Origin of the sequence: Minwuia sp., from assembly GCF_048263705.1 — a bacterium.
Lineage (GTDB): Bacteria > Pseudomonadota > Alphaproteobacteria > Minwuiales > Minwuiaceae > Minwuia.
This window is the reverse complement of record NZ_JBLXDV010000005.1, coordinates 110,181-165,565: the sequence shown is the minus strand read 5'-3', so window position 1 is coordinate 165,565 and position 55,385 is coordinate 110,181. Positions and strand designations below refer to the sequence as shown.

Here is a 55,385-nt window from a genome sequence, read left to right as displayed (position 1 = left end):
TCGGCGGCCCTGGCGACCAGCGTGCCCGTATCGGGCCGGGACAACCCACCGCCATCGCTGCGGAACATCTCTGTCATGACAGCACCCTCACATCTTCAGCCCGGCGCGCGCGGCCGCGTTGAGGCGCGTCTGCCAGCCTTTCGGGTCGGGCTTCTTCAGTTCCGAAATCAGGTCCTTGTCCAGCCGCACGGTGACCTGTTCCTTGGTCCGGCCCGGCGGCCTGCCGACCCGGATTGGCACTGAATCCTCTGCGATCTCCCACGTATCGGGGTCTTCGGTGATCGCACGACGTGTCGCCGCCTCTTGTTCGGGGGTGTTGTCAGGTATCACAGGCGGTCGTTTAGGCATTGATCTCATGTCTCCATCTCTCGATTTCGCGCTGCTTTGCCGTTCGGATCGAAACCACACGCGTCATACGGCCTCTCTCAACGATCACGACAACCAGAAGATTGCGAGGTGTGGGGGCCAACCAAAGCTCGCGCTCCTCGCCATGTAAAAACTGGACTTCAGACAGGACTGCAAATTCCCAGTCCACTTCATGCACGATCTCGAAGCCAAAGCCGCGTCGGGTCTCTTCGCTCTTTCTGTCGTCCCATTCGAACTCGGGCATCTTTGACAATTAATGTAACTACAAAAATTTCCGAAAACAAGCCATCATCGGTGTCGACGTCCGCCGCGTCGTCGGCTCCCGCCACCTTCCTCGCCGCCACTGCGCGGCTGCTTCCGGGGCAGGGCGACGGTCTTGGCCAGACGCGGGAAGGGCTCGACCTTGTTGGGCAGCGCCATGGCGTTGACGAAATGCTCCTGGAATTTCGGTTCCATGGCGGTTTCGATCTTCTCGACGTCCCGGACCAGTTGCTCGACCTCGCGCCGGTGTCCCCTGTTCAGCAGGGCCATGCGCGCGCCGGTGCCGGCGGCGTTGCCGACTGCCGCGACATGCTCGACCTCGCAGTCGGGGATCAGGCCGAGCACCATGGCGTATTTCGGATCGATGTAGCTGCCGAACGCACCTGCCAGACGGATGCGTTCGACTTCCGCCACGCCCAGCTTGTCCATCAGCAGCCGTACACCGGCATAGAGCGCTGCCTTGGCGAGCTGGATCGCCCGGACGTCGGTCTGGTTGATGGTGATGTCGATGCCGTCGCCCTTCCACAACATGTAGGTGTAGGTGCGGTCGTTGGCGAAGACGCGATCCGATCGCTCGGCCAGCGCGCCGTTGATCACACCGTCTTCCGAGATGATTCCGGCCAGGAACATCTCGGCGATGGTTTCGACGATGCCGGACCCGCAGATGCCGGTGACCCCGACCGATGGCACCTCTTCGGCGAACTCAGGGGCGTCCGACCAGTGATCGCAGCCGACGACCTTGATCCGCGACTCCAGGGTTTCCGGGTCGATGCGCACGCGCTCGATCGCACCAGGAGCGGCGCGCTGACCGCAGGAGATCTCGGCACCTTCAAAGGCGGGGCCGGTGGGCGAGGACGCGGCGAGCAGACGGTCCTTGCTGCCCAGGATGATCTCGGCATTGGTGCCGACATCGACCAGCAATGTGATCCTGTCGGTCCGATGTGGCGATTCCGCCAGCGTGGCAGCGGCGGCGTCGGCACCCACGTGACCGGCGATGCACGGCAGGACATAGACCTGTCCGCCCGGATGGATCTCCACGCCGATGTCGCGCGCAGGCATGTGGATGGCGCCGGACACCGCCAGCGCGAACGGCGCGCCGCCCAGTTCTGTCGGGTCGATACCGAGGAAGATATGGTGCATCACCGGATTGCCGACGAAGGCCGCTTCCAGAATCTGGTCGCGTGTCGTATCCGCCTGCGCCGCAACCTTCTCCGTCAGCCCGTTGATCGCGCCACGCACGGCTTCGGTCAGGGCGGGCAGGCCATCCGGGTTCATCATGACATAGGAAACCCGGCTCATCAGGTCCTCGCCGAAACGGACCTGCGGGTTGGCCGTGCCCGCCGAGGCAACGGTGCGCCCGCTCATCAGATCGGTCAGATGCGCGGCGATGGTGGTCGAACCGATATCCACCGCCAGTCCGAACGCGCGCTGCTGGAGGCCCGGCCAGAGCGCGGTGATCAGCGGGCCGTCGCCATCGTCGTGGACTGCAGCCGTCACCTTCCAGTCGCCCTTGCGCAGGATCGACTGCAGTTGCGGGTAGAGCAGGGAGTCTATGCGCGCGCCCTTGACCATCCACTCCCTCTCAAGCGCCTGCCGCAACCGGTCCAGGTCACCGGAAGGGTTGGCCATGTCCGGTTCGACGACCTCGACATACATCAGGCGGGTCGCGGGGTCCCGGTCGATCTTGCGCGTTTCGGCGCGCTTGCGGACGACCTGCTTGTTGACCGCGGAATCGGTCGGCACATCGACCACCAGATCGCCGAGGATCTTCGCCTGGCAGGACAGGCGGCGATCCGCGGGCAGGGCGCGGCGCTTCGCATAGCGGGCCTCCACCTCGCCGGATGGCGACAGGTGTTCCAGCTTCGAGGTGATCTTGTGCTTGGCGAACTGGCCCGGCGTCGGGGTGATCTGGCAGCGCCCGCAGAGGCCCCGTCCGCCGCAGACACTTTCGACATAGACCCCCAGCGAGCGGGCGGCGTCCAGCAGGGGCGTACCGACCTCAAACCGGCCCCGGCGGCCCGAAGGCATGAACAGGACCAGCGCGTCCTCGGAATCCGTCATCGCTAAAGCCGCCTTTCAAAAAAACTTGACCCTCGCGATTAGTGCACACCGGGCCGGAACGCGCGTGTCATTGCGACCTCGGCTTGATTTTCGGCGTCGCACGGGCGCATTCTTGCGCCTGATCCATCCCGGAGAACACCTTTCCAGATGTCAACAGCATCCAGCATGATGCAGGGCGCGCGCGCCTCTGCAGGTTTTGCCATTGGCGCCTTCATGTTCGGGCTTGTGTTCGGTTCGACCGCGATTGCGCTGGGCATGCCCGCTGACCAGAGCCTCGTGATGAGTGCGACGGCCTTCGCCGGAGCGGCGCAGTTCTCGGCGCTGCCGCTGTGGTCGCATCCGCTGCCCTATCTGGCGATCGCCATCTCGGTGGCGCTGGTCTCGACGCGGAACATCCTGATGGGCCTCAGCCTGTCCGCCGATTTCCGGCAGGCACCCTGGCCGCTTCGGCTGCTGGCGATCTTCACGCTGGTCGATGCCAGCTGGGCGCTGGCCATGCGGGAGCGGGGGCGGGCGGAACTGACGGCGTTCTTCTGCGGCAGTTCGATGACGCTCTACGTGTCCTGGATGGTCGGTGTGCTGCTTGGCAATCTGCTGCCGGAGATGCTGGACCCGGTGACAGTTGCGGCCATCGGATTCGGGGGCGTGATCTTTCTGGCACTGGTCCTTGTCCTGCTGGCGAAGAACCCCGTCGGGCCGCGCCTGCCCTGGGCTGTCTCCGCTCTGGTGGCGGTCGTCCTGTCGTATGTCGCGGCACCGCACTTCATCCTGCTGGGGGCGGTGGGTGCCGGCGCGCTCTCCTCGGTGCTGATGCGGAGACGGGTGCGTGACTGAGACCGAATCGGGCTATCTGGCCATCGTGATGATCGTGGCCATCGTCTTCTCCTCGCGTCTAGCGGGCTATCTGCTCGGTTCCCGCATCAGTGCCGACGGACCGGTACGCAAGCTGTTCGATGTCCTGCCCGGATGCGCCATCGCCGCGGTCATCGCGCCGGTCATCGTCCGTGCCGGACCGGTGGAGATCGGTGCGCTCCTCGTCGCTTCCTGCCTGCTCTGGCTGACCTCGAATATCGGACTGGCGCTCGCGAGCGGCCTGCTGCTGCTGATTGCCGGATCTCACCTGATGGCGGGCCTGTAGCGCGCGCTCGCTCACGCGTCGGTGATCCGATTGCCCGCGAATAATCACAAGCCCTGTCTTGTTATCGCAACGCTGGCCCGCAACAATGGTCGGGATTGGCCGACCACCATGATGGCCACAAGAATCACAGGGAGTGACGTTGATGAAGAAGCTCATGATTGTCGGTGCAGCGATGGTTTTCGCTGCCGGAGCGGCCTTCGCAGGGGCGCATGGTTCGATGTCTGACCAGCGGGTCAAGGCGATGAAGGGCGTCGGCGGCGCCATGAAAGCCATCGGCGATGGCGAAGGCGATGCGGTGCAGCATGCACAGACCGCGAAACTGCTGATGGGCGATATGCTCAAGCTGTTCCCGGAAGGCTCTGCCGAATACCGGGCCAAGCCGAACATCTGGACCGACTGGGACGGCTTCAAGGCGGCCATGGAAAAGACCGACAAGGCGGCTGCCGCGTTGCTGGTTGCGGCTGAAGGTGGCGACCGTGCCAAGACGCTGGCCGCGCTGGGCGACATGGGCAAGACCTGCAAGGCCTGCCATGAGGAATATCGTGGTCCGAAGCCGAAAGAGTGATCTGTTGGCTCTGAGGCATATGGTTCCGGTGCTGGCGGGCGTGGTGCTCGCCGGTGCCGGTTCCGTTTCTGCCCAGACGACCGCGGATCCCGAGGTCGAGAAGGGTGCCTATCTGGTGAAGGCCGCCGGATGCGTCGGCTGTCACACGGCCAAGCGCGGTGAACCCTTCGCCGGCGGATACGCGCTGAACACGCCGTTCGGCACGTTCTACAGCCCCAACATCACCCCCCATCCGGAGCACGGGATCGGCGGGTGGTCAGACGATGATTTCGTCGCTGCCCTGCATGAGGGTATCCGTCCCGCAGGGGGGCGCTATTTTCCTGTTTTTCCTTATCCCAGCTACACGAAGATGACGCGTGCGGACGCGCTGGCGATCAAGGCCTATCTGTTTTCGCTGGAACCGGTGGATCAGGCGAATCAGGCGCACGATGTCTCGTTTCCCTTCTCGATCAGGTTTTTCCAGCGCGGCTGGCAGATGCTGAATTTCTCGGAAGGCCGTTTCGAGCCCGATGCGTCGCAATCCGACAAGATCAACCGCGGTGCCTACCTGGTGCAGGCGCTGGCGCATTGCGGCGAATGCCATACGCCGCGCAACATCATGGGCGGGACCGATGACGACATGTTCCTGGCCGGTACGCCAGACGGGCCGGAAGGTGAACTGTCGCCCAACATCACGCCGCACGAGACCGGGATCGCGGACTGGAGCGAACGCGATATCGCCCAGTTGCTGAAGACCGGGATGAAGCCTGACTTCGACAACGTGCAGGGCACCATGGTCGAGGCCATCGAGGACGGGTTGAAGGATCTGACCGACGCCGATATCGAAGCCATCGCGGCCTATCTCAAGACCGTGCCGCCGATCGAAAACCGCGTCGTTTCCAACAAGTAGCCGGCACTGCCCGCTGTTCATGCTGCAGTGCATTCATGAAACCGCGCGATGGGTGCCATGTGTCGAAGGTTACTGGCGGGTAACCTTCGTACGCTATAGTATTACTCGATTGTTTCGTTTTCTTTAGCTCGGTTTTGAACACAGTGTCGGACGTACATCGAAATCTGCCCAGCGCCGCGCACGACCACCATCTGGTGATCGAGGCCCGTGACCACGGGATGGTTGCGGCGCAGGATATCGAGCATGTCCCGCCGCGTCGCAGGCGGTTCGTGCGTTTCTTCCTTCTGTTCGTCATCCCGCTGGTCGCGATCACGGTCGGCGGATACTTCTATGCCAAGTCCGGCCGATACGTGACGACCGAGAACGCCTACGTGAAGGCGACCAAGATTGCCGTCTCGTCGGATATCGACGCCCGTGTCATGGACGTGTTCGTGACCGAAAACCAGCGGGTCAAGGCCGGGCAGATACTGGTGGAGCTTGACGGTCGCGACTATGAGATCGCGTTCCGTGAGGCCGAGGCGGAGATCATACGGACCGGTAGCGTGATCCGCCAGTTGCAGGCGAACTACAAGGCCGAGCGGGCGCAACTGGCCGAAGAACAGTCGCGGATCGCGCAGCTGCGCAAGCAGTACGAGCGGTTCAAGGGACTGGCCGAGCGCGGGATCGCGACATCGCAGAAGTTCGAGGAAGTGGAAGCCGAACTGCTGATTGCGCAGCGCCGCGTTGCGACCCAGCAGGAACGTGTCGCGCAGGCGCTGCTGACCATCGGCGGCGATCTGCAGAAGCCGATCGAGGATCATCCGCTGTTCCTCAAGGCCGAGGCGGCACGTGACGAGGCGCTGCTGAAGCTGGAGCGCACGCGTCTGCGCGCACCGGTCGATGGCGTGGTCACCGTGCTGAGCCTGGAGAAGGGTGAGTATGTCGAGGAGGGGCGGCCCCTGTTCGCCATCGTCGACGATCACGCGCCCTGGATCGAGGCCAACCTGAAGGAAACCCAGCTGACGCATGTCGAGGTCGGGCAGACGGTCGAGGTCGGTGTCGATACCTATCCCGGCATCGTCTGGAAGGCCCGTGTGGCCAGCATTGCCCCGTCGACAGGGGCCGAGTTCTCGATCCTGCCGCCCCAGAATGCGTCCGGCAACTGGGTCAAGGTCGTGCAGCGGGTACCGGTCCGGCTGCAACTGATACCCGGACAGGACCGTCCCGTCCTGCGCGCGGGCATGACCGCCGATATCGCCATCGACACCAATCGGGAGCGTGAGTTGCTGGTCTTCATGCGGTCGGCGATTGCCCGCATCCGCGACGGCAATGCTGCCGGATCCGACTGAGGCGCGACAGCCCGTCCGTTTGACCTGTCCGGGAATCGTGATAGCAGAGCGCTTTAACAGCCGGAGAGCGCCATGATCCCCCGTTACTCCCGTCCCGAGATGACCGCCATCTGGTCTCCGGAAAACCGTTTCCGCATCTGGTTCGAGATCGAGGCCCACGCCACCGACGCGCAGGCCGAACTGGGTATCGTGCCGAAGGAAGCCGCGCAGGCTGTCTGGGCGCGGGGCGGGTTCGACGTCGACCGGATCGACGAGATCGAACGCGAGGTGAAACATGACGTCATCGCGTTTCTGACCTCGCTCGCCGAACACGTGGGCGATGAAGCCCGTTTCGTGCATCAGGGCATGACCTCCTCCGATGTGCTGGATACCTGCCTCGCGGTTCAATTGTCCCAGGCTGCCGATATACTGCTGGCCGACATCGATGCGGTTCTGGCAGCGCTGAAGAAACGCGCTTTCGAGCACAAGATGTCCGTCAAGGTCGGGCGCAGCCACGGCATCCATGCCGAGCCGACAACCTTCGGCGTCACGCTCGCGACCTTCTACGCCGAGTTCCAGCGCAACCGGGAGCGGCTGGTCGAGGCCCGCAAGGACATCGCGACCTGCGCGATCTCCGGCGCGGTCGGTACGTTCGCGAACATCGATCCCGCGGTCGAGGCGCATGTCGCGAAGAAGATGGGCCTGAACATCGAGCCCGTTTCAACCCAGGTCATCCCGCGCGACCGCCACGCGATGTTCTTTGCCGTTATGGGCGTCATCGCCTCGTCGGTCGAACGGCTGGCCACCGAGATCCGGCATCTGCAGCGTACCGAGGTGCTTGAAGCGGAAGAATATTTCTCGCCCGGCCAGAAGGGGTCGTCGGCGATGCCGCACAAGCGCAACCCGGTGCTGACGGAAAACCTGACGGGTCTTGCGCGCTATGTCCGTGCGCAGGTCATTCCGGCCATGGAGAATGTGGCGCTCTGGCATGAGCGGGATATTTCGCATTCGTCGGTCGAGCGGATGATCGGCCCCGACTGCACCGTGACGCTGGATTTCGCGTTGATGCGTCTGGCCGGTGTGGTCGATAAGCTGGTGATCTATCCGGAGCGGATGCAGGCGAACATGGACCGGCTTGGGGGGCTGATCCATTCACAGCGCATCCTGCTGGCCCTGACGCAGGCCGGTGTCAGCCGGGAAGACGCCTATCGCCTGGTGCAGCGCAATGCCATGCAGGTCTGGGAATCCAACGGGCAGAAGGATCTGCTCGCACTGCTGAAGGCGGACGCGGACGTGGTGGCGGCGGTCACCGAGACCGAACTGGAGGCCATGTTCGATCTCGGTTACCACCTGAAGCACGTCGATACGATCTTCGAACGGGTTTTCGGCGAAAGCTGATCGTCCACTTGCCGAAGACGCCTGACAGTGTCAGGTAGATTTACAGAGTTCCGGTACGGCTCTTGCGCGTCGAACGCCCGATGACGGGCAGGCGATCCGTCCATTTGCGCCGGTTCTTCTCGGGACGGTTTTCGACGTGATACGGCACGTAGACGGTGCGCGATGCGGCGAAGATTGACTTTGCGTAGATGTCATACATGATCGTCTCCTGTGATTTCCGGCTCTCTTGCCTGGATTCAATATGTGCTCCTGCGTGTCTTGCCGCCACTCAGCAATGGTTGCCGTACTGTAAGGTGAAATTACATGTCGATCCGATGGGACCTGCCACCGCTGACCGCACTCCGCAGCTTTGAAGCCGCCGCGCGCCACCTGAGCATGAGCGGCGGCGCGTCAGAGCTGAACGTCACACACGCGGCCATCAGCCAACAGGTGCGCGCGCTGGAGGACTGGCTGGGTGCGAAACTTTTCGTGCGCGGCAAGCGGCTCGAACTGACGGCGGAGGGAACCGCGCTCGCCGGCGAACTGATGCTGTCCTTCGAGCGGATCGAGAGCGCGGCGCGTGCGATCCGCCGCCGGGCGGATGTGCGGCACCTCGAAGTCGCGACGACCATCGCCTTCGCCTCCCGCTGGCTGACGCCGCGTCTGGGCCGGTTCCAGATCGCGCACCCCGACATTTCCATCCGGCTGTCGCCCAGCCGCCATGTGGTCGATTTCCAGCGCGATCAGGTCGATGTGGCGATCCGGCACGGGGACGGTGACTGGCCGGGGCTGACGTCGGAACGGTTTCTGGCGGGGCGGATGGTCGCCGTCTGCCATCCCTCGCTGCTCAAGGCCGGTTCCGAAACGCTGAAACCCGATGACCTCAACCGGATCAACATACTGCACGACACCGATTACGAGGAATGGCACAACTGGGTGCAGATCAACGGCTGGAAAGACGTCGATGTCCGGCGCGGGGATGTCTTCGGGCTGACCACGCTGGCGTATGAGGCGGCGCTGGCCGGTAACGGCATCGCGCTGATGGTCGAGTCGCTGGTGCGCACCGATATCGAGGAGAAGCGTCTGGTGGCGCTGTTCGACGAGGGTGCCGATTATAATACCGGCTATTATCTGGTTTACCGCGCGCAGGACGCCGGGCAGCACAAGATCGCGGCGTTTCTGGACTGGATGCGGTCGGAGGGAACCGAGGCCTGACGCCGCCGTCAGATCACCCCACATTCGATGATCGGCCGCCCGTCGGCGATCCTGTCGAAACGGAACCGGTCGAGCTTCAGCGCGTGGCTGGATCCGTCGATGATCCATTCGGCGAGGGCACGCCCGACGGCTGGCGATTGCTGCAAGCCGTGACCGGTGAAACCGTTGGCGAAGAACAGGTTCGCGATGTCGGGATGGGGACCGAGTATGGCGTTCTGATCGAACGTGTTGAAGGCATACTGTCCGGCCCAGGCACCGGCCATTCTGAGCCGCTCGAAGGCCGGCACCCGATGGGCCAGCGCCGGCCAGCAGATATCGTCGAACTGGCTGTAATCCGGGTCCAGATCGAAGGAATCGGGATCGGGATCGCTTGATGAGGGAGAGGAACCGGTCAGGAAGCCGTTGCCTTCAGGGCGAACGTAGACCCCCGACATGTCGACGATCAGCAGCGGATCCACGGGCGGTTCCGGCGTCGTGACCTGAAAGACCGTGCGTTTGCGCGGCCTTACGGGCAGGTCGATGCCGGCTGTCGCCGCCAGCTCTCCGGCCCATGGCCCTGCGGCATTGACGAAGACGTCGGCTGTCGCAGGATCGCCGTCCTGGAGGTGCGCTGCGGCGATCCGCGCGCCCGAGCGTTTCAGGTGCGTCACCCGGTCGGCGACATAGGTCACGCCCGCACGGATCGCCGCCGCCCTGAAGGCCCGGAGCAGGGCATAGGCATCCAGCCAGCCTTCATCGCGCATGCCCAGTGCGGCGGCACTGACGTCCCGTGTGTTGATCCAGGGGAACCGGTCGCGCAGGTCCGCCGCCGAGAGCAGAGCGACATCGGCACCGGCCTGCCGCTGAATCGAGACATTGTCTTTCAGGATGTCCGCGCCGTGTGGCGATGCGAGAAACAGGTAATGGCCTTCCCGGAACTGCACGTCCGGGCGTTCCCCGTCGATTTCCAGAATGTCGCCCGCGTTGCGGACGAAATCGATACCGAACCGCGAGATCAGAATGTTCTCGACGGTCGAGAACTGCTGCCGGATCGAACCGAGCGAGCGGGCGGTGGATCCGGTCTGGTAGGCGGGGTCAGGTTCGTAGACGGTGACCGCCGCATCGACCTTGCGGGCGGCCTTGAGCCACCAGGCGATCGCGCTGCCGATCACGCCGCCGCCGATGATCACGATGTCCGATCCGTTCATGGGCGCAGATTGGCTCCACGGGATGCTTCCCGCAAGCGGGGCGACGATCAGATTGCGGTTCAATCATCGTTTGGAACGATATAGAAAGTCTGCATGACAAAAACATTCGACATGATCGTGTGCGGCGGGACCGTGGTGAACCATGACGGCATCGGCCAGGCCGATGTCGGCATCCTGGGGGGGCGTATTCAGGAAATCGGCGACCTGGGACAGGCCGATGCCGGCCAGCAGATCGACGCGACAGGCCTGCACGTGCTGCCCGGCGTCATCGACAGCCAGGTGCACTTCCGCGAGCCGGGTGCCGAGCACAAGGAAAACCTCGAGTCCGGGATGGACGGTGCAGCGCTGGGCGGCGTGACGGCCATCTTCGAGATGCCCAACACCAAACCGTCGACGACCACGCCCGAAGCCATCGCGGACAAGCTGAGCCGGGCGAAGGGCAGGGCGGCGGTCGATCATGCGTTCTTCGCGGGCGCTGCCGCCGAGAACGTCTCGACGCTGGCGGAGCTTGAACGCCTTCCCGGCGTGTGTGGCGTGAAGATCTTCATGGGAGCCTCCACCGGGAACCTGCTGGTCGCCGATGACGAGACCGTTCTTAGCGTGCTGAAGGCCGGTCGCCGCCGCGTCGCCATCCATTCGGAAGACGAGGAACGGATGAACGCCCGCAAGGGCGAGCGCGTGACAGGCGATCCATCCAGCCATCCGGTCTGGCGTGACGACGAAAGCGCCATCAAGTGTACACGGCGTCTGCTTGCGCTGGCACGGCAGGCGGGCCGGCGCGTGCATGTACTGCACATCACCACGGCGGACGAGCTCGATATTCTGGCCGGGCACAAGGACATCGCGACGGTTGAGGTCACGCCACAGCATCTGACCCTGTCGGCGGAGACCGCCTATCCGAAACTGGGCACCCTGGCGCAGATGAACCCGCCCATCCGTGCCGAAGCGCACCGTCAGGGTCTCTGGCGGGGGCTGGCCGCGGGCGTCGTCGATGTGATCGGATCCGATCACGCGCCGCATACGCTGGAGGAAAAGGCAAAGCCCTATCCCGAGAGCCCGTCAGGTATGCCGGGCGTGCAGACGCTGGTGCCGGTCATGCTGAACCACGTCGCGCAGGGGCATCTGTCGCTGCAGCGGTTCGTCGATCTGACCAGCGCCGGCCCCAATCGCGTGTTCGGTATCGCGGGCAAGGGACGTATGGCGCGTGGTTTTGACGGCGACCTGACGATCGTCGACCTGAACAGGACCGAGACCATCACCAATGCGGCGATGGCCAACCAGTCCGGCTGGACCCCGTTCGACGGGATGCAGGTGACCGGCTGGCCGGTGATGACCGTCGTGCGCGGCCACCTCGCCATGCGCGACGGCCAGGTGCTCGGGCGGGACCACGGCAGGCCGGTCCGGTTCCAGGAAACGCTCGGCGCTGACTGACTCTTTCGTTGCCGCAACGTTAACCGGTACCGGTCGAATTCCTCACGGGATGTGATCCCGTTATCACTGCTGCGTGTGCCCCCAAATTGCCTCATTTTCACCCCTTGGCGGACCGCATGCCGGACCACATATGGGTTGTCAGGGAACGGACTGGCCGGTGCGCAGACTGACTTCTTAGGTGTCCCCCTCCACCTGTCAGAGCGCATCGGTCGGTCCAACCCGAAACATAAGGATCGGACAAGCCGGGTCGTGGCGGGGCACTCTCCCTCACACTGCACCACACCCGCCACGATGAGGCCCGGCATCGTCCGCTCTTACCACCGAAGGCCTGCTGGCCGGCTCACAAGCTCCCCCCTCGCTTGTCCCGGTCGGTGGGCCTTCACTTTTTCCGGCACGCGCACTACCAGATCCCGAAGCGGTATCCGCGCTCCCAGGCCTTGCCGGTCGATGACCTGATCTGGTCGTCCGTCATGCCGACTCGGCTTTTGCGTTCCGACATCCACGAAAACAGCATCTGGCAGAGTTCGGCGCGCGTCCGTGCGTGACCGTCGTCAGCCCCGAGGTCCTGCTGCTCGCCGGGATCGGTCTGCAGGTCGTACAACTCGGGTCGGAAGGTTGCGTGATGGACATATTTCCAACGGTTCGTCCGGACCATCCAGGATTTCGCCTGTTGCGGTTCCAGTCCCAGGTTCGGGCGCGCATGCCGAAGCGAGTAGTCATGTTCCGCGAAGACCGCCGGGCGCCAGTCCTGCGCCGTCCCGCCGTGAATGAAGGGCGCGAGCGACTGGCCCTCCAGGCGATGATACGCCGGAACGCCGCCCACCAGGTCGATCAGGGTGGGAATCAGGTCGATCGCCTCCGCCATCTCTTCGACGGTCGTACCCCGGGTTGCTTCGGCGCGGGCCGAGGGATCGACGATGATTAGGGGGATCCGCAGCGCCTCCTCGAAATAGAGTTCCTTCTCCCCCAGTCCGTGGTCGCCCAGGTAATCGCCATGATCGCTGGTGACGACGATGATGGTGTTGTCCAGCTGATTGCGGCGGTCCAGAAAGTCGATCATGCGCGCCAGATGGTCGTCGATCTGTTCGATCAGACCCATGTAGGCGGGGATGACCGTGTTCCGGCAGACATCCTTGCGGAACTCGATGGATTCCGGATGGTCCCGGAAGGCCGCCACGACAGGATGCGGCTCGCCTTCACCTTCGCCACGATTGCCGGGCAGCACGTCCGCGTCCGAATATTTCGCGTGATAGGGGGCCGGGGCGACATAGGGCCAGTGCGGCTTGATGTAGGACAGGTGCAGGCACCAGGGAGTGTCGCCCGCGTCTTCGATGAAATCCATCGCCCGGCGGGTCATGTAGGCGGTTTCGCTGTCCTCTTCGGTCGCGATTGTCGGGAAGGCCGCGTTGCGCATCAGCCAGCCTGACGGATCGGCGGCATCGTCGCGCTGTACCGAGTTCGCGGCCTCGTGCCACAGATTGACGCCCTGATAGCCGCGGGCGCGCAGATAAGCTTCGTACTGCGTATCCGGCACGAAGGGAGCGAGGCGTTGCAGGCCATCGTCGCGGTCCCAGGGTTCGAAGCCGCATTCGGCGGCCAGCAGCCCGGCACCGGAGGCAGGATCCAGCCCCAGTCGCTGCAGGCCGGGCAGATCGGGCTTCATGTGCGTCTTGCCCGCAAGGGCGGTGCGCAGCCCCAGCGCCCGCATGTAGTCGCCAAGCGCCCATTCATCGGCACGATGCGGGTAGTTGTTGTAGCTCGCGCCGTGGCTCGTCACGTACCGGCCCGTATAGAAGGAAGCCCGCGACGGGCCGCAGACCGCCCCCTGGACGAATGTGTTCGCGAAGCGCACGCCCCGGCGGGCAAGCGCGTCGATGGTCGGCGTCCGGATCGTCGGGTGTCCGGTACACCCGAGAAAGTCGAACCGCAGCTGGTCCGCCATCACGAAAAGTATGTTGCGCGCGTCAGCCATGCTCGTCCCCGTTTCTGAACCTTTCCGCATCATAGGGATACTGATCGGCGAGGGCGTCTCGGGCAACAATCATACTTTTCGCTTGAAATATTCCTTGGAATGTAAATATACATTCTCAGGAATATAATTGGGAGATCGATCATGATCAGCAGACGCAGCTTCATTCGGATTGTCGGCATTGGCGGTGCCGCAGGGGCCCTGATCGCGGGCGGCGGATACTGGGCCGCGACCCGGGGCCAGATGCCCGAGAGTGCCACGGCACCGTGGCGGAATACGGGCGAGACGGTTCAGGATCCGCGGTTGCAGGCTGCTGCGTTCGCGATGCTTGCGCCGAACCCGCACAACATCCAGCCCTGGTTGATCCGTCTGGCGGGCGAGGATGCGCTGACGCTGCATGTCGATCTCAACCGGACCCTGCCGCATACAGACCCGCCGGGCCGGCAAATCCTGATCGGGCAGGGGACCTTCCTCGAAGTCTACCGCATGGCCGCCGCGACGCTCGGGTATCGCGCCGAGATCGAGCTTCTGCCTGAAGGACCCTTTCCCCCGGACCGCCTGGACGGTCGGCCCGTTGCCCGCGTGACCCTGGTCGGGGATGCCGCTGCGGAACGCGATCCCCTGTTCGCCCAGATCAAGGTCCGGCGCAGCAACAAGGACCCCTACGACACGACACGGGCGGTTACCGGAGAGGAACTCTCGGCCCTGATGTCGGTCGATCTGACGCACGCATCGCTGACTGCGACCCGTCAGCCGTCGCAGGTTCAGACGCTGCGCGACCTTACGGAAGCCGCGCTGAAGCTGGAGATCAACACGCCGCGGACGCTGAAGGAAAGCATCGACCTGATGCGCATCGGTCCGGCCGAGGTCGCCGCCAATCCGGACGGCATCGATCTGCTGGGACCGATTATGTGGTGGGGGCCGAAGCTGGGTATTGTCAGCCGCGAGGATATCGCCACGCCGGGCACCCAGTCTTTCCAGGTCGGCCTCGACATGGCACGGGACCAGGCGCAGTCGGCCATGGCGCACGCGTGGCTCACCACGCCGGGCAACAGCCGCATGGATCAGGTGAAGGCCGGTATGGATTACGTGCGTCTGAACCTGAAAGCCGCGCAGCAGGGGCTGGCCATCCATCCGATGAGCCAGCTGCTGCAGGAATACCCCGAGATGACCGCACTGCAGGAAACCCTGCTGGCCGGCATCGACAGGCCGGAAGGGCATCATGTCCAGATGCTGGTGCGACTGGGGCATGCGGCGTCACCGGGCCCCAGTCCGCGTCGCCCGGTCGGTGATATAGTTGCGGCGTGAGCGAATCGGAAAACACCTTCCACGACGAAAGTCTTTCCCGGCGTCAGCAGCTTCAGTGGGAGCTGCTGACCAGCCTGGGGATCATTTCGCAACTGTCGACCGAGCGTGCGCGTGTCGTGCTGGGGGATGACCTGCCGCTGCCGCTCTTTACCATCCTCAATCACATGATCCGGCTGGGCGACGGCACGACCGTCACCGATCTGGCGCGCGCGTTCCAGAGTCCCCAGCCGGGCATGTCCAAATCGGTGCAGAAACTGATCGGCAAGGGCTACATGTCGGCGAAAGACGATGCGGACGATGCGCGCCGGAAGCTGCTTTTCCTGACGGAATCGGGACGCGCGGCGCATCGGCGTGCGCTCGGCAAACTCGGTCCGGACGCGAATTTCATCTTCGACGACTGGACCACCGAGGAAATGGCTGCGCTTCAGAAGCCCCTGTTCCGGCTGCGAAGATGGCTGGATACGCATCGCGGCGACCTGCCGGGTTCCGGGGAAGTCGACAAAACGTGATTCGCCAAACGGTTGCGGGTGGCGTCCCGTGCTACCACGTTCACTGGTAGCGAATTTTCCAAGGAGGCCATTCGATGAAAATCCTTTGCGCTGCAACATTGGCGCTGGTTGCGGTCGGTCTGACGACCGGCGCACATGCCACGCCCGTTGAAAAAGCGACGGCGCTTCCCTTTGCCGTCAAACTGGAATGGGCATCGTCGCGCTATGTGATCAACGCCCTGCGGCTGGACTGCCGCATCCATGATGCGGCGGGCAACCGGGTCGGTCGCGGCAGTTTCCAGACCCGCCTGGATCCCGCTTTCCTGTCTCGGCGTGGTACGGTCGAGGCCGTTCTGCCCGCAGTCGTCTACAAGGGGACAGACCCGGACGCGGGGCTGACCTGTTCGTGTCGCGCCCGCTTCGATACGCGCAGTCCCTTCTTCCGGTCGGGCACCAGCCGTTTTGGTCAGTTGCCCTGGATGTTCGCGCGCCCCTACAGGTTCGCGGAATCATCGTGCGAGCCGGTTCCGGCCTCCGTCCAGAAGTCCTCATGAATTTCTCGGCTGCGAGGCATCAAACAGCGGGTTTCATCCGCGTGTCCTGATAGGCGAGAAGATCGTTTCCACTTTTCGGTCACCGTTCCAAAGCGGTTTTCAGTTTCATGGAATCACCATGAAGCTGAAATAACGCAACCTGTACAGGTGGTTGCCATTCTCGAAAACAGTCTGAATGGTTCCATTCAGACTGTTTTCGCCCTAGGTTGGTCCCGGGTTGGGGGACCGTGCGATGACCGAATATTTCGAACCGAACTTCGAGATGGGGAAGCCCCTGCCTGACTGGCGTGGTGCGGGCGACCTGCCGCGAACCAGTGTGACGGGGCGGTATTGTACGCTGGCACCCGCATCGGTCGAGGAGCATGCCGATGACCTGTTCATGGTGTTCCAGCGCGGTCAGGATACGCGCGACTGGCTCTATCTGCCGTATGGCCCGTTCGACGATCGCGAAGCCTTCCGTGCCTGGATGACATCCACCTGCCTGGGTGAAGATCCGCTGTTCTTCGCGATCCGTGACCTGGCCAGCGGGCACGTCACAGGCATCGCCAGCTATCTGAACATCAAGCCTTCTTTGGGATCCGTGGAAGTCGGTCACATCCATTTCTCGCCCGTCATCCAGCGATCCCCGGCAGCGACCGAGGCGATGTACCTGATGATGCGGCGGGTCTTCGAGGCCGGGTTCCGGCGGTATGAATGGAAATGCGATACGCTGAACCAGCGATCGCGCCGCGCGGCGGAACGCTTCGGCTTCTCCTTCGAAGGCGTCTTCCGCCAGCATCTGGTGGTCAAGGGCCGGAATCGTGACACGGCCTGGTATGCGTGCATCGATCACGAGTGGCCGTCGCTGAAGAACGCCTATGAAACCTGGCTTGCGCCCGACAATTTCGACGCGCGGGGCCAGCAGCGCCTGAAGCTCGGCGAGCTCACGCGGCCGGTTGTCGGCAAGATCAAGTAGGCGTCAGTCGTCGAAGAACAAGAAGGCGCGCACCTCGATGCTTTCGCGCGCCTTCGCCGCCGGACGGGTGGTCGGATCGTCGAACGCGGTGTGCGGCGTGAAGCGGGCCCGGCCGTCGGTCGCCGAATCATAGCTTTTCAGCAACAGCACCTCGTCCTGCGTCATGTCGGGGAAATAGGTCCACCGATGCTGCGGCTTGTGCGCGAACTCGTAGATTTCGCCGACGCGGTCGTCATAGACCAGATCGGTCGCGATCAGATCTTCGAAGGCGATGGAGGGTGCCTCGGCCACCGCCAGCGGCGCGCGTTCGACTGTACCGGCGATCGATCGCCAGACGTTGATTTCCGAGACCCGGCGTGACAGCAGATCGTCGGCCTCGTCCGGCACCAGGTCACGGACCCGCTGCGGGCCCGACTTGACCGTATAGTCGACGTGGGCACGCCGGACGGGCAGCCGCTGGCCCAGTTCCGAACTGCGGTCGCCATCGTCGATCCGGATCGTGTGATCGAAGATGATCACCCGGCTGGCACCGGTCTCGGCTTTCAGCAGGGCCTCGACTTCGGGATAGTAGACCTGCTCAATCTGTTCGTTGTCGAAGAAGTCGGTGACCTTCGAGGGGGCATCCAGCAGCGCGAAGCCATGCTCCTCGATGTTGATTGCCGCACGGTGCGGGCGACCGTTGTGGATATGCACACGCACGGGCGTGTCGGGATGGGAGCGTTCATTGAGCTTGCCGCTGCCCATCGGCTGGATGAACACCTGGTGACGTCGTCCGTCATCGGGCGTGTAGATGATGTCGGCCTCGACGTGGTCGGGCTGGACTCGCGCCGCTTTGGTCTCGCGATGGCTGTCGATGGTCGTCAGCATAATTCCGCTCCATTGGAGAAATCGTTCATGTCCACAAGATTGCCCCGGATCGAAGGTTTTTCCAGCCAAGCTTTCTAGGGGTCAGATAAAGAGAAGCTATGCCGGGCCGCGTGCGACCGTCAGAACCCCCGCCGTCCGTTGCGCGCCATGCGGAGGCGCTTGCGATGCCAGCGCGAACTATGGCTTCTCCGATTGTCTTCCGGCTGTCACAAGATGCCGGTCGAATAGCGTACCCTGAACCGGGGGAGCGGAACGATAACAGGGACGATGGAGAAGGCGGGACCGTGACGGACTGGATGATCAGGGGCGGAGAGGTGCTGTGTAACGGTGGGTTCCGGCAGATGGACTTGCCGGTTGCCGATGGCCTGATCGGTCGTCCCGTCGGTGTTTCGACCGACTGGGACGCGTCCGGCATGCTGGTGCTGCCCGGCATCGTGGATATTCACGGCGACGGTTTCGAGCGGCAGATCATGCCGCGGCCCGGGGTCAGCTTCCCGCTGGACGTCGCGCTGGCCGACACGGACCGCCAGCTGATTGCGAACGGGATCACGACGGCGTTCCACGGCCTGACGGTTTCCTGGGAGCCGGGTCTGCGCAGCATCGACAATGCGCGGGACTTCGTCGCGGCATGGCAGCGTATCGGCCCGGACCTGCACGCCGACACGCGGCTGCACCTGCGCTGGGAGACGTTCGCGCTCGATGCGATGGACGAGATCGCCGGATGGTTCGATCTCGCACCCAAGCCGATACTCGCCTTCAACGATCACACGACCCTGACGGTCGAGAAGGATCATGTGCGCGGCAAGCTCGGACAGTCGGCGGCGCGTGCCGGCCTTGGTCTGGACGATTACCTGTCCCTTCTCGATCGGGTATGGGCGCGTCGCGAGGAGGTTCCGGCGGCCATTCGCCGGCTGGCGGAACGTGCCGCCGAGAAGGACCTGATCGTGCTCGCCCATGACGAGGCATCGCCCGAGGTCCGTGCAGCGTTTCGCGGGTTGGGTGCGGCGACCTCGGAATTTCCGTTGAACGTCGAGACAGCATCCGCGGCGCGCGAGGCCGGCGAACATACCGTCCTGGGCGCGCCGAACGTCCTGCGCGGCGGGAGCCATACGGGCGCACTGAACGCCGCCGATGCCGTTGCGGAGGGCCTGTGCACGATTCTGGCGTCGGACTACTACTATCCGGCCCCGTTGCATGCCGCGTTCAGGCTGGTTGCGGACGGGGTGACCGATCTCGCATCGGCATGGCGGCTGATCTCCACCCATCCGGCTCAGGCTGCAGGACTGCCCGATCGCGGTGTGCTGGAGCCGGGCAAACGTGCCGACATCGTCGTGGTGGATGCTTCCGGCCCGGAAGCACCACGCGTCAGGGCCGTGTTCGTGGCCGGCCGGAAGGTCTTCGAGGCTGCGTGACGTCTATTCGGCGGGGGTCACGCGATAAAGCGCGCGGTCACCCACCGACAGGAACCAGATGGCACCGTCCGGCCCTTCGCGCACGTCGCGGATCCGCTCGTAGGCATCGCGGAACAGCTGCTCCTCGCCGGTGATCGTCTCGTCATCCCGCTCAAGCCGCGAGATGTGATCGAATTTCAGCGATCCGACGAAGATATCGCCTTTCCAGGCCGGGAACAGCTTGCCGGAATAGATCATCATGCCGGACGGCGCGATCGATGGATCCCAGTAATGCTTTGGCTGTTCCATCCCGGGCGCCGAGGTGCCGATACCGATCTGGCCGCCGCTGTAGTGCCGACCGTAGGAAATGACGGGCCAGCCGTAGTTGCGGGCGGGACGGGGCTGATTGACCTCGTCGCCTCCGGCCGCGCCATGGCTGACCGTCCAGAGACGGCCTTTCTCGTCCAGCGCCGCTCCCTGGGCGTTGCGATGCCCCATCGACCAGATCTCGGGCAGGATCGGTCCGGTGCGGAAGGGATTGTCTGCGGGAATCGAGCCATCGCGATTGACGCGGATCACCTTGCCGTTGTGCATCTTCGGATCCTGCGCCAGCGAACTGCGCGCCCGGTCCCCGACCGTCATGAACAGGGCGCCCGTCGTATCCTCGACGATCCGCCCGCCGAAGTGGCTGCCGGAGCTGCTCAGGCTGTTGATGCGAAAGATCACCCGGACGTTCTCCAGCGTGCTGTTGTCATCGGACAGCCGGGCCACAGCCAGGGCGGTTCGCTGTTCGAAACCCTCGGGTTCCGAATAGGAAAGGAAAAGCTCGCGCGTCGTGCCGAAGTCACGCGCCAGAACCAGATCCAGCAGCCCGCCCTGTCCGTCGCGCGAAATCTCCGGTACATTGGAGACTTCGGAGATGCTGCCGTCCGGCGCAACGTGTTTCAGTATCCCGACATCGCGTTCGGTGATCAGCAGGCCGCCGTCCGGCAGAAAGGCGACCGCCCAGGGCCGGTTCAGCTTTTCGACGATGCGTTCGACGGTCACCGGGCCGGCGGACGTCTGGAACCTGTCGGCGGCGTGGCTTTGCCAACTGGCCAGACCGATCATCAGCAGGGAGAGAAGGAAACGCATGCCAGTTGGACCTCCGGTGACTCTGTTCTGGTCGAAAGCCAATATATGCCCCAGTCGGGTGGATATGGACAATCAACACTCGGGGAAGCGCGGATTAACCGGTTCTCAACGTCTGAATGAAACTCTGGCAGACCGACAGTCGAGGTAACGTGGTGCAGCAGGACGAGATCATCCATCGCTTGGGCGAAGCCGGATTCCTGGAGGCGATCCTGGATTCCACCGACGCCATCGTCATTGTGACGAATCCGAAGGGGGCCATCCAGATGGTCAACGCGGCGTTCGAGCGGAAGACCGGTTTCGATGAACGCGAAGCGCGGGGTCGCCCGGTCTGGGCTTTCCGTGCCTTTGACGAGGTGAGTGCCGCGCGCAAGTCGTTCTTTCAGGTGTCCGACCAGGATACCCGGCGTCCGCCAGCCAGCCGATGGCGCACGAAGGACGATGGGCTGCTGCTGTTGAGCTGGTCCGTTCGTATCATGCGGGACTGCAAGGGCAAGGAAATCGCCCGTGTCGGCACGGCGATGGATGTGACACCGGAACAGGCTGCACGGAGCCAGGCGGAGGAAGCCGAGCGAGAGCGCCAGATGCTGGTGCACCTGACCGACAATCTGTCGGAGCCATTGTTCTTCATCTCGCCGGACGGGATGATCAAGTATGCCAGCCGGGCCGTGCAGCGCGTCTATGGCTACGCGCCCGAGGAACTGGTCGGCAAACCGTCATCGATCCTGCGGCCTGACGACAGGACCGAGCGGATGGCCGAATACATGAAACGGCTGCAGGCGAGTGGCGAACCGGAGATGCTGGAGACCGAGGCCCTGCATCGCGACGGGGAACGGATTCCGGTCGAACTGCGCACATCGCCGATCCACGACAGCGACGGGAATTATCTGGGACTGTCGGCCGTCGTCTATGACATGAAGGATCGCCGCGAACTGGAAGAGGAACTGCGTCGGCTGGCCGGCACGGACCCGCTGACCGGGGTCGCCAACAGGCTGGGCTTCAAGACCGTGGCCGAACATGAAGTGAAGCGCGCGCGCCGCTACCATCACCCGCTTTCCGTCTTCGTGGCCGATATCGATCATTTCAAGCGGGTGAATGACACATACGGCCATGCGATTGGCGATGTGGCTCTGGTGCGGTTCGCGGAAATGATGGGCTGGTCGCTGCGCCGTCCGATCGATCACATCGCCCGGACGGGCGGTGAGGAGTTCGTTGCCATCCTGCCGGAAACCGACAGGGAGGGCGGCATCCGGGCCGCGGAGCGGGTCAGGGAATCGACCGAGATCAATCCCATCGAATGCGAAGACGTCAGCTTCAACATGACCGCGAGTTTCGGCGTCAGCAGCTGGTTTGCCGACGAGGAAGATCTGGGCGAGGCCGTGCAGCGCGCTGACGAGGCGCTTTATGAGGCGAAGGAAACCGGGCGCAACAAGGTCGTCTACAAGCCATCCGAAGCAGAATCCGCGGACGGCACGTCTGGCTGACCGCCAGCGGATGCTGTCTGCAAATGCCGCTTAACCCGCAGCGTGCTGGCTGCTATAGACCCGGCATGTCTGAAAATCGCAACAATCCCGTCCTTATCGCCATCGATACGGGCGATATCAATCAGGCCTCTGCCCTGATCCGGAAGACCACAGGATCCGTTGGCGGCATCAAGCTGGGCATGGAATATTTCATGGCCAACGGGCCGGAGGGCGTACGCAAGGCCGCTCCCGAAGATGTCCCGCTTTTTCTGGATCTGAAACTGCACGACATCCCGAACACGGTCGCCGGAGCAGTGACATCAACCAGTCAGTCCTGCACGCCGAATCTGCTGACGATCCATGCGCAGGGCGGGGCGGCCATGATCGCGGCGGCGCGTGAGGCTTCGAATGAGTTCGGTGCGGCCCGGCCGCGAATCATTGCGGTGACGGTCCTGACCAGCCTCGACGACGCGGACCTGAATCAGATGGGGGTGGCCGGTACGACGGAAGAACAGGTCGTGCGGCTCGGTCGCATGGCCATCGAGGCCGGGGCTGACGGCCTGGTCTGCAGCCCCAGGGAGATCGCGCCCCTGCGCGATGCGCTGGGGGCGTCGCCGATCCTTGTGGTGCCCGGTATCCGTCCGGCAGGCGCGGCGCTGGGCGACCAGAAACGTGTCATGACCCCGCGAGAGGCCGTGGAGGCCGGTGCGAGCTATATCGTTGTGGGCCGCGCGATCACAGGCGCTGACGATCCCGCCGCCGCGGCACATGCCGTCGCCGATGAGGCGCTGGGCCGGTGACTGTCCGGACAAAGATCTGTGGTCTGAGCACGCCGGAGGCCGTCGATGCGGCGGTCAGCGGCGGTGCCGAAGCCGTGGGCTTCGTCTTCTTTCCACCGTCGCCGCGCAACATCGCGCCGGTGGCGGCGCGACCCCTGGCCGAACAGGCGGAAGGCACCTTGCGCGTCGGCCTGTTCGTCGACCCCGATGACACCTGGCTGGATGAAGTCACCGGGCAGGTGCCGCTCGATCTGATACAGCTCCACGGCAGCGAAAGCCCGGAGCGGGTGCGGGAGGTCGAAGAGCGCACGGGCCGGCCTGCGATGAAGGCCATCAAGATCAGTACCGCGGAGGATTTCGGCGTTGTCGGGGATTACGACAGCGCCTCAAGCTGGCTGCTGTTCGATGCCAGGCCGCCGAAGGGGCAGGGGCATGGCCTGCCCGGCGGCAATGGTGTTGCCTTCGACTGGCACCTGCTGGCGGGGCGCGATCACAGACAGCCTTGGATGCTGTCCGGCGGACTGGATGCAACCAACGTTGCCGAAGCCGTCGCGATCAGCGGAGCTGACTGGGTCGATGTCTCCTCGGGTGTTGAAAGCGAACCCGGCAGGAAGGATATGGGGCGTATCGCCGATTTCCTTGCTGCCGTGAAATCGATCTGAAAGACGAAAACTGACATGAACGTACAAGACAATCCGAACTCCTATCGGAACGGACCCGATGAACGCGGCCATTTCGGCGACTATGGCGGACGCTACGCCGCCGAGACGCTGATGCCGCTGCTGCTGGAGGTCGAGCAGGCCTACAACGCCGCCAAGGCCGATCCGTCGTTCCAGGCCGAACTGGACGAGTATCTGAAGCACTATGCCGGACGGCCAAGCCCGCTCTACTTCGCCGAGCGGCTGACCGAGCATTTCGGCGGCGCGAAGATCTACTTCAAGCGCGACGAGTTGAACCACACCGGCAGTCACAAGATCAACAATTGCATGGGCCAGATCCTGCTGGCGCGCCGGATGAACAAGCCGCGCATCATCGCGGAAACCGGCGCAGGCCAGCATGGCGTGGCGGCGGCAACGGTGGCCGCGCGGTTCGGTCTGCCCTGCACGGTCTACATGGGATCGGTGGACGTGGAACGCCAGCAGCCGAACGTGTTCCGCATGAAGCTGCTCGGTGCCGAAGTTGTTCCGGTCACCTCCGGTTCCTCGACCCTGAAGGATGCGATGAACGAGGCCCTGCGCGACTGGGTGACGAACGTCGAGAACACCTTCTACATCATCGGCACCGCGGCCGGGCCGCACCCGTATCCGGAACTGGTCCGCGATTTCCAGTCGGTGATCGGCAACGAGGCGAAAGAGCAGATGATGGAGCGGGAAGGGCGGCTGCCCGACACGCTGGTCGCCTGCATCGGTGGCGGTTCGAACGCCATCGGCCTGTTCCACCCGTTTCTGGACGACAAGGATGTGCAGATCGTCGGTGTCGAAGCTGCCGGACATGGCATCGAGACCGGAGAGCACGCGGCATCGCTGACCGGCGGACGTCCGGGCGTCCTGCACGGCAACAAGACCTATCTGCTGCAGTCCGACGACGGGCAGATCACCGAGGCGCATTCGATCTCGGCCGGTCTGGACTATCCGGGCATCGGGCCGGAGCATGCATGGCTGAAGGACATGGGCCGCGTCGATTACGTTTCGGCAACCGACGACGAGGCGCTGGAGATGTTCCAGCTCTGCTCCAAGCTGGAAGGGATCATTCCCGCGCTGGAACCGAGCCATGCGCTGGCACATGTGGCCCGCATCGCGCCCGATCTGCCGCGCGACCACATCATCCTGATGAACATGTGCGGACGCGGCGACAAGGACGTCTTCACGGTCGCCGAAGCCCTGGGGGTGGAGATATGAGCGCCCGCATCAAGGCACGTTTCGCGAAACTGAAGGATGAGGGCCGGGCGGCCTTCATCCCCTTCATCATGGCCGGGGACCCCGACCTGGAACGGTCGACAGAGGTCCTCAAGGCATTGCCCGAAGCGGGGGCGGACATCATCGAACTGGGCATGCCCTTCACAGATCCGATGGCGGACGGACCGGCCATTCAGGAGGCCGGCCTGCGGGCACTGGCCAGCGGTCAGACCCTGCTGCGCACGCTGGACATGGTGCGCGATTTCCGAACGGGCGACCCGGACACGCCGATCGTGCTGATGGGATATTTCAACCCGATCTTCAGTCATGGCGCGGAGCGGTTCTGCGCCGATGCCGCCGAAGCCGGGGTGGATGCGCTGATCATCGTCGATCTGCCGCCCGAGGAGGATGACGAGATCCTGTCCTTCGCGCGTGACAAGGACATCTCCCTGATCCGGCTGGCGACACCGACCACCGATGACAACCGGCTGCCGACGGTTCTGAACAACACCTCGGGCTTCGTCTATTACGTCAGCTTCGCAGGCATCACCGGTGCGGCGAGCCTGGATACCGAAGCCGTTTCGAAGGCGGTCAAGCGCCTGAAGTCGCACAGCGATCTTCCGATTGCCGTTGGCTTCGGCATCAAGACCCCGGAACAGGCCGCCGCCGTCGCGAAAGTGGCGGATGCGGCAGTCGTCGGCTCGGCGCTGGTCAACAGGGTCAAGGACGCCGGGGACGATGGTGCCGCCGCAGTCAGCGGTGTGCTGGACCTTGCCCGGCAGATCGCCGAAGGTGTGCATGGCGCGCGCGCGTCGGCTGCAGAATAGGAGGCGGGCATGAACTGGCTCACAAACACGGTGCTGCCGAAGATCGGTCTGGGCCGGAAGAAGGACAGCCCGGACAATCTCTGGGAAAAATGCCGGTCCTGCGGACAGATGGTGTTCCACCGCGATCTGGAGCAGTCCCACCGGGTCTGCCCGCACTGCGATCATCACATGCGTCTCACGGCCAGTGCGCGCCTGGCGCTTCTGTTCGATGATGGCGAGTTTGTCCGCATCAAGACGCCGGAACCGCCGCTCGATCCACTGAAGTTCAGGGATGCGAAGCGCTATACCGATCAGCTCAAGGAAGCGCGTCACAGCACCGGCAAGCAGTTCGCGGTCGAGGTCGGATTCGGCCAGATCGGCGGCCTGGATACGGTCGTGGCGTCGCAGAATTTCTTCTTCATGGGCGGCTCGGTTTCGGCCGGCGAGGGTGAGGCCATCGTCGCCGCTGCCGAGAAGGCGGTGAAGAAGGACGCGGCGCTGGTTCTGTGTGCCGCTTCCGGCGGCATGCGCATGCAGGAGGGGATCCTGTCGCTGATGCAGATGCCGCGCACGACCGTGGCCCTGCAGCGGCTGAAGGACGCGGGACTGCCCTATATTTGCGTGCTGACCGATCCGACGACGGGCGGCACGACGGCCTCCTTCGCCATGATCGGGGATGTGACGATTGCCGAGCCGGGCGCGCTGATCGGCTTCGCCGGCCCGCGGGTCATCGAGCAGACCATTCGCGAACAGTTGCCCGACGGCTTCCAGCGCGCCGAGTATCTTCTGGAACACGGCATGGTGGACATGGTGGTCCACCGCCATGAACTGGCCGAGACCGTCGCCCGGATCATCTCGCTCTTGCGTGACGAAATCGTCGAGCCGCCGAAGTCGCTGCCGCGCCCGGACGAGGATGTGCCGGTGATACCGGAACCCGAAGCCATGCCGGAGCCGGGTGCTGCCCAAGGGGAGCCTGTCGAGACCGCGCCGGAGAAGTGAACGCGTCCCGTTGCGAAGCGCTGCTTGCGGATATCGACAGCAGGGCCGCGCGCAAGATCGAGCTTGATCTGGAGCGCCTGCCCGCGTTGCTCGAACGGCTGGACCGGCCGCACCATCATCTGCCGCCGGTCATTCACATAGCCGGGACCAATGGCAAGGGCTCGACCCTCGCCTTTCTGAAGGCGATGCTTTCGCACGCCGGGAGGCGTGTGCAGGCATTCACATCGCCCTACCTTCAGCGCGTGACCGAGGAGGTGACGCTCTCCGGCGGCGAGATCGAGGACGCTCATCTTGGCCGTCTGCTGGAACGGGTCGATGACGCCAGCGACGGAATTCATCCGACATCGTTCGAAGCCCTGACGGCGGCCGCATTTCTCGCCTTTCGTGAAGATGACGCGGACGTGCTTCTGCTGGAAACGGCAATGGGCGGGCGTCTGGATGTCACCAACGTCGTCCCCTCACCGGCGCTGACGATCATCACGCCGATCGCGATGGATCACATGGCCTTTCTCGGTGACACGATCACCGCGATCGCGACCGAGAAGGCCGGCATACTGAAACCCGGCACGCCATGTGTCGCCAACCCGCAGCATCCGGACGCCGTGCAGGTGATCCGTGACAGGGCCGCGTCGCTCGGAAACGTGCTCAGGCTGGCCGGTGAGGACTTCGTCGTCGATCCGGACAATGGCCGGTTTGCCGGAAACGAGACCTTCAACCTGCCCGCACTGTCTCTCCCGGGGCCGCATCAGTGGGACAACGCCGCCCTGGCCGTCGCCGCCATGGAAGTCTTCGCACCTGATCTGCTGCCCGATGCCGTGGCGGGCCTGTCCAGGACCGAGTGGCCCGCGCGCATGCAGCGCCTGACCGATAAAGACAGGGAGATCTGGGTCGATGGCGGGCACAACCCGCACGCTGCCGGGGCCATGGCCGCCGCGATATCGGCCATGCCGCCGAAGCGGCTGGCGATGATCGTCGCCATGCTGGACAACCGGCCGCTGGATGAATTCCTCGAACCGTTCAGGTCGCTCGATCCACTGGTGATCGGCGTACCGCTGCCGTCACGGCCTGTCTACGCGGTGGGCAACCCGATGACGCCGCAATCCATCGCGGCCGTTGCAGGGAAAGCGGGTTTCCGGTCTTCCACTGCGGAATCCGTGCAGCAGGCTCTGGATCATCTGTCCGGTCCAACCGCAGACGCGCGGGTGCTGGTCACCGGTTCGCTGTATCTGGCCGGGGCCGTTCTTCCGGTCAGATGACGCGGTTGTAGGCGAAATTGTCCGAGTAGGCGCGCAGCTTCAGCGGGCGCTCGCGCGGCTCGAAAACCTTCGCGTCGATGCCATGCTTCTCAGCATAGGCGAGCGCTTCTTCCTTGGTATCGAAATTCAGGCGCACCTGGCTTTGCGTATCGGCCAGCGAGGTCCAGCCCATCAGCGGATCAGGATGCCGGGCCGTATCGGCGCGGAATTCCAGACGCCATTTCCGTGTGGCGGCCTTGCCCGACTGCATGGCCGTCTTGGCCGGTCTGAAGATGCGTGCGCTCATTTCGCCTGCCTCCGAAAAACATGTGCGGATGGTCGGGGCGATTGGATTCGAACCAACGACCCCCGGTTCCCAAAACCGGTGCGCTACCAGACTGCGCTACGCCCCGTATCCTGCCACTTTCAGATAAACGACCGTTCAGCGCACCGCAAGCGGCGAAGCTCAGCCGTCGGCCCCGAACATATCATGTCGCACGCGATCTCCGGTCCGGATTCCCAGCATCTTCGACAGGCCGCCGTTGATCTCCAGCACGGCGCGGATCGGGACACCGGATCTGATCGCGGTCCGGTCGTGGGGGATCGCCTGATGATGGATGTGCACGATCACGCCGGCCTGATCGATGAAAAGCATGTCCAGCGGGATCAGCGTGTTCTTCATCCAGAAACTGACCTGCCGCGTTTCGCCGAAGTCGAACAGCATGCCCTCGTCCTGCGGCATGCTCTCGCGGTGCATCAGCCCTTGCGCGCGGGTCCGGGGTGTGTCGACCAGTTCGACCCGGAAGGTGCGGTCGCCGCCATCGGTTTCGATCGTCAGCGGACCGAGTTCGCCCGCCGAGAGACCGAAGGGCAGCAGCAGGAACAGCAGGCTAAGCCACGTGCGCAACACCGGCCTCCTCCTGCATCAGGGTTCGAATCTCCGGTCGCACGGGCAAATCCGTCAACTGGTCGGCCAGCGTCGTGAACCAGTGTGCCGGCGGGTTGCGCCCGGCAGACCGCTGCCATGTCAGCGCCCGCAGCACGGACTCGGCGCCTTGCGGCAGACGGCTGGGCCGTGCGAAGCCCGCGATGACGCCCCAGATGCCGGTCCAGCAGCGCGCGACCGACCATGGATTGTAGCCGCCGCCGCCCAGAACGATCATCTTCGGCGCGATCCGGTCGATCTGGCGGATGGTACGCCACAGGGCCCGGTTGGAAAGGCTGAGCCTGCTCAGCGGGTCGTCGTCCAGCGCGTCCGCGCCAGCCTGCACGATCAGCACTTCCGGATCGAACTGGTGGACACGTGGCAACACCAGATGGTCGATCAGCAACCGGAACTCGGCGTCGTTGGTGCCGCGCGGCATGGCGATGTTGACGACGCTCCGGCTCTGCCGCTGTACCACCGTCGCATCATGCGGCCAGCGCCCGTGTTCGTGTGTCGAAATCGTCAGCACGTCCTCGTCGCCGAACGTCGCGGCTTCGACCCCGTCGCAGTGATGCGCGTCCAGATCGACGTAGGCAATCCGCCGCACACCGCGATCCTGCAGGCGCCGTATGCACAGCACGGGATCGTTGAAGTAGCAGAAACCGCTGGCCCGGTCGGGTTGCCCGTGATGGGTGCCGCCCGCCGGTGTGTAGATGCGGTCGGCCCGATCGTCCGCGATCATGTCGGCCGCCAGCAGCGAGGCCCCCGCAGCCGTTGCCGGACGGCGGAAGATCTCGCCGAAGACGGGATTCTCCATGCGTCCGATGTTGTAACGGTCGCGCAGTTCGGGATCGGTCTTCTGCTGCCGCTCGGCACGCTGCACGGCAGCCACATAGTCGGGGTCGTGGAACCGGCAGAGTTCCTCGACGCTGGCGACGGGGCTGTCCAGGTAAACTTCGTCGGGCAGCCAGTGCAGCGCCCGCGCCAGGTCGATCACGGTCGAGACGCGCGGTATCGCCAGCGGATGCCGGTTCGCGTAACGCGAGTTGCGATAGATCTCGCTGCCGATGAAATAGGTGCGCGGTCGCATGCGTATCCTGTGTCCCGGGCGTGGCTTGCGGATGGCGATCCGCTCATCCTATAGTGGCGACATCCGGGGGAGCCGCAAGAGCGCGGCTGAGAGGTTCCAGTAAATTCATCGGAACGACCCCTTGAACCTGATCCGGACAGGCACTCTGCCAAGGCCGGCGTAGGGAAGGTCGTCCGTCATGGCCCAGTGGGCACCAGGCCCCGGTTCCGTACCGGGTCTGAAACTCAGCAACATCTCCGTCAGTTTCGGCGGTCGCGATATCATTCGCGGCCTGGATCTGGCGCTTGCGCCGGGATCGCTGACCGCCATCCTCGGGTCGAGCGGGGTCGGCAAGTCGACCCTGCTGCGACGCGTGGCCGGTCTGCTCGACGGGGCGGGCGAGGTCCGAGCCGATGACGGTGGCAGCCTGACCGACCGGGTTTCATTCATGGGACAGTCCGACCTGCTGCTGCCCTGGCTGAGGGTCGCCGCGAACGTCGGGCTGGGCAGCCGGCTGCGCGGCGAGCGGCGGGACCCCGAACGTGTCGAGAGCATCCTGCGTGCTGTCGGCATGGCGGATGCGGCGTCGAAGAGACCCGCCGAACTGTCCGGAGGCATGAAACAGCGCGCGGCGCTGGCGCGTACCCTGATGGAAGACCGGCCCATCGTCTTGATGGACGAACCGTTCTCCGCCGTCGATGCCCTGACGCGCCTGCGGCTGCAGGACCTGTCGGCGGAACTGCTGGCGGGCCGGACGGTCATGCTGGTCACCCACGATCCGTGGGAGGCCATCCGCATCGCCGACCGTATCGTGGTCCTGTCCGGTGAACCGGCGCGGGTCGTGCTGGACCGCACACCCTCGTCCGGCAGGCCCCGGTCGCCTGAAACGGTCGAGGCGCAGACACTCTGGCGGGACATGATGCATGCGCTCGGGCTGGACCGCGCGGCATGAAGCCCTTTCTGAACGGCATGGTCACTTTCGGCGTCCTGGTGGCGCTGTGGGCGGCGTATGTCGAACTGTCGGGCATCGAATCCTTTCTGCTGCCGGGGCCGGTGCAGGTGATCGCCACCCTGATCGCGCGGTTCGACCTGATCATGGGGCATCTGGGTCACACCGCGCTGGAAATCCTGCTGGGCCTTCTGATCGGTACGCTGGTTGGCTGTGCATCGGCACTGGCCGTGCACAGTTTTCCCTGGGCGCGGCGTTACGGCCTGCCGGTGCTGGTGGCCTCGCAGGCGCTGCCGGTCTTTGCGCTTGCACCGGTTCTGGTGCTCTGGCTGGGCTACGGGATCTGGTCGAAGGTCACCATGGCCACCCTGATCATCTTCTTTCCGGTGACAACGGCCTTTCTGGACGGGTTGCGCCGCACGGATCCGGGCTGGATCGAACTGGGGCGCACCATGACCAACAGCCGCCTGGCCCTGATCTGGCACATCCGCATTCCGGCGGCCCTGCCGGGGTTGGCTTCCGGCCTGCGCGTGGCCACGGGCGTCGCGCCCATCGGTGCGATCGTGGGCGAATGGGTCGGCTCCAGCGCGGGGCTCGGCTACCTGATGCTGCATGCGAACGGCCGCATGCAGATCGACCTGATGTTCGCGGCCCTGTTCGTGCTCGCGCTCTTCGCCGTCGGTCTCTGGCTGATCGTCGATCGTCTGCTGCGTCTGGCGCTGCCCTGGCAGCCCGACAGCTTCTCGTTCTCGCAAGAAGGAAAACACTCATGAAACGCACGTTCATGGCAGTTCTCGCTGCCCTCAGCCTGTTTGCGGCCCCCGCGTCTGCGGAAAAGCTCGTCGTGTTGCTCGACTGGTTTGTGAACCCGGACCATGGACCGCTCTACGTCGCCGAGGCGCGCGGGGAATTCGCGAAGCGCGGGCTGGAGGTCGAGTTCATCGCGCCCGCGGACCCCAACGATCCGCCCAAACTGGTGGCGGCCAGGCAAGCGGACCTGGCGATCTCCTATCAGCCGCAGCTGCATCTGCAGGTTTCCGAGGGGCTGCCGCTCCGCCGCATCGCCACGCTGGTGGCGACGCCGCTGAATTCGCTGGTCGTTCTGGAGGACAGCCCGATCAGGTCGATTGCCGATCTGAAGGGCCGAAAGGTCGGGTTCTCGGTAGGCGGTTTCGAGGATGCGATGCTGAAGGCCATGCTGGCGCGGCATGGGCTGACGCTCGACGATATCGAACTGATCAACGTGAACTTCTCGCTGTCGCCGTCGCTGATATCCGGTCAGGTCGACGCCGTGATCGGTGCGTTCCGGAACTTCGAACTGAACCAGATGGACATCGTCGGCCGTCCGGGACGGGCCTTCTTCGTGGAGTCGGAGGGTGTTCCGGCCTACGACGAACTGATCGTGGTGGCGCACAAGGATACGGTGGCGAACCCGCGCTACCGGGCCTTCGTCGCAGCCATCGAGGCCGCCGTGCAGTACATGGTGAACGAGCCTGAGAAATCTTGGGAACTGTTCCTGGCGCAGAATCCCGACCTGGATGACGAACTGAACCGCCGGGCGTGGCGCGATACGCTGCCGCGCTTTGCACTGCGTCCCGGCGCGCTGGATCGTGCCCGCTATGACGGCTTCGCGCAGTTTCTGAAGCAGCAGGGCATGATCGACGATCCGCAACCTGCCGAGGCTTATGCCGTGGAACTCCGCTAACCCAGCTGCGCGGCGGACCGGATCTGGCCCTCGGCGATGTCGAGGGCCGCGTCGGTTTCCCCGTAAACCCGGGCGATCGGCTTTTTCGGCCCTGTCTTGAAGCCGGCCGGTGCGAGGCGGCCGACGGCTCCCCGGCGTCCCAGCGCATCCAGCGCCGCCCGCAACGGCGCGCCGGACCAGCCCTGAATGGTGCCGCGCCTGTCAGCCATCACATCCCGCCGCTGCGGAGCGAGGGCGGCGATGGTCGACGGGTCGTCGAGTGCCTGCTGTCCGAAGATCAGCGCGAACCGCTCGGCTGCGGTGCCGGACGAAAGCGCGCCTTCCATGGCGTGAAAGGCGGTTGTCCGGTCGAACTCACGCAGCCCGGTCAGGATATAGGCGCCTGTCTCGACCACGGCGCGTTCCAGCGCGCCGCCTCGGGCCTTGCCCGTCAGCACGCCGACAACCTCATGAAACCGGGCCTTGCCCAGCGTCCGACCAATCGGAATGGGCCGGGTGAACGGCGGTTCACCGATCCAGAAGACGCGTTCTGCGGGCAGCCGGTCCGCCACGCGCGCGCCAGTGCCGCGGATCATCATCAGTCCGCCGTCGGGGCGTCTGTCGCTGTCGAACGCCAGGAAATCGTCGATGGCGGCAGCCACATCGAGTCCAGTCGCCGCCAGCGCCGGTGCAAGCGCAAGGACGAGCGGGGAGGGGGGCTGTTCCGTCGATAGCAAACCAATCTGCGCCATGGTCTCATCATGCCTTCATGCGCGTTGATTCGTCGATTTGTTCACGCCCGTTCAACTGAAGTTCATCGGTCGGAAAGCCCCTTGCGCCGGTCGTTGCGCCGGGACATGTGATGGCCATGAAACATCTGCGTCTGATCGTTCTTGTCTTCGCCCTGTTCTGGCCGGCCCTGACCTCTGCCGCACCCCGTGCGGACCTCTGGGAACGCTGGATACCGCTGGAATCCGACCCGTCCGCCTCTGTCGATCACAGCGCCTGGAACGGTTTTCTGGCCCGGTTCGTCATACAGGGCGGCGATGGCCTCAACCGGTTCGACTACGGTGCCGTCAGGCCGCAGGACCGAGCCGATCTTCAGCGGTATCTGGCGGATTTGAGTGCAATCCGACCGACAGTCCTGAACCGTCCGGAGGCGATGGCGTACTGGATCAATCTGTACAACGCACTGACGGTCGACGTCGTCCTGGATCACTATCCGGTCGACAGCATCCGTGACATCGACATCTCCCCGGGCTTCTTCAGTTCCGGTCCGTGGGGCGCAAAACTGTTCGAGGTCGAGGGTGTGGCACTCTCCCTCGATGACATCGAGCACCGGATCCTGCGCCCGATCTGGCAGACGCCGCTGATCCACTACGCGGTCAACTGTGCGTCCATCGGGTGTCCGAATTTGCGGGCCGAGGCCTTCGAGGCGGCAAGGCTGGCGCAGCAGCTTGACGATGCCGCTCGGACATTCGTGAACCATCCCCGTGCCGTGAGGGTGTCGGGGCGTGTCGCGGAGGTCTCGTCGATCTACGACTGGTTCAGATCCGATTTCGGATCGACGGACCGTGAGGTGATCGATCATCTGATCCGTTTCGCCGAATCTCCGCTGGCGGCACAGCTTCGGCGCGTCGAAAGGATCGGGGGCGATTTCTATGACTGGCGCCTGAACGACACAGCGTCGCCCGGCGGCTGAACCGAAGCTCCGGGATGGTTCCAAATCCGACTGGCATGCCGTAGGTTTCGGCTGCATGGCTGGGGAGGCTGATTTGGACAAGACCGCCGACTATTTCGAACGCAAGCGCAATCCGGGCGAGCGCTACCGCCTGTTCGATGCAGAGGACCCGCATGAACTGAACACCGGCCCGTTCTTCTGGCGCAAGCGCGACGACCGGCTGCGGTTCGCCTTCATGGCCGAAGCCAAACACTGTAATTCCGGCGGAATTGTGCATGGCGGCCTGCTGATGACGTTCGCGGATCTGATGATGTGCGGCACGGCAACGGAAGGGACGACCGATCGCGGCGTCTTTACGGTCTCCTTCAATGCGGAATTCATGGCCAGCGGCAACGAGGGCGAACTGATCAAGGCGCGGGCCGATGTCGTCCGGCGCACCGGGCAACTCGCCTTCATGCGCGGCGAGATCTACACCGATGACCGTATCATTCTGACCTGCTCGGCGGTGCTGCGCCGGATGCGCGCTTCGTGATCCTGTCGAGGATTGGCTCCAGGATACGATCCAGTTGATCGGGCTGGTCGAGCACAAGCTCGATCTCGACGACCGAGACCCGCGCCAGGTCTTCCGGGGCCAGCCGTGCTGCATCCTTGGCGGTCGTGACCGGTATCGCCTGCTCCGCGGCGGCTTCGGTGAATATTCGATCCAGTTCCCTGCGCGTGAAGGTGTGGTGATCCGCGAAATCGCTGAAGCCACGTATGTCGGCGCCGATCTGCTCCAGCGTCTCCCGGAACTTCTCGGGCCTGCCGATGCCGCTGAACCCGATGACGGGCGCGCCGGAAAGTGCCCTGCTTTCCGTTGAGGGCTGGAAACGGCCCCTGAGAACGGGCAGTCCGGACCGGGTGATCCGGTCATCGAGCATGCCATCGCCGATGGCGATCACGGCATTGGCGCGTCCCAGACCTCTGGCGATGCTCTCACGCAGAGGCCCTGCGGGGATGATCGCGCCGTTGCCGAAACCTTCGGCGGCATCGGTGACGATCAGCGACAGGTCTTTCACCAGCGTCTGATTCTGGTGTCCGTCATCCATCAGGATCACGTCGCACATGCCGGCCAGCAATCGCGCGCCCGCCGGGCGGTTTCTTGCGATGACCGTCGGCGCATGCCGTGCGTGCAGCAGGGCTTCGTCGCCGACCTCGGTCGATTTGTGCCTTCCGGGGTCCACCAGCACCGGCTCATTGCCGGACAGGGTGCCCCGATAGCCGCGGCTGAGTACGCCGGGTGTGACCCCGTGCGACCTGAACCAGTCGGCCACCAACATCACGGTCGGCGTCTTGCCGGTCCCGCCCACGGTGATGTTGCCGATGCAGACCACCGGCACCGCAACATCCTCCGGTTTCGAGAGCGACTGTTTCAGGGCCCCGAGCGTCTGCCAGACCATGCCGAACGGCGTGAGCAGCACGCGTGGCAATCCGGCGCCGCCGCGCCGCCAGAACCCCGGGGATTTCATGCGCCAGACCTCATGGCCGGGGCATCAGCGGTTCGAGCCGGGCCAGCACGCGGTCGAGCACGGCCGACTGGCGATTGGCCACGCCGCGCGCGCGGTTGCCCAGCGTCACGCACTCGTCGCGATGGGACAGCAGCCTTCCGATGGCCGCGGACAGCTCATCACCGTTCTCGACCTCGATCACCGCATCGTCGCGGCGCATGTCCGTCATGACGTCGGCGAAGTTCTCGGTATGCGGTCCGGTCAGCACACACCGCCCGAACCGGGCCGGTTCCAGCACGTTCTGACCCCCGTGCGGCACCAGCGACCCGCCGACGAACACGGGTGCCGCAAGGCTGTAGAACAGGCCGAGTTCGCCCATCGTGTCCGCGATGTAGACGCCCGTGTCGTGGCCGGGCAGGTCGCCTTGGGAACGTTGCATGACGGCGATCCCGCGTGCTTCGAGTTTGGCGGACATCTCCTTCGCACGTGCCGGGTGTCTCGGGATCATGATCGTCAGCAAACCGGGAAACCGGTCCTGCAGTGCAAGATGCGTCGAGCCGGTGATTTGATCCTCGCCGGGATGAATGCTCGCAGAGATCCAGCAGGGCCGATCGGCGATCGCTTCGGTCAGCCGCGCCACCGCGTCCGTGTCGACCGGCAGCAGTTCGGCGGCGTATTTCAGGTTGCCTTCCGCGCGGACGTTGTCGGCACCCAGTCCGCGGAACCGCGCGGCGGCCTCCTCGCTCTGTGCCAGGATCAGGGAGAAGGGTTTCAGGATGGCGCGCGCCGCACCCGGAATGAAACGCCACCGGCCAAATGACCGCTCGGACATCCTGCCGTTGATCAGGGCCAGCGGTTTGCCTGTCATCGCCATCGCGTCGATGAGGTTCGGCCAGAGCTCGCTCTCGATCCAGATGGCGAGATCCGGTTTCCAGTGAGCGATGAAGCGCCGCGTGGCCGCGGCCAGGTCAATGGGCACGAACTGATGAACCGCACGTTCCGGCAGGCGTTCGGACAGCAGGGCGGCGCTGGTCACCGTACCCGAGGTGACCAGCAGGTTCAGGTCGGGTCGTCTGGCGACGATGCGGTCGATCAGGCTCAGAACCGACTGGGCCTCGCCGACGCTCGCCACATGGAACCAGACCAGGGGTCCGTCAGGCCGCGCGACCGATGCATGCCCCATGCGTTCCCCGGCGCGTTGCGGGTCTTCCTTGCCGTTGCGCATGCGCCGCTTCAGGACATGGGCGCCGACGGGGGCGAGGCCCCGGCTCAGCAATCGATAGGCGGGCAGGATCATTCCGCGCCGACAGCCGCCAGCGGTGCCGGATCCTCATCCCCGGCGTAAAGGTCGGCGTACCGGCCGCCCCGGGCGAGCAATTCCGTGTGCGTGCCGGATTCCGCCACGCGGCCGCCTTCGATCACATAGATCCGGTCGGCATTCATGACGGTCGACAGCCGGTGCGCCACCGTGATCGTGCTGCGGCCCTGCTGCAGGGTGTTCAGCGCCATCTGGACCTTGCGTTCGGAATCCGTGTCCAGGGCCGATGTGGCTTCGTCCAGCAGCAGAATGGGGGCATCGCGCAGCATCGCTCGCGCGATGGCGATCCGCTGCCGCTGGCCGCCCGACAGCCGGAACCCGGCGGAACCCACGACGGTGTCGTAACCGTCGGGCAGGGCCTGGATGAAACCGTGGGCGTTGGCGCCTCGGGCCGCCTCCTCGATCTCTTCGGTGGTGGCGTCCGGTTTCGAGTAGAGAATATTCGCGCGCACGGATTCGTCGAACAGGGCGGTTTCCTGACTGACCAGCGCCATTCGGGACCGCAGGCTTTCCACGCTGACGGCATCCACCGCCTGGCCGTCGATCAGCACGTTTCCGGAGGTGGTGTCGTAGAAGCGGGCGACCAGATTCAGGATGGTCGATTTGCCGCCGCCCGAACTGCCGACCAGCGCGATGGTCTCGCCGGGGCGGCATTCCAGATCGATTCCCTTCAGCGCCTCGGTGCCGTCGGGATAGGTGAAGTGCACGTTCTCGAACCGGATATGACCGTCCTGCACCGTCAGATCCCTGCCGCCCGAGCGGTCCTCGATCTCCGGCAGGGTGTCCAGCGACCGGAACAGCCTGTCGGCCGCCGCCAGTCCCGACTGCAGGGCTGCGTTCAGCTTGCCGAGCCGGCGCAGGGGCGCGGCGGTCATCAGCAGCGCCGTCAGAAAGGCGAAGAACGCGCCCGGCGTGGTCGCACCCTCGATGACGCGCAGGCCGCCGAACAGGACCGCCAGCGCGATGGCGACGCCGGCGACCAGTTCGATGATGGGGCTGATCAGGGCGCGGTCGCGCAGGTTCTTCAGCAGTGTGCCCTGGCGTTCGTCCAGCGCGGTCTGGGCCCGGTCCGATTCATAGTCTTCCCGGCCATACGCCTTGACCTGCCGCACGCCGGCCAGCGTGTCGGAAAGGAACGAGGCCAGCGTGCCCGATGTCTTCTGGATGTTCTGGGACGACTTGCGCGCCAGCCGTCCGATCTTGGTCATCGGAAAGGCCGCGATGGGCAGAACGATCATCGCGACCGCGGCCATCTGCCAGTCCTTGCTGAACATCACGATGATCAGCGCGGCGGCGGTCAGCGTGTCCTTGCACAGCGCCACGGCAGTGGTGGCAAGGGCCTCGCGCATCAGTTGCGCGTCAGTCAGGAAGCGGCTGATCGATTGCCCGACGGTCTCCTGATAGAAATACCTGAGATCGGAGCGGACCATGCGCCTGTAGAGATGGTTCTGCAGGTCGGTCGTCACTTTTACACCCACAGCGCGCAGGATGTAGTGCTGGCCGTAGGTGGCCACGGCCATGACCGTGAAGATGCCCACGATCATGAACGGGATCGTGTAGAGCTGCTCGGGATCCTTGTTGATGAAGATCTCGTTGATGATCGGTTCCATCATGTAGGCGATGGCCCCTGTCGTGGCCGCGACAATCCCGACAGAGCCGAGCCCCAGCAGGATCATGGGAGTGTAACGCTTCATGTACTGGACCCAGATGCGCTTCACCAGCGACCACGATGAGGTCGGATTGGAATCGTCGGTCCGGGATGGCGTGGTCTGCGACACGTGAACAGGGCTCCATGAGACGGGCGCGGACCTTATCACCGGCAGGCACCGGGGTTAAGTCAGACGTTGCCCGCGATCGGGCGATGCGATCAGTTCGGTTCCGTGGCCGCGAACAGCGAGTTGCCGATTTCGGAACGCAGCACCGGAAGATCAAGCTCAATCGACGTCTTGAGCGCATCCAGGTCCGCGCGGGCACCGGGAAAATCGCCGTCACCGGTGCGCGCCATGGCCCGTTTGAGCGCCTTGGCCCACTCCCTGATCGCCGCCCTGGCCGTGCCCGCGTTCGGATCGAACCGCCCGTAGATGCGCCCGATCTCCATCGCCACCATGTCGGCGACCTGATCAGAGCGGCGCAACTGCTCGTCCAGCAAGGGCTGTTTCAACAGATCGATGAAGCCTTTCAGGCGACCCACCTCGCCATCCAGCGTCTCCGGGTCGAACCGGCGGTCAACCGCGCCGAACCCATCCAGGTAGGTGAGAATGTCGGCAAGGTCGTCCGCGCTGAGCGGTGCCTTCAGTACGGCATCGATGTGCGCCTCAACGGCATCGCGAACCGTGGCGGCACGCCCGTCGTGCAGATAGGGGGCGGTTTCCGACAGGGCGTGCAGCGGCGGTGCCTCGAAATAGCCGCCTGTACCGACATCGAAACGATGACCCTGTACGAAGTCGTTGCCGCCGGCATGGCAATACACACAGTGCGTCCGGTACGCGCGCAGCCCGACCGCGCCGTCCATGGCCCTTCCGTTGGCGGGCAGGGCCAGTTCGCGCATGTAGGCGGTGAGCGCGTCCAGCACCCAGGGCTCGGGCTCCGGTCCGCCGAATTCGTTCATGATCACATTGCGGCTGAAATCCCGCAGGCTGGAGAACCGTCCGTCGCGGCCATAGGGTGCCGTGAAACGGACACCGCGCAGACTGGGGATATCGACCGGATTGTCGATGTGATCGTCCTCGCGGTAGTGAAACGCTGCATGGGTGACATCGACATTGCCCGGACGGCTCGACGCGCCGGGTACGAAGAACTGTGTGTTGGCCGCACCGTTGGGGTGGCAGGCATCGCAGGACAGGCCGCGCCGCGCCGCATCGCGGCCAAGGGTCAGCGGGCTGCGGAAGGCGAGTTCACCGAGGCCGGCGAGATAGCCCATCCGGCCGCCCTGCATCTCGGGAATGATCCAGCGCGCGGGCCGTTCGCTCAAGGTCGTCTGGACCGTAGAACCCGGCGGTAGCCACTGCAGCGGATCTTCCTGGGCCGCGGCATTTCCTGCCATGTGCAGGGCCGCGATCAGACCCGGCAGGATCAGAAGGGTCAGCCGCATTTCGAATGACCGCATGAAAGGCAGGTATCGCAGCCTTCCATCCTGGCCAGACTGGCCTCTCCGCAGCGGGGGCATTGGCGCATCGCGGCACCGGGCCGGCGCTCTTCGCCGACTGTCAGTGCCTGTCGCTTGGCTTCCAGTTCGGGCTGCTTGGGATCGGAAAGGAAGCCGATGTGGATCATGTGACGCTCGATGACCTCGCCGATGGCCGCAAGCATCGACGGCACGTAACGGCCCTTGATCCAGGCACCACCGCGCGGATCGAAAACGGCCTTCAGTTCCTCGACCACGAAGCTGACATCGCCGCCGCGCCGGAACACCGCCGAGATCATCCGGGTCAGCGCCACGGTCCAGGCGAAATGCTCGACATTCTTCGAATTGATGAAGATCTCGAATGGACGCCGCCTGCCGTCCTGGATGATGTCGTTCAGGGTCAGATAGATCGCATGGTCGCTTTCCGGCCAGTTCAGCTTGTAGGTCTGGCCCGGCAGCACGCCGGGACGGTCCAGCGGCTGGGTCATGTAGACGATGCCGCCGGATTCGAAACTGTCCTTCGGCTTCGGCGTCTCGGGTGGCGGCGCGAGGGGCAGTTCCGCCTGTTCGGATGTTTCCGACGTTTCCTTCTTCACCGACAGCACCGAACCGGTGATCTCGTTGGGGCGGTAGGTCGTGCAGCCCTTGCAGCCCGAATCATAGGCCTGCATGTAGATGTCACGGAAGGTCTCGAAGTCGATGTCCTCGGGGCAGTTGATGGTCTTGGAAATCGACGCGTCGATGTATTTCTGCACAACGGCCTGCATCGCGACATGCTCGGTCGGCGAAAGGGTCTGGGCATCGACGAAATAGTCGGGCAGGGGACGGTCGCCATACATCTGCCGCCATAGACGGAACGCGAAATCCGTCACTTCCTCGGTGCGGCGGGTGCCGTCCGGCATCAGCACCGCGCGGTCGTAGGAAAAGCTGAAGACCGGTTCCAGGCCCGACGAGATGTTGTCGGCGAACAGGGAAATCGTGCCTGTCGGGGCGATCGAGGTCACCAGCGCATTGCGAATCCCGTGCGCTGCGATGGCCGCGCGCACGTCATCGTCCAGGCCGCGGATCGTCTCTCCAGCCAGATAGGGCTCTGCCTCGAACAGCGGAAAGGCGCCTTTCTCGCGCGCCAGCTCGACCGACGCCAGATAGGCCTGGCGCTGGATGGCGGCCATCCAGCCTTCGGTCAGCGCAATCGCTTCCTTCGAGCCATAGCGCGCGCGGCACATGATCAGCGCATCCGCCAGTCCGGTGACACCCAGCCCGATACGACGCTTGGCCAGGGCTTCCTTGCGCTGTTCGTCGAGCGGGAAGTTCGAAACGTCGGTGACATTGTCCATCATGCGGACGGCGACCGGCACCAGATCCGACAGGGCTTCCTCGTCCAGGCGGGCATCGTCGGTGAAGGGATCGGTCACCAGCGCGGCCAGATTGATCGATCCCAGCAGGCACGCGCCATAGGGCGGCAGGGGCTGCTCGCCGCAGGGGTTGGTCGCTGAAATCTGCTCGCAGTAATGCAGGTTGTTCCGCTTGTTGATGCGATCGATGAAGATCACCCCCGGTTCGGCATAGGCATAGGTGGCCCGCATGATCCGGTCCCACAGGTCGCGGGCGCGCAGGGTGCGTCCCGTCTGGCCGTCGAACTTCAGCTCCCAGTTGCCGTCCGCCTTCACGGCCTCCATGAAGGGATCGGTCACCAGCACCGACAGGTTGAACATGCGCAGACGTCCGGCGTCCTGCTTGGCGGCGATGAAATCCTCGATGTCGGGATGATCGCAGCGCATGGTGGCCATCATCGCACCGCGCCGGTGACCGGCGGACATGATGGTGCGGCACATCGCGTCCCAGACGTCCATGAAGCTGAGCGGTCCGGACGCATCCGCGCCGACACCCTTCACCAGCGCGCCCTTGGGACGCAGGGTCGAGAAATCGTATCCGATGCCGCCGCCCGCCTGCATGGTCAGCGCGGCTTCCTTCAGATGTTCGAAAATGCCCGCCATGTCATCGGGCACTTCGCCCATGACGAAACAGTTGAACAGCGTGACGCGGCGTGCGGAGCCGGCACCGGCGATAATGCGTCCGGCAGGCAGGAACTTGAATCCGTCCAGGGCATCGTGGAAGCGCTTTTCCCAGAACGCGGGATCCTTCTCGACGCTGGCCAGCGTCCTGGCGACCCGCGTCCAGGTATCGGACAGTTTCTGGTCGACCACCTCTCCGTCCGCACGCTTCAGCCGGTATTTCATGTCCCATATCTGTTGGGAGATCGGCGCGATGGCATTCATCTGGATCGGCTTTCGAGCGAAAATTCAGGATAGGCGAATTTACATCACCGGGGCTCTGATGGCAACGCGATGTTCTTTTTTCGTTTTCGTGAATCGCACACTGTTTCGTCAACAGGCGCGCAGATGCGGACATGGGTTGTTGGGCGCTTTTTCCACAGCTGTGGATCAGTGGCCGGCTTCTTCTTCCAGCCTGCGCGTCGCGGTTTCGATCGCATCTTCAAGACGTGTCATGAACACCTTGCGCGACAGGCCCGGCGGGATGGGCTCCAGATATTCCATCACGATCTCGCCCGGATTCTTGGTGAAGGCATTGCGTCCCCAGAACTTGCCCGAGTTCAGCGCGACGGGCACGACGGGAATGCCGAGGTCACGATAGAGGGCCGCGACACCGGGCAGGTAGGAGGGCTCGGCACCGGGCTTCTTGCGCGTGCCTTCGGGAAAGATCACCAGATGGCGGTTGGCATCGCGCGCGGCCCGCGCGTGCTTCAGCATGTTCTTCAGGGCCGCCCCACCGGCGCTGCGATCAATCGGAATCTGTCTGGTGTGGCGGCAGTACCATCCGTAGACGGGGATCGAGAGCAGTTCCTTCTTCATGACGATTGCCGGATCGTCGACCTCGATGTGCCAGATGATCGTGTCCCACATCGACTGATGCTTGGCGGCGATGATGACCGGTGCCGGCAGCAGGTGCTCGCGGCCGCGTACCGTCCAGGTCAGGCCGACGAAGACGCGCAGCCCGAAATTGAGTCCCTGCGCCCAGATGCGCTGGCCGCGCATGACCACGTGACGCGGCAACAGAAGACCGGGCAGGAAGGCGATGTTCAGCATTGCGGACCACAGCCAGAACCAGATGTTGAACAGCAGCGCGCGCAGGAAGCCCATCACGCTCTCACGTCGCCGATGTCATCGAACAGCCGGGCACGGGTCAGGCTGAAGAGGTACTTGTTGTATTCGAGCGTCAGGCGACGGAGCGTCTTCCAGTCGAGCCACCACCGTGACGGATCATCGCCGCCGGCGCGCGTCGGCAGCGGTTCGATGCGGATGTTCTTCATCTCGCGCCGCATCTCGACCAGGCTGCGCGGCATGTGCGACGCTGCCGTCACGACCACCAGCGACGACAGGTTGTTGCGCTGAACCCAGAGCGCGGTCTGTTTCGCATTGCCGACGGTGTCCTTGGCGTGTCGGTCCAGTTCGATGCAGCAGTCGAACAGCGTGGCGTCCTCGGGGAAGGCGTCGGCAAGTTCCTCGCGCGCCGTACCGTCGCCCACGCCGGTAATCAGCATCTTCGTCTGCGGGCGCTGTTTCAGCAGGTCGATACCGGCGACGATGCGTCCCGCCGAGCCGGTCAGCACCGTGATGCCGTCCGCCGGGGCGGGCGGTGCCGGCGGCGCGGAGACGCGCTCGGCAAAGGCCACGAAGCCGCCGCACCAGAGTGCTGCGCAGACCAGAAGCAACCGCACGATCAATCCCAATCCGCTCACCAGCGCGTCCTCAGCAGGTCCAGTACCGTCAACCGAGCCGTCAGCATCGCCACGATGGCGATCAGCACGGGCAACAGGGCCATTGCCAGCCACCCCGGCAGCGTCGGCGTCAGTCCGGTCAGGAGATCCGAACCGTCGAGGCGCGCCGCGGCAACGCCGATCCCGACGGTCACGAGTCCGGGAATGGTGCCCGCGATTCCGCCCAGCAGACCCTGTTTCAAGCCATGTAGTTGAAAACGCTGGGCGATGAAAGCCTCGTCGGCCCCCATCAGGCGCAGCAGTTCGATCGTCCTGTCGTGCGCCATCAGGGCCGCACGGGTCGCGAACATGGTGATCAGCACGATCACCGCGATGGAGAGCGTCGCCAGACCGCCTGCCACGAAGCCGGAAAGCCGGGCGAGCTGCCGCAACGGTTCCAGCCATCCGCGCGTGCTGTCGAGCACGGCATCGGGATAGCGGCTGATGAGCCGCCCGATATCGCGCTGCGCCGCTGCACCGGTGAGCTGGACGTCGATGATCAACGGAAGCGGCAGGTCGCGCTCTCCGCTGCCTGTCTGACCGGCATCGCCCAGCCAGGGCGAAAGCAGATCCGCGACTTCGGACCTTTCCAGCAGACGGGCCGTCCGTACCGACGGCGAATCGCGCAGTGCCGTGAGCACATCCGCCGCGACCTGATCGGTGCCGTCGTCTGCAGCGGCGATCCTTACGGAAACCCGGTCGCTGCCGATTGCGCCCCACGATCCGGTCAGCGCGGCCAGCGAGAAGGAAACGCCCACCGCGATGGTCACGATCAGGGCCAGCGCCGCCACGATCCAGGGCAGAAAGCGGCTGGACGGGTCGCGATCCAGCGCCAGGGCCGACGCCTTCATGATATCCGCTCCGGCGTGGTGAGCTGTCCGTCCTGGAGGTGAAGCACCGGATGGTTCAGCCGGCCGGTCAGGCTCGAATCATGGGTCGCGATGACCACGGTCGTCCCCAACTCGTTCAGTTTGACGAACAGCGAAATCAGACGCTCGCCCATTTCGCGATCGACGTTGCCCGTCGGTTCGTCGGCCAGCAGCAGCCTGGGGCCGCCGATCACCGCGCGCGCGATGGCCACCCGCTGCTTCTCGCCGCCGGAAAGGGTCGGCGGGCGTGCGTCGGCCTGTGCGGTCAGACCCACCCATGAGAGCATCTCGCGCACGAACCTTGAGATTTCATCGTCGGGCAGGGTGCCCGCCAGCCGCAGGGGCATGGCGACGTTCTCGGCGGCGGAGAGATGATCCAGCAGCCGGAAATCCTGAAACACGACGCCGACCCGGCGGCGCAGCGCGGGCAGTTCCCTGCGCGGCACCTCGTTGATATCGCGATCGAACATGCTCATGAGACCGCGGCTGGGCCGCCGGGAGAGCTGCAGCAGGCTGAGAAGCGAGGACTTGCCGGCACCCGAGCGTCCGGTCAGGAAGTGAAACGAACCGGCAGGCAGGTCCAGATCCAGATCCCGCAGCACTTCGGGGCCATTGCCATACCGCAATCCGACATTGCGCAGGCTGACCAGCGTGGGTTTTCCAGTCCTGTGCGAAGATTGCGTCAAGGCCCGTGTCCGTCTTGAATGGCTGTCGATAAACTGCGTATATGCCTTACAGCATTTTTCAACCTTCTGCGGCCAGAGTACGTGATCATTCTGCGGGGCGGTGTGATTGTTTGATGATCGGCAAAGACGGGACGGATTGACGCCGGAATGATTCTGACCTGCCCTTCATGTGGTTCACGATTCAAGGTACAGCCCGAGATGTTCGCGGGCGGTCCGCGTCGGGTGAAATGCGCGCGCTGCGGTCACCGCTGGACGGGCGAGCCGGAACCGGAAGTGCCCGCGGCGGTCGTGCCGGAAGAACCGGATGGTGTGCCCGCGCCGCGCGACGCTGCTCTGTCCGATGCGGACAGCGCCATTCGTCCCGTCGAGACGAAAGAACCAGATTTCAGCGAGGTGCTCGCGGAACCGCCGCTGACGGATGCCGCGCGCCGGATGGACAGGTCCGTCGAGAAGCGCCGCACGCCCGGCTGGGTCTGGGTCGGTTGGTCTCTGGTCGTTATCGTCGTTGCCGCAACGGCGCTGGGCCTCATATTCATGCGGTCCAGTCTGGTCGAAGCCTGGCCGCCCCTGCGGCACCTTTACGGTCTGGCCGCGAACCCGTCCGAAGCGGGACCGCCGGTCACACTGCGGCTGGACAAGTCCTCGATCGATCAGGCCGACGGGACATCGGTGATGAAGCTGGAACTGACGCTGACCAACCTGTCGGACAGTGTCCAGCCCGTGCCCGTGGCCGAAGTCGACCTGATCGGGGCGGACGGAAACGTCATCAAGACCGGGTACTTCCGTGTTTCGGACGATCCCATGAAACCGTCCGAGATCCGGCCGGCCGGGCTGATCCTGCAGGATGTGCCCGCAAGTGTGGAGCGGGTCAGGGCGTCGGCCTCCTGGATAGAGAGCGGAAACTAGATCGATGGCACGCGTTCTTGTTGCAGAAGACGAACCCGATATCCGCGACATCATCGATCGGGCGCTCACCGCCGCGGGACATACCGTCTCCGTGGCCGCCGACGGCGCTGCCGCGCTGGAGATCCTGAAACAGAAGCAGTTCGACCTGCTGCTGACCGATATCGTCATGCCGATCATGGATGGCGTCGCACTGGCCCTGAACGTGTCGCGTTCCTATCCCGACATGTGCATCGTCATGATGACCGGCTATGCCGACCAACGCGATCGTGCCTTCAATCTGGATGTGCTGATTCACGATATTGTCGTGAAGCCGTTCAGCATCGACGAGATCGTCCTGAAGGTCGAGGAAGCGCTCGCCAGCAGGAAATGAAATCGCGTTCGGATGCGGGCGCTGATCCGGCACCTGTTCGTCCGAAAGTGGCATGCCGTTTGCCTTGACCTTCCCTCATCGACAATATGAGGGGAATTCCAGCATGAATATCGGCATCAAAAGTGCATTCGGGACCACATTCGCGATCGCGATGGGGGTTCTGGTCGCGATGGGTACCGCGTCGGCGCAGGACAACGAGCCTTCCAAGCGCTGGAAGGACGCGCTTGAACGCGCCAAGCTGGGCAGTGCCGTGGCGCAGTGCGAACTGGGCGAACTGGTGGTGCGCGGCCAGGAAGCCGAGCGCGGCATGAAGGTCGCCGCGAAGTGGTTCAAGCAGGCCGCCGATCAGGACGCGCTCTGCGGTCTGCTGCGCATGGCCGAGTTCCATCGCAGGGGCACCGGGGTCAAGAAGGACGTCGGGATCTCGGATACCTATTATGAGCGGGCGTTGCCGCTCGTGCTGGCGCTGGCGCGGCAGGGCGACGTGGAGATGCAGATCCAGCTGGCCAAGATGCATCACAAGGCCCTGGGCACGAAGGAAGATCTGGAGCTGGCCGGTTTCTGGTACAAGACCGCGGCCAGCCTGCTGGAGCCGCTGGTGAAGGCGGGCGACCTGGATGCCGCCAAGAAGCTCGGCAACATTCTGGTGATCGGCGTCGGTGTCGACCGCGACCCGATCCGTGCGGCGCAACTCTACGAACGCGCGGCCGAGGCCGGTGACCGCGCCGGTCAGTATCTGGCCGGGCTGATGTTCTTCACCGGGCGCGCCGGTCATCCGGTCGACCACGAGCGGGGGTTCAAGTGGCTCTATCTCGCTGCGGATGCCGATCACCCGCGATCCCAGTATTTCGTGGGAACCGCCTATGCGGACGGGCTGGGCATCGAAGCCGATGCGACACGCGCCGCCAAGTGGCTCACCCTGGCCGGCGATCGTGGGGTGAACGCATCGACGCCCGCCATGAAGGCGCTGATCGAGAAGGCGCCCAGAGACGATGTCGAGAAAGGCATCGATCTGGCCGAGAACTGGGTGCCGGTTTTCGAACGCGAGAACACGACGCCGTCGAGCTGATCGCGGGGAAACACGACCCCACCGGAAGGCAGGGTGGGGTCGTGTCTTCTTCAGAAGCTGCGCGAGACCGAGAAGATCACCGTCGCGCCACAACCGTTGCCGCACGAGCCTTCGTCGGTATCCACATAGGCGAGGCCCAGGTCGAAGCCATAGACGGTACGCGACAGGCCAACGGACCAGTTGAGATAGTCCGGCGTGCCGAATGTCGCCTCATCCTCGATGATCTGATAGCCGAGGGTCGCGCCCAGTTCGAACTTGTAGGGCAGCGGCACGCTCACCCCGCCTTCGAGATACAGCGCGTTGCCCGAAGCGCCGAAGTTTTCGGGCGAGTAGTTGGCGCTGAACGACAGGGCCGCCACGTCGAGGTCGTATCCGAGGCCCAGCGCCACCTCGACGAAGTCGAAATCCTGATTGTCGCGCGCACCGGGATACCAGTAGTAGATCAGTCCCAGGTCGTAGGAAAAGTTCCCGACCTCATTGGCAAAGCCGCCGTAGAAATCCATTTCGATGTGCGCATCGGCGAACTGGACGTTTGAGGCCCATGTGCCGAAATAGATTCCGCTGTCGTGCGACCAGTCGAAGCCGCCCTGAATGGCGGGCTCATTGTCGGTCTGCGTGATGCCCCTGAAACGATAGTCGGTGAAAAGACCGACGTTGGCCGAGAATTCGCCGGGCAGATCGAATTCCTCGTCGTCAGCCAGCGCCGGCACTGAAACGGTCGTGGCTGTCAGGGCCAGCGACAGCCCTGCCGCTGCAAGCAGCTTTCTCATGATATGCACTCTCCCAATCGGTGTTGCATCGCGGTTGCGGTGCCGCATCGTGCATGGCAAGGGAGGTGCCAAACGCGTTTGGAAATAACCCATTGAAATTTAATGAGATTCAATGTGATTAATATTTAATCTTTGGGTATTTCTTGACCACATTGTCGGAAATTTGCGCACGATTACGCCCGGCGCCCGGGCAGTCCACCGCGTCGGGCGTCCTGCCGGTTTCGTTCAGTGCATGCTTCCAAATTGCAGAATTACGGGAATCTTTTAGGTTTCACGGGCACATGGTAGTCTGACGTGGCGTGAACGTGCTTGTGAATCCATCAATATCCTGTCGCCGCCCCGGAGGCTGATTTCTGAAACATGTCTGTCACTGCGATAGATCTGGAGGCCGAGAACCGGAATCTGCAGCGGACCGTCGCCGCGATGCGCGACACGCTGGAAGACAAGGACGCCGAAATCCGCAAGCGCGTCCAGCGCGCCGAGGCGCTGGCCGCAGGCGAGATCTCGACGCTGAAGGATACCGTGCAGGCCCTGCGCGACGAGATGGAAGAGGAGCGCCGCCGCGCCGCCGTTCGCGTCCAGCGGGAAAAGCAGGCCGGTGCTGCCGAGATCGCCACCCTGAAGGATACCGCACAGGCGTTGCGCGACACGCTGGAGGAACAGCGCGCTGAGACCCGGCGTCTGGTGCAGAAGGAACGTCAGGCCGGCGCGGCGGAGATCGCGCAGTTGAAGGATACGGCCCAGGCGCTGCGCGATACCATCGACGATCAGCGTGCCGAGACGGCGCGACTGGTGCAGGCGGAGAAACAGACTGCGGCTGCCGAGATCACGCAACTGAAAGACACGGCCCAGGCCCTGCGCGACACGCTGGAGGATCAGCGGGCGGAGACCCAGCGGCTGGTCCAGGCCGAGAAGCAGGCCGCCGCGGCCGAGATCGCCCAACTGAAGAATGCTGCTCAGGCCCTGCGCGACAGGCTTGACGAACAGCGCGTCGAGACGCAGCGTCTGGTCCAGGCGGAAAAACAGGGCGCTGCTGCCGAGATCGCGCAACTGAAGGACACGGCCCAGGCCCTTCGGGATACGCTGGAAGAACAGCGCGCGGAAACCCGGCGTCTGGTACAGTCGGAAAAGCAGGCGGCCGCGTCGGAGATCGCCCAACTGAAGAAGACGGCGAAGGAACTGCGCGATCAGATGGACGAGATCAAGCGGCAGGGACAGGCGGAGACCCAGCGGGCGAAAGCGGTGGGGGCGGCAGAAGTGGCGCAGCTTCAGAAAACGGTCCAGTCATTGCGCGACGAGATGGATGAGATCAGGGCCCAGAACCGTGACGATCGACAGGATATGGAACGGGCGCACCGGGACGAACTCGACCAGTTGAGGACAACCGTCCAGAAGCTGCGGGATCGCCTGGAGGAGAGCGAACATGTATGACAATCCGCGCAGCACCAAGGCGACCCAGAACCAGTCGCAATCGGAGCACATCAAGCAGCTTCAGATGATGCTGGATGTGTCGCGCCAGGTCGCGGCGCTGGACACGCTGGATGCGGTACTCGACACGCTGGTCAGCGTCGCCGTGTCCGAGACGAAGGCCGAGCGGGGCACGCTGTTCCTGCACGATTCGACGACCGGTGAACTGTTCAGCCGCGTCGCCCAGGGGCTGAAGCGTCACGAAATCCGGATTCTGGACAACGTCGGTATCGCCGGGCACGCCTTCCAGAACAACGAAGGGCAGATCATCCACGATGCCTACAATGATGAACGCTTCAATCGCGACGTGGACCAGGAAACGGGCTTCACCACACGCTCGATCCTCGCCGCACCGGTGCGCAACGCCAAGGGTGAGGTCATCGGCGTCGCCCAGGTTCTGAACAAGAAAGACGGCCAGTTCACGGAAATGGATCTGGCCGTGCTGGAAGGCATGACCACCCAGTGTGCGATCACGCTGCAGTCGATGCAGCTTGTCGAGCGCATGGAAACCACGCGTCAGCGCGAGATCGAATTCCTGAACATCGTCTCCGACATGACGTCGGAACTGGAACTGACCCGCCTGCTGCAGCGGGTGATGTCCGAGGCGACACGGATGCTGGACGCCGAACGGTCGACCCTGTTCATCAATGACGAGAAGACGAACGAACTGTTCAGTCATGTGGGCGAGGGGCTGGACTCGGTCGAGATCCGGCTGCCCAACCATCTGGGTATCGCGGGCGCGGTCTTCGTTTCAGGCGATACGGTGAACATTCCGTATGCCTATGCCGACCTGCGCTTCAACCCGGGATTCGACAAGCAGACGGGGTTCTTCACGCGGTCCATCCTGTGCGTGCCGGTCGTGAACAAGGCGGGCAAGGTCATCGGCGTGACACAGGCGCTGAACAAGCGCGGCGGCCCCTTCACGGAAGACGATGAAAGCCGCCTGAAGGCCTTCACGGCGCAGATCGCGATCGGCCTGGAGAACGCCAAGCTGTTCGGCGATGTGCAGGCGATGAAGAACTACAATGAATCCATGCTGCAATCGATGTCCAACGGGGTCATCACCTTCGACGAGGAAGGCGAGAACAAGACCTGCAATGCGGCCGGCGAGCGGATCATGCGTGACCGCGCCAAGGACATGCTCGGCAAGAAGCCGGAGGAGGTTTTCGGCACGGCGAACAACTGGCTGGTCGAAATGATCCAGCGCGTCGCCGAAACCGATGTCGGCGAGGCCCTGGACGATACGGAACTGTTGATCGGCGACGAGAAGGTATCGGTGAATGTCACCGTGCTGCCGATGCAGTCCGGCGAGGAAACCTCGCTTGGTACGCTGGTCATGCTGGAGGATATTTCCGACGCCAAGAAGGCCAAGTCCACGCTGTCACGCTACATGGATCCGGCGCTGGCGGCACAGATGCTGGCCGGCGGCAATCAGGACGACATCCTGGGCGGCAAGGATACGGTGGCCACCGTTCTGTTTTCCGATGTGCGCAGCTTTACCACCATCACCGAACAGCTCGGTGCGCAGGGTACGGTGGCGCTGCTGAACGAATATTTCGAAATCATGGTGGACTGCATCTCCGAACAGGGCGGCATGCTGGACAAGTTCATCGGCGACGCGATCATGGCCGCCTTCGGCATCCCGCTGGGCCACGATGACGACGAAGACCGCGGACTGCGCGCTGGCATCAACATGATCAAGAGCCTGTGGGAGTGGAACAAGGAACGCGAGGCGCGGGGCGAGATGCCGGTCGACATGGGGCTCGGTCTGAACACCGGCAGCATCGTGGCCGGCAACATCGGCTCTTCCAAGCGCATGGACTACACCATGATCGGCGACGGCGTGAACCTGGCCGCGCGGCTGGAAAGTGCCTGCAAGCAGTACTCGGCGCGCATCCTCCTGTCGGAATTCACGGTCGAGAAACTGAAGGGCGTCTACCGCCTGCGCGACATCGACAAGGTCGTCGTGAAGGGCAAGACCGAGCCGGTCGGCGTGTTCGAATGCCTCGACTATCACACCGATCAGACCTTCCCGAACCTGATGGACGTGCTGGGCAGTTTCAACGAGGGCGTGAAAGTCTACCGCAATCAGGAATGGGACCGTGCCATCGGCTATTTCAAGGATGCGCTGAAGGCGAACGAAACCGACAAGCTGTCGAACACCTACATCGAACGCTGCCGGCTGATGAAGAAGAAGCCGCCCGGCGACGACTGGACCGGCGTGTGGGTGATGACCGAGAAATAGCGGGCACCTGTTCCAAGCCCGCAAATGAATTGCCCCGACCGTATGCAAAGCAGGGACAAGCCGGGGCGCACATGTTGAGAATACGCATTCAGACTCACTTTTCAAGATCGATATGAACACCACAGAACGTTGGGGTAGATTGCAAAGACTGCTCAGCAGCGAAAGACTGTCGAGCTATGCTGACATTGCAGCTTCATCGAATCTGAACACGCTTCAGGCCTATGAGTGGAACACCAAACTGTCCGGGGCGTTCTATGCGCCGCTACAAGGACTTGAGATTGCGCTTCGCAACACGATCGATCTGACCATGAAGCAGGCATTCGACCGCGATGACTGGTTTCGCGAGCTCGAATTTCAGGTGCCGCAACAGCGTGCCCTTACGCAGGCCAGGAAAGATCTTGCGCGACAGATACAGCAGCAGACGACATCGGATATCGTCGCGAAACTTTCATTCGGCTTCTGGGTGGGGTTGCTGGGACCGGGCTATTCGGCGCAAGGCCTGTGGAACCGGCATCTGCACCGTGCCTTTCCCGAGGCACGCCTGCAGCGGAAAGAGTGTCACCGCGCGCTGGATCGTTTGCGGAAACTCAGAAACCGGATCGCGCATCACGAGCCGATATTGCACCGTGATCTCGTCACTGATCACGATCTCATTCTGGAAGTTCTGGGCTGGATATGTCCGGACACCCGATACTGGGTTCGAACGCAGAGCGATTTTCCGTCGTGCGTTCGCGACTACATGCAGGCCCTTCGTGGAAACGGTGCCACCGGCTCGACGACATTGCACGGCTCGGATCCTGACTTGCTGGTGTCCCCTACCGTCATGGGCATCGTCAATGTGACGCCGGACAGCTTTTCCGATGGCGGCAAGGCGTCCGAGGCGGACACGGCTGTGGCGCAGGCGTTTCGTCTGGTTCGGGAAGGTGCGGGAATCGTCGATGTCGGCGCGGAATCCACGCGTCCGGGTGCGCGCGAGGTGCCGATTGATGAGGAGTGGGCGCGTCTCGAACCGGTGCTCGCCGCGCTTCGCGGCCATGATATCCGCGTGTCCGTCGATACCCGCAAGGCGGAGGTCATGCGCCGCGCGCTGGCGCTGGGGGTGCCCGTCATCAATGATGTCAGCGCGCTGACCTTCGATCCGGACGCGCTGCCTGTGGTGGCCGACAGCGACGCGGATGTCGTGCTGATGCATGCGCAGGGCCTGCCGGAGACCATGCAGGACAACCCGTCCTACGACGACCTGATCGGGGAGGTCGGTGACTATCTGTCCGACCGGATCGCAGCCTGTGAAGCCGCCGGAATCGACCGCGCGCGTATCATCGTCGATCCGGGCATCGGTTTCGGAAAGACCTTCCGGCAGAACCTGCAACTGCTCAGGCATCTGGCGGAATTCCAGAGCCTCGGTGTCCGGATACTGGTCGGTGCCAGCCGCAAGGGCTTCATCGGCTGGCTGACGGGGGTGAAGCAGGCGGACCAGCGGCTCGGCGGATCGATCGGGGCCGCTCTGGCCGCCGTGCAGGGCGGTGCCGACATCATTCGCGTGCACGATGTGGCCGAAACCGTGCAGGCGATCACCGTTTATCGGGCGGGTCTGCGTGGACAAGCCGACGACGCTGATCGATAAAGCGGACTTGCAGATGAGGGGATAGACGAGATGGCACGCAAGTTCTTTGGCACCGATGGCATTCGCGGGCTGGCCAATGCCGAGCCGATGACCGCGGAGACGGCGCTGTCCGTCGGGCTGGCGGCGGGGCGCGTGTTCATGCGCGGCGATCATCGCCATCGCGTGGTCATTGGCAAGGACACACGCTTGTCCGGCTACATGATCGAACCGGCACTCGCGGCGGGCTTCACGTCGGTCGGCATGGATGTGGTGATGGTCGGTCCGCTGCCGACCCCTGCCATCGCGATCCTGACCCGCAGCCTCCGCGCGGATCTGGGGGTGATGATCTCCGCCTCGCACAACGCGTTTCACGACAACGGGATCAAGCTGTTCGGGCCGGACGGATTCAAGCTGTCGGACGAGACGGAGGCCCAGATCGAGGCCGGCATGGAAAATCGCGGGGCAGGGGCGCTCGCCAAGTCCCGCGATCTGGGGCGCGCGCGCCGCATGGAAGACGCGGGCGGGCGCTACATCGAGTTCGTGAAGAACACCTTCCCCCGCGGTCAGAAGCTGAACGGCCTGAAGGTCGTGATCGACTGTGCCAACGGTGCCGCCTACAAGGTCGCGCCGGCTGTGCTGTGGGAACTGGAGGCCGATGTGGTCTCGGTGGGGGTTGCGCCGAACGGCTTCAACATCAATGACGGTTGCGGTTCGACCTCGACGGCCATGCTGAAGGAGAAGGTCGTCAAGCTGGGCGCCGATGTGGGCATCGCCCTGGATGGCGATGCGGACCGTCTGATCATGGTCGACGAAAAGGGGCAAGAGGTCGACGGCGACCGCCTGATGGCCCTGATCGCCAGCCGCTGGGCATCGACCGGCGATCTGAAGGGCGGTGGCGTGGTCACGACAGTGATGTCCAACATGGGGCTTGAGCGCTATCTGAACGGGCTCGGCCTGGATCTGGTCCGCACGCAGGTCGGCGACCGCTATGTCGTCGAGAAGATGCGGGCCGACGGCTACAATGTCGGTGGCGAGCAGTCCGGGCATATGGTGCTGACCGACTACGCGACGACCGGTGATGGCACGCTGGCCGCGCTGCAGGCGCTCGCCGTGATCGCCGAGAGCGGCAAGCCTGTGTCGGAAGCCGTCCGTCTGTTCGATCCGCTGCCGCAGATCCTGAAGAACGTGCGCTTCGGCAAGGGCGCGCCGCTGGAGTCCCCGAAGGTGAAACAGGCCATTGCCGACGGTGAGAAGCGTCTCGACGGGACCGGGCGCGTGCTGATCCGCAAGTCCGGCACCGAACCCCTGATCCGCGTCATGGCCGAGGGCGAGGACGAGGCCCTGGTGAAGGAAGTCGTCAACGAGATCGCGGAGACGATCTCGGATGTCTCCAAGGCCGACGAATGAGTGCGATGCGCGGGCGTGTCCTGATCGTCGCCGGCTCGGACTCGGGCGGCGGTGCGGGCATCCAGGCCGACATCAAGACCGTGACGGCGCTCGGTGGCTATGCAGCGACGGCGATCACCGCGCTGACGGCGCAGAATACGCTGGGCGTGCACGGCATTCAGGACGTGCCCATCGATTTCGTGCGCCAGCAGATCGACGTCGTGCTGGACGATATCGGCGCGGATGCGATCAAGACCGGCATGCTGCACCGGCGCGCCGTGATCGAGGCCGTGGCAGAAGCCATTTCAGGGCAGGCCGCCCCGGTCGTCATCGACCCCGTGATGGTCGCCAAGGGCGGCGCG

At 64.1% G+C, this 55,385-nt stretch carries 56 protein-coding genes, 1 tRNA gene and 1 riboswitch (2 of these 58 cut by a window edge); of the genes, 33 read left to right on the top strand and 24 right to left on the bottom strand.

The features are described from left to right. The 4 genes in view from ACN0X7_RS09390 to ACN0X7_RS09375 are tightly spaced (at most 44 nt apart) and all read right to left on the bottom strand, a layout consistent with a single transcriptional unit that may run on beyond the window. Positions 1-77, bottom strand: partial view of a cupin domain-containing protein gene (locus ACN0X7_RS09390; RefSeq protein WP_417516474.1) — the 5' end (the start) only. The gene continues 280 nt to the left of window position 1, outside the view; 77 of the gene's 357 nt are visible here — the first part of the coding sequence; the start codon lies at positions 75-77; the stop codon falls past the left edge of the window. A gap of 10 nt (positions 78-87) precedes the next feature. Further along, positions 88-348 (bottom strand): BrnA antitoxin family protein, encoded by a 261-nt coding sequence (locus ACN0X7_RS09385; protein WP_417516472.1) that lies wholly within the window; start codon positions 346-348, stop codon positions 88-90. Then, positions 341-610: a BrnT family toxin gene (locus ACN0X7_RS09380; protein ID WP_417516470.1), complete on the bottom strand. Its 270-nt coding sequence runs from the start codon at positions 608-610 to the stop codon at positions 341-343. Before ACN0X7_RS09380 ends, ACN0X7_RS09385 begins: the two co-directional genes overlap by 8 nt. A 44-nt stretch (positions 611-654) precedes the next feature. After that, positions 655-2,688 (bottom strand): ASKHA domain-containing protein, encoded by a 2,034-nt coding sequence (locus ACN0X7_RS09375; protein WP_417516468.1) that lies wholly within the window; start codon positions 2,686-2,688, stop codon positions 655-657. 147 nt (positions 2,689-2,835) lie between these two features. On the opposite strand from ACN0X7_RS09375, the gene ACN0X7_RS09370 reads away from it, so the two are divergent. From ACN0X7_RS09370 to purB, 6 genes are all read left to right on the top strand, one after another. Beyond that, a complete protein-coding gene (locus ACN0X7_RS09370; RefSeq protein ID WP_417516466.1) occupies positions 2,836-3,522 on the top strand; it encodes an AzlC family ABC transporter permease in 687 nt (228 codons plus the stop codon). Further along, the gene (locus tag ACN0X7_RS09365; RefSeq protein WP_417516464.1) at positions 3,515-3,826 is read left to right on the top strand and encodes an AzlD domain-containing protein; all 312 of its coding nucleotides are present in this window, start codon (positions 3,515-3,517) and stop codon (positions 3,824-3,826) included. Before ACN0X7_RS09370 ends, ACN0X7_RS09365 begins: the two co-directional genes overlap by 8 nt. 142 nt (positions 3,827-3,968) lie before the next feature. Beyond that, positions 3,969-4,391, top strand: a complete 423-nt coding sequence (locus ACN0X7_RS09360) for a c-type cytochrome (protein ID WP_417516462.1) — start codon at positions 3,969-3,971, stop codon at positions 4,389-4,391. 4 nt (positions 4,392-4,395) lie between these two features. Beyond that, positions 4,396-5,280, top strand: coding sequence for a c-type cytochrome (locus tag ACN0X7_RS09355; protein ID WP_417516460.1), 885 nt, complete (start codon positions 4,396-4,398; stop codon positions 5,278-5,280). Positions 5,281-5,423: 143 nt separating this feature from the next. Continuing rightward, positions 5,424-6,608, top strand: coding sequence for an HlyD family secretion protein (locus tag ACN0X7_RS09350; protein ID WP_417516458.1), 1,185 nt, complete (start codon positions 5,424-5,426; stop codon positions 6,606-6,608). A 72-nt stretch (positions 6,609-6,680) separates the two neighbouring features. Next, positions 6,681-7,985, top strand: coding sequence for an adenylosuccinate lyase (gene purB / locus ACN0X7_RS09345; protein ID WP_417516456.1), 1,305 nt, complete (start codon positions 6,681-6,683; stop codon positions 7,983-7,985). A 40-nt stretch (positions 7,986-8,025) separates the two neighbouring features. Here purB and ACN0X7_RS09340 read toward each other — a convergent pair whose 3' ends face one another. Continuing rightward, on the bottom strand, positions 8,026-8,184 hold the full coding sequence (locus ACN0X7_RS09340; RefSeq protein ID WP_417516454.1) for a hypothetical protein: 159 nt from the start codon (positions 8,182-8,184) through the stop codon (positions 8,026-8,028). A gap of 104 nt (positions 8,185-8,288) precedes the next feature. Between ACN0X7_RS09340 and gcvA the strand changes: the two genes are divergently transcribed. Then, the gene (gene gcvA, locus ACN0X7_RS09335) at positions 8,289-9,179 is read left to right on the top strand and encodes a transcriptional regulator GcvA (protein WP_417516452.1); all 891 of its coding nucleotides are present in this window, start codon (positions 8,289-8,291) and stop codon (positions 9,177-9,179) included. A gap of 8 nt (positions 9,180-9,187) precedes the next feature. Here gcvA and ACN0X7_RS09330 read toward each other — a convergent pair whose 3' ends face one another. Continuing rightward, a complete protein-coding gene (locus tag ACN0X7_RS09330; protein ID WP_417516450.1) occupies positions 9,188-10,366 on the bottom strand; it encodes an NAD(P)/FAD-dependent oxidoreductase in 1,179 nt (392 codons plus the stop codon). A 93-nt stretch (positions 10,367-10,459) separates the two neighbouring features. Between ACN0X7_RS09330 and ACN0X7_RS09325 the strand changes: the two genes are divergently transcribed. Next, positions 10,460-11,797, top strand: coding sequence for a dihydroorotase (locus tag ACN0X7_RS09325; protein WP_417516448.1), 1,338 nt, complete (start codon positions 10,460-10,462; stop codon positions 11,795-11,797). A gap of 400 nt (positions 11,798-12,197) precedes the next feature. Here the strand turns inward: ACN0X7_RS09325 and ACN0X7_RS09320 are convergent, their stop codons facing one another. Then, positions 12,198-13,769 (bottom strand): sulfatase-like hydrolase/transferase, encoded by a 1,572-nt coding sequence (locus tag ACN0X7_RS09320; protein ID WP_417516446.1) that lies wholly within the window; start codon positions 13,767-13,769, stop codon positions 12,198-12,200. 141 nt (positions 13,770-13,910) lie between these two features. Here ACN0X7_RS09320 and ACN0X7_RS09315 point away from each other — a divergent pair, with 141 nt between their 5' ends. The 4 genes from ACN0X7_RS09315 to ACN0X7_RS09300 all read left to right on the top strand — a co-directional run bounded on the left by ACN0X7_RS09315 (position 13,911) and on the right by ACN0X7_RS09300 (position 17,071). Continuing rightward, entirely contained in the window at positions 13,911-15,074 is a 1,164-nt protein-coding gene (locus ACN0X7_RS09315; protein WP_417516444.1) for an Acg family FMN-binding oxidoreductase, read from the top strand. Beyond that, the gene (locus ACN0X7_RS09310) at positions 15,071-15,583 is read left to right on the top strand and encodes a MarR family winged helix-turn-helix transcriptional regulator (protein WP_417516442.1); all 513 of its coding nucleotides are present in this window, start codon (positions 15,071-15,073) and stop codon (positions 15,581-15,583) included. The genes ACN0X7_RS09315 and ACN0X7_RS09310 overlap by 4 nt, the downstream gene beginning before the upstream one ends. Before the next feature lie 74 nt (positions 15,584-15,657). After that, positions 15,658-16,116 carry a hypothetical protein gene (locus tag ACN0X7_RS09305; RefSeq protein ID WP_417516440.1) on the top strand — a complete coding sequence of 153 codons (459 nt, stop codon included), beginning with the start codon at positions 15,658-15,660 and terminating at the stop codon, positions 16,114-16,116. Positions 16,117-16,348: 232 nt separating this feature from the next. Next, positions 16,349-17,071, top strand: coding sequence for a GNAT family N-acetyltransferase (locus tag ACN0X7_RS09300; protein ID WP_417516438.1), 723 nt, complete (start codon positions 16,349-16,351; stop codon positions 17,069-17,071). 3 nt (positions 17,072-17,074) lie between these two features. On the opposite strand, the gene ACN0X7_RS09295 is transcribed toward ACN0X7_RS09300, so the two are convergent. After that, on the bottom strand, positions 17,075-17,938 hold the full coding sequence (locus ACN0X7_RS09295; RefSeq protein ID WP_417516436.1) for a CmcJ/NvfI family oxidoreductase: 864 nt from the start codon (positions 17,936-17,938) through the stop codon (positions 17,075-17,077). Positions 17,939-18,222: 284 nt separating this feature from the next. Here ACN0X7_RS09295 and ACN0X7_RS09290 point away from each other — a divergent pair, with 284 nt between their 5' ends. Next, a complete protein-coding gene (locus ACN0X7_RS09290; protein ID WP_417516434.1) occupies positions 18,223-19,350 on the top strand; it encodes an alpha-D-ribose 1-methylphosphonate 5-triphosphate diphosphatase in 1,128 nt (375 codons plus the stop codon). A gap of 3 nt (positions 19,351-19,353) precedes the next feature. On the opposite strand, the gene ACN0X7_RS09285 is transcribed toward ACN0X7_RS09290, so the two are convergent. Continuing rightward, positions 19,354-20,463 (bottom strand): PQQ-dependent sugar dehydrogenase, encoded by a 1,110-nt coding sequence (locus ACN0X7_RS09285; RefSeq protein WP_417516432.1) that lies wholly within the window; start codon positions 20,461-20,463, stop codon positions 19,354-19,356. A gap of 116 nt (positions 20,464-20,579) precedes the next feature. Here ACN0X7_RS09285 and ACN0X7_RS09280 point away from each other — a divergent pair, with 116 nt between their 5' ends. From ACN0X7_RS09280 to ACN0X7_RS09250, 7 genes are all read left to right on the top strand, one after another. Further along, complete coding sequence (locus tag ACN0X7_RS09280) at positions 20,580-21,944, top strand: diguanylate cyclase (RefSeq protein ID WP_417516430.1); 1,365 nt, start codon at positions 20,580-20,582, stop codon at positions 21,942-21,944. 65 nt (positions 21,945-22,009) lie between these two features. Then, the gene (gene pyrF, locus ACN0X7_RS09275; protein ID WP_417516428.1) at positions 22,010-22,723 is read left to right on the top strand and encodes an orotidine-5'-phosphate decarboxylase; all 714 of its coding nucleotides are present in this window, start codon (positions 22,010-22,012) and stop codon (positions 22,721-22,723) included. Further along, positions 22,720-23,364 carry a phosphoribosylanthranilate isomerase gene (locus ACN0X7_RS09270; protein WP_417516426.1) on the top strand — a complete coding sequence of 215 codons (645 nt, stop codon included), beginning with the start codon at positions 22,720-22,722 and terminating at the stop codon, positions 23,362-23,364. The genes pyrF and ACN0X7_RS09270 overlap by 4 nt, the downstream gene beginning before the upstream one ends. Before the next feature lie 15 nt (positions 23,365-23,379). Next, the gene (gene trpB, locus ACN0X7_RS09265; RefSeq protein WP_417516424.1) at positions 23,380-24,600 is read left to right on the top strand and encodes a tryptophan synthase subunit beta; all 1,221 of its coding nucleotides are present in this window, start codon (positions 23,380-23,382) and stop codon (positions 24,598-24,600) included. Next, the gene (gene trpA / locus ACN0X7_RS09260) at positions 24,597-25,424 is read left to right on the top strand and encodes a tryptophan synthase subunit alpha (protein WP_417516422.1); all 828 of its coding nucleotides are present in this window, start codon (positions 24,597-24,599) and stop codon (positions 25,422-25,424) included. The genes trpB and trpA overlap by 4 nt, the downstream gene beginning before the upstream one ends. 9 nt (positions 25,425-25,433) lie before the next feature. Further along, positions 25,434-26,402: an acetyl-CoA carboxylase, carboxyltransferase subunit beta gene (gene accD / locus ACN0X7_RS09255; RefSeq protein WP_417516420.1), complete on the top strand. Its 969-nt coding sequence runs from the start codon at positions 25,434-25,436 to the stop codon at positions 26,400-26,402. Beyond that, the gene (locus tag ACN0X7_RS09250; RefSeq protein ID WP_417516418.1) at positions 26,399-27,658 is read left to right on the top strand and encodes a bifunctional folylpolyglutamate synthase/dihydrofolate synthase; all 1,260 of its coding nucleotides are present in this window, start codon (positions 26,399-26,401) and stop codon (positions 27,656-27,658) included. Before accD ends, ACN0X7_RS09250 begins: the two co-directional genes overlap by 4 nt. On the opposite strand, the gene ACN0X7_RS09245 is transcribed toward ACN0X7_RS09250, so the two are convergent. From ACN0X7_RS09245 to ACN0X7_RS09230, 4 genes are all read right to left on the bottom strand, one after another. Then, a complete protein-coding gene (locus ACN0X7_RS09245; RefSeq protein ID WP_417516416.1) occupies positions 27,651-27,944 on the bottom strand; it encodes an ETC complex I subunit in 294 nt (97 codons plus the stop codon). The genes ACN0X7_RS09250 and ACN0X7_RS09245 overlap by 8 nt on opposite strands. Positions 27,945-27,973: 29 nt before the next feature. Beyond that, a tRNA-Pro gene (locus ACN0X7_RS09240) sits at positions 27,974-28,050 on the bottom strand. A gap of 53 nt (positions 28,051-28,103) precedes the next feature. Beyond that, positions 28,104-28,547 (bottom strand): DUF192 domain-containing protein, encoded by a 444-nt coding sequence (locus ACN0X7_RS09235; RefSeq protein ID WP_417516414.1) that lies wholly within the window; start codon positions 28,545-28,547, stop codon positions 28,104-28,106. Next, complete coding sequence (locus ACN0X7_RS09230; RefSeq protein ID WP_417516412.1) at positions 28,528-29,652, bottom strand: acetoin utilization protein AcuC; 1,125 nt, start codon at positions 29,650-29,652, stop codon at positions 28,528-28,530. The genes ACN0X7_RS09235 and ACN0X7_RS09230 overlap by 20 nt, the downstream gene beginning before the upstream one ends. 55 nt (positions 29,653-29,707) lie before the next feature. After that, positions 29,708-29,835: riboswitch (TPP riboswitch) on the top strand. Here ACN0X7_RS09230 and ACN0X7_RS09225 point away from each other — a divergent pair. The 3 genes from ACN0X7_RS09225 to ACN0X7_RS09215 all read left to right on the top strand — a co-directional run bounded on the left by ACN0X7_RS09225 (position 29,831) and on the right by ACN0X7_RS09215 (position 32,285). Next, complete coding sequence (locus tag ACN0X7_RS09225) at positions 29,831-30,583, top strand: ABC transporter ATP-binding protein (protein WP_417516410.1); 753 nt, start codon at positions 29,831-29,833, stop codon at positions 30,581-30,583. Its footprint overlaps the riboswitch before it by 5 nt. Beyond that, on the top strand, positions 30,580-31,353 hold the full coding sequence (locus ACN0X7_RS09220; RefSeq protein ID WP_417516408.1) for an ABC transporter permease: 774 nt from the start codon (positions 30,580-30,582) through the stop codon (positions 31,351-31,353). Before ACN0X7_RS09225 ends, ACN0X7_RS09220 begins: the two co-directional genes overlap by 4 nt. After that, positions 31,350-32,285: an ABC transporter substrate-binding protein gene (locus ACN0X7_RS09215; protein ID WP_417516406.1), complete on the top strand. Its 936-nt coding sequence runs from the start codon at positions 31,350-31,352 to the stop codon at positions 32,283-32,285. The genes ACN0X7_RS09220 and ACN0X7_RS09215 overlap by 4 nt, the downstream gene beginning before the upstream one ends. Here ACN0X7_RS09215 and ACN0X7_RS09210 read toward each other — a convergent pair. Further along, positions 32,282-33,016: a hypothetical protein gene (locus ACN0X7_RS09210; protein WP_417516404.1), complete on the bottom strand. Its 735-nt coding sequence runs from the start codon at positions 33,014-33,016 to the stop codon at positions 32,282-32,284. The genes ACN0X7_RS09215 and ACN0X7_RS09210 overlap by 4 nt on opposite strands. Positions 33,017-33,126: 110 nt before the next feature. On the opposite strand from ACN0X7_RS09210, the gene ACN0X7_RS09205 reads away from it, so the two are divergent. Then, entirely contained in the window at positions 33,127-33,966 is an 840-nt protein-coding gene (locus ACN0X7_RS09205) for a DUF547 domain-containing protein (RefSeq protein WP_417516402.1), read from the top strand. Between the two features lie 73 nt (positions 33,967-34,039). Then, positions 34,040-34,477, top strand: a complete 438-nt coding sequence (locus ACN0X7_RS09200) for a PaaI family thioesterase (RefSeq protein ID WP_417516400.1) — start codon at positions 34,040-34,042, stop codon at positions 34,475-34,477. Here ACN0X7_RS09200 and lpxK read toward each other — a convergent pair. The 9 genes from lpxK to ACN0X7_RS09155 form a co-directional block, all read right to left on the bottom strand. After that, complete coding sequence (gene lpxK, locus ACN0X7_RS09195) at positions 34,431-35,453, bottom strand: tetraacyldisaccharide 4'-kinase (RefSeq protein ID WP_417516398.1); 1,023 nt, start codon at positions 35,451-35,453, stop codon at positions 34,431-34,433. The two genes, ACN0X7_RS09200 and lpxK, sit on opposite strands and share 47 nt — an antisense overlap. A gap of 10 nt (positions 35,454-35,463) precedes the next feature. After that, a complete protein-coding gene (locus ACN0X7_RS09190; protein WP_417516396.1) occupies positions 35,464-36,729 on the bottom strand; it encodes a 3-deoxy-D-manno-octulosonic acid transferase in 1,266 nt (421 codons plus the stop codon). Next, positions 36,726-38,528, bottom strand: coding sequence for an ABC transporter ATP-binding protein (locus tag ACN0X7_RS09185; RefSeq protein WP_417516394.1), 1,803 nt, complete (start codon positions 38,526-38,528; stop codon positions 36,726-36,728). Before ACN0X7_RS09185 ends, ACN0X7_RS09190 begins: the two co-directional genes overlap by 4 nt. 89 nt (positions 38,529-38,617) lie before the next feature. Further along, entirely contained in the window at positions 38,618-39,856 is a 1,239-nt protein-coding gene (locus tag ACN0X7_RS09180; RefSeq protein WP_417516392.1) for a hypothetical protein, read from the bottom strand. Then, on the bottom strand, positions 39,832-42,153 hold the full coding sequence (locus ACN0X7_RS09175; RefSeq protein ID WP_417516390.1) for an adenosylcobalamin-dependent ribonucleoside-diphosphate reductase: 2,322 nt from the start codon (positions 42,151-42,153) through the stop codon (positions 39,832-39,834). Before ACN0X7_RS09175 ends, ACN0X7_RS09180 begins: the two co-directional genes overlap by 25 nt. Before the next feature lie 165 nt (positions 42,154-42,318). Further along, entirely contained in the window at positions 42,319-43,035 is a 717-nt protein-coding gene (locus ACN0X7_RS09170; protein WP_417516388.1) for a lysophospholipid acyltransferase family protein, read from the bottom strand. Then, complete coding sequence (locus tag ACN0X7_RS09165; RefSeq protein ID WP_417516386.1) at positions 43,035-43,634, bottom strand: YdcF family protein; 600 nt, start codon at positions 43,632-43,634, stop codon at positions 43,035-43,037. The genes ACN0X7_RS09170 and ACN0X7_RS09165 overlap by 1 nt, the downstream gene beginning before the upstream one ends. After that, a complete protein-coding gene (locus tag ACN0X7_RS09160; protein ID WP_417516384.1) occupies positions 43,631-44,503 on the bottom strand; it encodes a cell division protein FtsX in 873 nt (290 codons plus the stop codon). Before ACN0X7_RS09160 ends, ACN0X7_RS09165 begins: the two co-directional genes overlap by 4 nt. After that, a complete protein-coding gene (locus ACN0X7_RS09155; protein WP_417516382.1) occupies positions 44,500-45,207 on the bottom strand; it encodes a cell division ATP-binding protein FtsE in 708 nt (235 codons plus the stop codon). The genes ACN0X7_RS09160 and ACN0X7_RS09155 overlap by 4 nt, the downstream gene beginning before the upstream one ends. 147 nt (positions 45,208-45,354) lie before the next feature. Between ACN0X7_RS09155 and ACN0X7_RS09150 the strand changes: the two genes are divergently transcribed. From ACN0X7_RS09150 to ACN0X7_RS09140, 3 genes are all read left to right on the top strand, one after another. Continuing rightward, complete coding sequence (locus ACN0X7_RS09150) at positions 45,355-46,113, top strand: DUF3426 domain-containing protein (protein ID WP_417516380.1); 759 nt, start codon at positions 45,355-45,357, stop codon at positions 46,111-46,113. Between the two features lie 4 nt (positions 46,114-46,117). Next, positions 46,118-46,483 carry a response regulator gene (locus tag ACN0X7_RS09145; RefSeq protein WP_417516378.1) on the top strand — a complete coding sequence of 122 codons (366 nt, stop codon included), beginning with the start codon at positions 46,118-46,120 and terminating at the stop codon, positions 46,481-46,483. A 103-nt stretch (positions 46,484-46,586) separates the two neighbouring features. Further along, entirely contained in the window at positions 46,587-47,552 is a 966-nt protein-coding gene (locus ACN0X7_RS09140) for a tetratricopeptide repeat protein (protein WP_417516376.1), read from the top strand. A 50-nt stretch (positions 47,553-47,602) separates the two neighbouring features. Here ACN0X7_RS09140 and ACN0X7_RS09135 read toward each other — a convergent pair whose 3' ends face one another. Then, positions 47,603-48,322: a TorF family putative porin gene (locus ACN0X7_RS09135; protein ID WP_417516374.1), complete on the bottom strand. Its 720-nt coding sequence runs from the start codon at positions 48,320-48,322 to the stop codon at positions 47,603-47,605. Between the two features lie 360 nt (positions 48,323-48,682). Between ACN0X7_RS09135 and ACN0X7_RS09130 the strand changes: the two genes are divergently transcribed. The 5 genes from ACN0X7_RS09130 to thiD form a co-directional block, all read left to right on the top strand. Further along, on the top strand, positions 48,683-49,753 hold the full coding sequence (locus ACN0X7_RS09130) for a hypothetical protein (RefSeq protein WP_417516372.1): 1,071 nt from the start codon (positions 48,683-48,685) through the stop codon (positions 49,751-49,753). Beyond that, positions 49,746-52,034 (top strand): GAF domain-containing protein, encoded by a 2,289-nt coding sequence (locus ACN0X7_RS09125; RefSeq protein WP_417516370.1) that lies wholly within the window; start codon positions 49,746-49,748, stop codon positions 52,032-52,034. Before ACN0X7_RS09130 ends, ACN0X7_RS09125 begins: the two co-directional genes overlap by 8 nt. Positions 52,035-52,173: 139 nt before the next feature. Next, on the top strand, positions 52,174-53,658 hold the full coding sequence (folP, locus tag ACN0X7_RS09120) for a dihydropteroate synthase (protein WP_417516368.1): 1,485 nt from the start codon (positions 52,174-52,176) through the stop codon (positions 53,656-53,658). A 30-nt stretch (positions 53,659-53,688) separates the two neighbouring features. Continuing rightward, positions 53,689-55,044, top strand: a complete 1,356-nt coding sequence (gene glmM / locus ACN0X7_RS09115; RefSeq protein ID WP_417516366.1) for a phosphoglucosamine mutase — start codon at positions 53,689-53,691, stop codon at positions 55,042-55,044. Between the two features lie 5 nt (positions 55,045-55,049). Then, positions 55,050-55,385 carry the 5' end (the start) of a bifunctional hydroxymethylpyrimidine kinase/phosphomethylpyrimidine kinase gene (gene thiD, locus ACN0X7_RS09110; RefSeq protein ID WP_417516703.1) on the top strand. 450 nt of this gene lie beyond the right edge of the window, so only the first 336 of its 786 coding nucleotides appear in the window; it begins with the start codon at positions 55,050-55,052; its stop codon lies beyond the right edge, outside the window.

What these genes read in the sequence shown, in the direction of transcription:
- ACN0X7_RS09385 (WP_417516472.1), bottom strand. Translation starts at nt 348, where the DNA reads ATGCCTAAACGACCGCCTGTGATACCTGACAACACCCCCGAACAAGAG.
- ACN0X7_RS09380 (WP_417516470.1), bottom strand. Translation starts at nt 610, where the DNA reads ATGCCCGAGTTCGAATGGGACGACAGAAAGAGCGAAGAGACCCGACGC.
- ACN0X7_RS09375 (WP_417516468.1), bottom strand. Translation starts at nt 2,688, where the DNA reads ATGACGGATTCCGAGGACGCGCTGGTCCTGTTCATGCCTTCGGGCCGC.
- ACN0X7_RS09370 (WP_417516466.1), top strand. Translation starts at nt 2,836, where the DNA reads ATGTCAACAGCATCCAGCATGATGCAGGGCGCGCGCGCCTCTGCAGGT.
- ACN0X7_RS09360 (WP_417516462.1), top strand. Translation starts at nt 3,969, where the DNA reads ATGAAGAAGCTCATGATTGTCGGTGCAGCGATGGTTTTCGCTGCCGGA.
- purB (WP_417516456.1), top strand. Translation starts at nt 6,681, where the DNA reads ATGATCCCCCGTTACTCCCGTCCCGAGATGACCGCCATCTGGTCTCCG.
- ACN0X7_RS09340 (WP_417516454.1), bottom strand. Translation starts at nt 8,184, where the DNA reads ATGTATGACATCTACGCAAAGTCAATCTTCGCCGCATCGCGCACCGTC.
- gcvA (WP_417516452.1), top strand. Translation starts at nt 8,289, where the DNA reads ATGTCGATCCGATGGGACCTGCCACCGCTGACCGCACTCCGCAGCTTT.
- ACN0X7_RS09330 (WP_417516450.1), bottom strand. Translation starts at nt 10,366, where the DNA reads ATGAACGGATCGGACATCGTGATCATCGGCGGCGGCGTGATCGGCAGC.
- ACN0X7_RS09325 (WP_417516448.1), top strand. Translation starts at nt 10,460, where the DNA reads ATGACAAAAACATTCGACATGATCGTGTGCGGCGGGACCGTGGTGAAC.
- ACN0X7_RS09320 (WP_417516446.1), bottom strand. Translation starts at nt 13,769, where the DNA reads ATGGCTGACGCGCGCAACATACTTTTCGTGATGGCGGACCAGCTGCGG.
- ACN0X7_RS09315 (WP_417516444.1), top strand. Translation starts at nt 13,911, where the DNA reads ATGATCAGCAGACGCAGCTTCATTCGGATTGTCGGCATTGGCGGTGCC.
- ACN0X7_RS09305 (WP_417516440.1), top strand. Translation starts at nt 15,658, where the DNA reads ATGAAAATCCTTTGCGCTGCAACATTGGCGCTGGTTGCGGTCGGTCTG.
- ACN0X7_RS09300 (WP_417516438.1), top strand. Translation starts at nt 16,349, where the DNA reads ATGACCGAATATTTCGAACCGAACTTCGAGATGGGGAAGCCCCTGCCT.
- ACN0X7_RS09295 (WP_417516436.1), bottom strand. Translation starts at nt 17,938, where the DNA reads ATGCTGACGACCATCGACAGCCATCGCGAGACCAAAGCGGCGCGAGTC.
- ACN0X7_RS09285 (WP_417516432.1), bottom strand. Translation starts at nt 20,463, where the DNA reads ATGCGTTTCCTTCTCTCCCTGCTGATGATCGGTCTGGCCAGTTGGCAA.
- ACN0X7_RS09280 (WP_417516430.1), top strand. Translation starts at nt 20,580, where the DNA reads ATGAAACTCTGGCAGACCGACAGTCGAGGTAACGTGGTGCAGCAGGAC.
- pyrF (WP_417516428.1), top strand. Translation starts at nt 22,010, where the DNA reads ATGTCTGAAAATCGCAACAATCCCGTCCTTATCGCCATCGATACGGGC.
- trpB (WP_417516424.1), top strand. Translation starts at nt 23,380, where the DNA reads ATGAACGTACAAGACAATCCGAACTCCTATCGGAACGGACCCGATGAA.
- trpA (WP_417516422.1), top strand. Translation starts at nt 24,597, where the DNA reads ATGAGCGCCCGCATCAAGGCACGTTTCGCGAAACTGAAGGATGAGGGC.
- accD (WP_417516420.1), top strand. Translation starts at nt 25,434, where the DNA reads ATGAACTGGCTCACAAACACGGTGCTGCCGAAGATCGGTCTGGGCCGG.
- ACN0X7_RS09245 (WP_417516416.1), bottom strand. Translation starts at nt 27,944, where the DNA reads ATGAGCGCACGCATCTTCAGACCGGCCAAGACGGCCATGCAGTCGGGC.
- ACN0X7_RS09230 (WP_417516412.1), bottom strand. Translation starts at nt 29,652, where the DNA reads ATGCGACCGCGCACCTATTTCATCGGCAGCGAGATCTATCGCAACTCG.
- ACN0X7_RS09225 (WP_417516410.1), top strand. Translation starts at nt 29,831, where the DNA reads ATGGCCCAGTGGGCACCAGGCCCCGGTTCCGTACCGGGTCTGAAACTC.
- ACN0X7_RS09220 (WP_417516408.1), top strand. Translation starts at nt 30,580, where the DNA reads ATGAAGCCCTTTCTGAACGGCATGGTCACTTTCGGCGTCCTGGTGGCG.
- ACN0X7_RS09215 (WP_417516406.1), top strand. Translation starts at nt 31,350, where the DNA reads ATGAAACGCACGTTCATGGCAGTTCTCGCTGCCCTCAGCCTGTTTGCG.
- ACN0X7_RS09210 (WP_417516404.1), bottom strand. Translation starts at nt 33,016, where the DNA reads ATGGCGCAGATTGGTTTGCTATCGACGGAACAGCCCCCCTCCCCGCTC.
- ACN0X7_RS09205 (WP_417516402.1), top strand. Translation starts at nt 33,127, where the DNA reads ATGGCCATGAAACATCTGCGTCTGATCGTTCTTGTCTTCGCCCTGTTC.
- lpxK (WP_417516398.1), bottom strand. Translation starts at nt 35,453, where the DNA reads ATGAAATCCCCGGGGTTCTGGCGGCGCGGCGGCGCCGGATTGCCACGC.
- ACN0X7_RS09190 (WP_417516396.1), bottom strand. Translation starts at nt 36,729, where the DNA reads ATGATCCTGCCCGCCTATCGATTGCTGAGCCGGGGCCTCGCCCCCGTC.
- ACN0X7_RS09180 (WP_417516392.1), bottom strand. Translation starts at nt 39,856, where the DNA reads ATGCGGTCATTCGAAATGCGGCTGACCCTTCTGATCCTGCCGGGTCTG.
- ACN0X7_RS09175 (WP_417516390.1), bottom strand. Translation starts at nt 42,153, where the DNA reads ATGAATGCCATCGCGCCGATCTCCCAACAGATATGGGACATGAAATAC.
- ACN0X7_RS09170 (WP_417516388.1), bottom strand. Translation starts at nt 43,035, where the DNA reads ATGGGCTTCCTGCGCGCGCTGCTGTTCAACATCTGGTTCTGGCTGTGG.
- ACN0X7_RS09160 (WP_417516384.1), bottom strand. Translation starts at nt 44,503, where the DNA reads ATGAAGGCGTCGGCCCTGGCGCTGGATCGCGACCCGTCCAGCCGCTTT.
- ACN0X7_RS09150 (WP_417516380.1), top strand. Translation starts at nt 45,355, where the DNA reads ATGATTCTGACCTGCCCTTCATGTGGTTCACGATTCAAGGTACAGCCC.
- ACN0X7_RS09145 (WP_417516378.1), top strand. Translation starts at nt 46,118, where the DNA reads ATGGCACGCGTTCTTGTTGCAGAAGACGAACCCGATATCCGCGACATC.
- ACN0X7_RS09140 (WP_417516376.1), top strand. Translation starts at nt 46,587, where the DNA reads ATGAATATCGGCATCAAAAGTGCATTCGGGACCACATTCGCGATCGCG.
- ACN0X7_RS09135 (WP_417516374.1), bottom strand. Translation starts at nt 48,322, where the DNA reads ATGAGAAAGCTGCTTGCAGCGGCAGGGCTGTCGCTGGCCCTGACAGCC.
- ACN0X7_RS09130 (WP_417516372.1), top strand. Translation starts at nt 48,683, where the DNA reads ATGTCTGTCACTGCGATAGATCTGGAGGCCGAGAACCGGAATCTGCAG.
- ACN0X7_RS09125 (WP_417516370.1), top strand. Translation starts at nt 49,746, where the DNA reads ATGTATGACAATCCGCGCAGCACCAAGGCGACCCAGAACCAGTCGCAA.
- glmM (WP_417516366.1), top strand. Translation starts at nt 53,689, where the DNA reads ATGGCACGCAAGTTCTTTGGCACCGATGGCATTCGCGGGCTGGCCAAT.